Origin of the sequence: Citrobacter sp. MGH105 (assembly GCF_001037485.2) — a bacterium.
Classification (GTDB): Bacteria; Pseudomonadota; Gammaproteobacteria; order Enterobacterales; family Enterobacteriaceae; genus Citrobacter; species Citrobacter portucalensis.
On record NZ_CP073048.1, the window covers coordinates 1,835,733 to 1,893,403 of the forward strand.

General features: G+C 52.7%; 47 protein-coding genes (2 of these 47 cut by a window edge). 17 read left to right on the top strand and 30 right to left on the bottom strand.

Annotated elements, in window-relative coordinates; translation table 11 throughout:
- Positions 1 to 964: the 5' portion of a nucleoside permease gene (locus SK35_RS08600; RefSeq protein WP_048215936.1), read on the bottom strand. Its footprint begins 314 nt before the window's first position; 964 of the gene's 1,278 nt are visible here — the first part of the coding sequence; it begins with the start codon at positions 962 to 964; the stop codon falls past the left edge of the window.
- Positions 965 to 1,216: 252 nt separating this feature from the next.
- Between SK35_RS08600 and fbaB the strand changes: the two genes are divergently transcribed.
- On the top strand, positions 1,217 to 2,269 hold the full coding sequence (gene fbaB, locus SK35_RS08605; protein WP_003834421.1) for a class I fructose-bisphosphate aldolase: 1,053 nt from the start codon (positions 1,217 to 1,219) through the stop codon (positions 2,267 to 2,269).
- A gap of 19 nt (positions 2,270 to 2,288) precedes the next feature.
- Here the strand turns inward: fbaB and yegS are convergent, their stop codons facing one another.
- The 7 genes from yegS to SK35_RS08640 all read right to left on the bottom strand — a co-directional run bounded on the left by yegS (position 2,289) and on the right by SK35_RS08640 (position 7,921).
- Complete coding sequence (gene yegS, locus SK35_RS08610) at positions 2,289 to 3,188, bottom strand: lipid kinase YegS (RefSeq protein ID WP_048215937.1); 900 nt, start codon at positions 3,186 to 3,188, stop codon at positions 2,289 to 2,291.
- 131 nt (positions 3,189 to 3,319) lie between these two features.
- Positions 3,320 to 4,051: an arginine ABC transporter substrate-binding protein ArtJ gene (gene artJ, locus SK35_RS08615; RefSeq protein WP_003027308.1), complete on the bottom strand. Its 732-nt coding sequence runs from the start codon at positions 4,049 to 4,051 to the stop codon at positions 3,320 to 3,322.
- 261 nt (positions 4,052 to 4,312) lie between these two features.
- On the bottom strand, positions 4,313 to 4,981 hold the full coding sequence (gene artM, locus SK35_RS08620) for an arginine ABC transporter permease ArtM (protein WP_003840185.1): 669 nt from the start codon (positions 4,979 to 4,981) through the stop codon (positions 4,313 to 4,315).
- On the bottom strand, positions 4,981 to 5,697 hold the full coding sequence (gene artQ / locus SK35_RS08625) for an arginine ABC transporter permease ArtQ (protein ID WP_003027301.1): 717 nt from the start codon (positions 5,695 to 5,697) through the stop codon (positions 4,981 to 4,983). Before artQ ends, artM begins: the two co-directional genes overlap by 1 nt.
- Positions 5,698 to 5,703: 6 nt before the next feature.
- Complete coding sequence (artI, locus tag SK35_RS08630) at positions 5,704 to 6,435, bottom strand: arginine ABC transporter substrate-binding protein ArtI (protein WP_003027298.1); 732 nt, start codon at positions 6,433 to 6,435, stop codon at positions 5,704 to 5,706.
- A 16-nt stretch (positions 6,436 to 6,451) separates the two neighbouring features.
- Positions 6,452 to 7,180, bottom strand: coding sequence for an arginine ABC transporter ATP-binding protein ArtP (artP, locus tag SK35_RS08635; protein ID WP_003027295.1), 729 nt, complete (start codon positions 7,178 to 7,180; stop codon positions 6,452 to 6,454).
- Between the two features lie 225 nt (positions 7,181 to 7,405).
- Positions 7,406 to 7,921 carry a lipoprotein gene (locus SK35_RS08640; RefSeq protein WP_048215938.1) on the bottom strand — a complete coding sequence of 172 codons (516 nt, stop codon included), beginning with the start codon at positions 7,919 to 7,921 and terminating at the stop codon, positions 7,406 to 7,408.
- 520 nt (positions 7,922 to 8,441) lie between these two features.
- Here SK35_RS08640 and cspE point away from each other — a divergent pair.
- The 4 genes from cspE to SK35_RS08660 all read left to right on the top strand — a co-directional run bounded on the left by cspE (position 8,442) and on the right by SK35_RS08660 (position 10,208).
- The gene (gene cspE, locus SK35_RS08645; protein ID WP_048215939.1) at positions 8,442 to 8,654 is read left to right on the top strand and encodes a transcription antiterminator/RNA stability regulator CspE; all 213 of its coding nucleotides are present in this window, start codon (positions 8,442 to 8,444) and stop codon (positions 8,652 to 8,654) included.
- A gap of 10 nt (positions 8,655 to 8,664) precedes the next feature.
- Positions 8,665 to 8,853, top strand: a complete 189-nt coding sequence (gene ymcF / locus SK35_RS08650; protein ID WP_071692589.1) for a cold shock small protein YmcF — start codon at positions 8,665 to 8,667, stop codon at positions 8,851 to 8,853.
- A gap of 204 nt (positions 8,854 to 9,057) precedes the next feature.
- Positions 9,058 to 9,381: a heavy metal-binding domain-containing protein gene (locus SK35_RS08655; protein ID WP_001160725.1), complete on the top strand. Its 324-nt coding sequence runs from the start codon at positions 9,058 to 9,060 to the stop codon at positions 9,379 to 9,381.
- Positions 9,378 to 10,208 carry an N-acetylmuramoyl-L-alanine amidase gene (locus SK35_RS08660; RefSeq protein WP_048215940.1) on the top strand — a complete coding sequence of 277 codons (831 nt, stop codon included), beginning with the start codon at positions 9,378 to 9,380 and terminating at the stop codon, positions 10,206 to 10,208. Before SK35_RS08655 ends, SK35_RS08660 begins: the two co-directional genes overlap by 4 nt.
- Positions 10,209 to 10,308: 100 nt before the next feature.
- Here SK35_RS08660 and SK35_RS08665 read toward each other — a convergent pair whose 3' ends face one another.
- From SK35_RS08665 to poxB, 4 genes are all read right to left on the bottom strand, one after another.
- Entirely contained in the window at positions 10,309 to 11,322 is a 1,014-nt protein-coding gene (locus SK35_RS08665; RefSeq protein WP_003834312.1) for an NAD-dependent epimerase/dehydratase family protein, read from the bottom strand.
- A gap of 97 nt (positions 11,323 to 11,419) precedes the next feature.
- Entirely contained in the window at positions 11,420 to 12,850 is a 1,431-nt protein-coding gene (locus SK35_RS08670) for an SDR family oxidoreductase (RefSeq protein WP_048216410.1), read from the bottom strand.
- A gap of 10 nt (positions 12,851 to 12,860) precedes the next feature.
- Positions 12,861 to 13,862 carry a low-specificity L-threonine aldolase gene (gene ltaE / locus SK35_RS08675; RefSeq protein WP_048215941.1) on the bottom strand — a complete coding sequence of 334 codons (1,002 nt, stop codon included), beginning with the start codon at positions 13,860 to 13,862 and terminating at the stop codon, positions 12,861 to 12,863.
- A 155-nt stretch (positions 13,863 to 14,017) separates the two neighbouring features.
- The gene (gene poxB / locus SK35_RS08680) at positions 14,018 to 15,736 is read right to left on the bottom strand and encodes a ubiquinone-dependent pyruvate dehydrogenase (protein ID WP_048215942.1); all 1,719 of its coding nucleotides are present in this window, start codon (positions 15,734 to 15,736) and stop codon (positions 14,018 to 14,020) included.
- A gap of 152 nt (positions 15,737 to 15,888) precedes the next feature.
- Here poxB and SK35_RS08685 point away from each other — a divergent pair, with 152 nt between their 5' ends.
- The gene (locus SK35_RS08685) at positions 15,889 to 16,323 is read left to right on the top strand and encodes a DoxX family protein (protein WP_003834302.1); all 435 of its coding nucleotides are present in this window, start codon (positions 15,889 to 15,891) and stop codon (positions 16,321 to 16,323) included.
- Positions 16,324 to 16,397: 74 nt separating this feature from the next.
- On the opposite strand, the gene SK35_RS08690 is transcribed toward SK35_RS08685, so the two are convergent.
- The 5 genes from SK35_RS08690 to aqpZ form a co-directional block, all read right to left on the bottom strand.
- The gene (locus SK35_RS08690) at positions 16,398 to 18,011 is read right to left on the bottom strand and encodes an FAD-NAD(P)-binding protein (RefSeq protein WP_048215943.1); all 1,614 of its coding nucleotides are present in this window, start codon (positions 18,009 to 18,011) and stop codon (positions 16,398 to 16,400) included.
- Between the two features lie 179 nt (positions 18,012 to 18,190).
- The gene (gene hcr / locus SK35_RS08695) at positions 18,191 to 19,159 is read right to left on the bottom strand and encodes an NADH oxidoreductase (RefSeq protein ID WP_003027256.1); all 969 of its coding nucleotides are present in this window, start codon (positions 19,157 to 19,159) and stop codon (positions 18,191 to 18,193) included.
- A 10-nt stretch (positions 19,160 to 19,169) separates the two neighbouring features.
- Positions 19,170 to 20,822, bottom strand: a complete 1,653-nt coding sequence (gene hcp / locus SK35_RS08700) for a hydroxylamine reductase (protein ID WP_008785224.1) — start codon at positions 20,820 to 20,822, stop codon at positions 19,170 to 19,172.
- A gap of 155 nt (positions 20,823 to 20,977) precedes the next feature.
- A complete protein-coding gene (locus SK35_RS08705) occupies positions 20,978 to 21,877 on the bottom strand; it encodes a lysine exporter LysO family protein (RefSeq protein ID WP_048215944.1) in 900 nt (299 codons plus the stop codon).
- Between the two features lie 268 nt (positions 21,878 to 22,145).
- Positions 22,146 to 22,841 (bottom strand): aquaporin Z, encoded by a 696-nt coding sequence (gene aqpZ / locus SK35_RS08710; RefSeq protein WP_003840208.1) that lies wholly within the window; start codon positions 22,839 to 22,841, stop codon positions 22,146 to 22,148.
- Positions 22,842 to 23,212: 371 nt separating this feature from the next.
- On the opposite strand from aqpZ, the gene SK35_RS08715 reads away from it, so the two are divergent.
- The gene (locus tag SK35_RS08715; RefSeq protein ID WP_003834292.1) at positions 23,213 to 24,871 is read left to right on the top strand and encodes an ATP-dependent endonuclease; all 1,659 of its coding nucleotides are present in this window, start codon (positions 23,213 to 23,215) and stop codon (positions 24,869 to 24,871) included.
- Here the strand turns inward: SK35_RS08715 and SK35_RS08720 are convergent.
- Complete coding sequence (locus SK35_RS08720; protein WP_048215945.1) at positions 24,868 to 25,815, bottom strand: VirK/YbjX family protein; 948 nt, start codon at positions 25,813 to 25,815, stop codon at positions 24,868 to 24,870. The two genes, SK35_RS08715 and SK35_RS08720, sit on opposite strands and share 4 nt — an antisense overlap.
- A 159-nt stretch (positions 25,816 to 25,974) precedes the next feature.
- Between SK35_RS08720 and macA the strand changes: the two genes are divergently transcribed.
- Both macA and macB read left to right on the top strand, forming a co-directional pair.
- Positions 25,975 to 27,090, top strand: coding sequence for a macrolide transporter subunit MacA (gene macA, locus SK35_RS08725; RefSeq protein WP_008785219.1), 1,116 nt, complete (start codon positions 25,975 to 25,977; stop codon positions 27,088 to 27,090).
- Positions 27,087 to 29,033, top strand: a complete 1,947-nt coding sequence (gene macB / locus SK35_RS08730) for a macrolide ABC transporter ATP-binding protein/permease MacB (protein WP_048215946.1) — start codon at positions 27,087 to 27,089, stop codon at positions 29,031 to 29,033. Before macA ends, macB begins: the two co-directional genes overlap by 4 nt.
- 74 nt (positions 29,034 to 29,107) lie before the next feature.
- Here the strand turns inward: macB and cspD are convergent, their stop codons facing one another.
- The gene (gene cspD, locus SK35_RS08735; RefSeq protein WP_003036813.1) at positions 29,108 to 29,332 is read right to left on the bottom strand and encodes a cold shock-like protein CspD; all 225 of its coding nucleotides are present in this window, start codon (positions 29,330 to 29,332) and stop codon (positions 29,108 to 29,110) included.
- A 323-nt stretch (positions 29,333 to 29,655) separates the two neighbouring features.
- On the opposite strand from cspD, the gene clpS reads away from it, so the two are divergent.
- Both clpS and clpA read left to right on the top strand, forming a co-directional pair.
- On the top strand, positions 29,656 to 29,976 hold the full coding sequence (clpS, locus tag SK35_RS08740; protein ID WP_003036810.1) for an ATP-dependent Clp protease adapter ClpS: 321 nt from the start codon (positions 29,656 to 29,658) through the stop codon (positions 29,974 to 29,976).
- 30 nt (positions 29,977 to 30,006) lie between these two features.
- Positions 30,007 to 32,283: an ATP-dependent Clp protease ATP-binding subunit ClpA gene (gene clpA, locus SK35_RS08745; RefSeq protein ID WP_003036804.1), complete on the top strand. Its 2,277-nt coding sequence runs from the start codon at positions 30,007 to 30,009 to the stop codon at positions 32,281 to 32,283.
- Between the two features lie 269 nt (positions 32,284 to 32,552).
- Here clpA and trhP read toward each other — a convergent pair whose 3' ends face one another.
- From trhP to SK35_RS08785, 8 genes are all read right to left on the bottom strand, one after another.
- On the bottom strand, positions 32,553 to 33,914 hold the full coding sequence (gene trhP, locus SK35_RS08750; RefSeq protein ID WP_043016896.1) for a prephenate-dependent tRNA uridine(34) hydroxylase TrhP: 1,362 nt from the start codon (positions 33,912 to 33,914) through the stop codon (positions 32,553 to 32,555).
- A 159-nt stretch (positions 33,915 to 34,073) separates the two neighbouring features.
- Entirely contained in the window at positions 34,074 to 34,406 is a 333-nt protein-coding gene (locus SK35_RS08755) for a YegP family protein (protein WP_048215947.1), read from the bottom strand.
- A gap of 135 nt (positions 34,407 to 34,541) precedes the next feature.
- Positions 34,542 to 35,264, bottom strand: coding sequence for a two-component system response regulator BaeR (baeR, locus tag SK35_RS08760; RefSeq protein ID WP_048215948.1), 723 nt, complete (start codon positions 35,262 to 35,264; stop codon positions 34,542 to 34,544).
- On the bottom strand, positions 35,261 to 36,664 hold the full coding sequence (baeS, locus tag SK35_RS08765) for a two-component system sensor histidine kinase BaeS (RefSeq protein WP_003834277.1): 1,404 nt from the start codon (positions 36,662 to 36,664) through the stop codon (positions 35,261 to 35,263). The genes baeR and baeS overlap by 4 nt, the downstream gene beginning before the upstream one ends.
- A complete protein-coding gene (locus SK35_RS08770) occupies positions 36,664 to 38,076 on the bottom strand; it encodes an MFS transporter (RefSeq protein WP_048215949.1) in 1,413 nt (470 codons plus the stop codon). Before SK35_RS08770 ends, baeS begins: the two co-directional genes overlap by 1 nt.
- Entirely contained in the window at positions 38,073 to 41,153 is a 3,081-nt protein-coding gene (gene mdtC, locus SK35_RS08775; RefSeq protein ID WP_048215950.1) for a multidrug efflux RND transporter permease subunit MdtC, read from the bottom strand. Before mdtC ends, SK35_RS08770 begins: the two co-directional genes overlap by 4 nt.
- Positions 41,154 to 44,276 (bottom strand): MdtB/MuxB family multidrug efflux RND transporter permease subunit, encoded by a 3,123-nt coding sequence (locus SK35_RS08780; RefSeq protein WP_048215951.1) that lies wholly within the window; start codon positions 44,274 to 44,276, stop codon positions 41,154 to 41,156.
- Positions 44,276 to 45,523, bottom strand: a complete 1,248-nt coding sequence (locus tag SK35_RS08785) for an MdtA/MuxA family multidrug efflux RND transporter periplasmic adaptor subunit (RefSeq protein WP_048215952.1) — start codon at positions 45,521 to 45,523, stop codon at positions 44,276 to 44,278. The genes SK35_RS08780 and SK35_RS08785 overlap by 1 nt, the downstream gene beginning before the upstream one ends.
- A 279-nt stretch (positions 45,524 to 45,802) precedes the next feature.
- Between SK35_RS08785 and SK35_RS08790 the strand changes: the two genes are divergently transcribed.
- Positions 45,803 to 45,862: a type I toxin-antitoxin system Ibs family toxin gene (locus SK35_RS08790; protein ID WP_100280300.1), complete on the top strand. Its 60-nt coding sequence runs from the start codon at positions 45,803 to 45,805 to the stop codon at positions 45,860 to 45,862.
- A gap of 99 nt (positions 45,863 to 45,961) precedes the next feature.
- Here the strand turns inward: SK35_RS08790 and yegD are convergent, their stop codons facing one another.
- A complete protein-coding gene (gene yegD / locus SK35_RS08795) occupies positions 45,962 to 47,314 on the bottom strand; it encodes a molecular chaperone (RefSeq protein ID WP_032943940.1) in 1,353 nt (450 codons plus the stop codon).
- A gap of 135 nt (positions 47,315 to 47,449) precedes the next feature.
- Between yegD and alkA the strand changes: the two genes are divergently transcribed.
- A complete protein-coding gene (alkA, locus tag SK35_RS08800) occupies positions 47,450 to 48,319 on the top strand; it encodes a DNA-3-methyladenine glycosylase 2 (protein ID WP_048215953.1) in 870 nt (289 codons plus the stop codon).
- Here the strand turns inward: alkA and SK35_RS08805 are convergent.
- A complete protein-coding gene (locus SK35_RS08805) occupies positions 48,287 to 51,616 on the bottom strand; it encodes a diguanylate cyclase (protein ID WP_048216411.1) in 3,330 nt (1,109 codons plus the stop codon). The two genes, alkA and SK35_RS08805, sit on opposite strands and share 33 nt — an antisense overlap.
- Before the next feature lie 315 nt (positions 51,617 to 51,931).
- Between SK35_RS08805 and udk the strand changes: the two genes are divergently transcribed.
- From udk to asmA, 3 genes are all read left to right on the top strand, one after another.
- Entirely contained in the window at positions 51,932 to 52,573 is a 642-nt protein-coding gene (gene udk / locus SK35_RS08810; protein WP_003036776.1) for a uridine kinase, read from the top strand.
- Positions 52,574 to 52,664: 91 nt separating this feature from the next.
- A complete protein-coding gene (gene dcd / locus SK35_RS08815; RefSeq protein ID WP_003834269.1) occupies positions 52,665 to 53,246 on the top strand; it encodes a dCTP deaminase in 582 nt (193 codons plus the stop codon).
- A gap of 26 nt (positions 53,247 to 53,272) precedes the next feature.
- Positions 53,273 to 55,126, top strand: a complete 1,854-nt coding sequence (gene asmA / locus SK35_RS08820) for an outer membrane assembly protein AsmA (RefSeq protein WP_048215954.1) — start codon at positions 53,273 to 53,275, stop codon at positions 55,124 to 55,126.
- Positions 55,127 to 55,170: 44 nt separating this feature from the next.
- On the opposite strand, the gene SK35_RS08825 is transcribed toward asmA, so the two are convergent.
- Positions 55,171 to 56,754 (bottom strand): TerC family protein, encoded by a 1,584-nt coding sequence (locus SK35_RS08825; RefSeq protein WP_032941964.1) that lies wholly within the window; start codon positions 56,752 to 56,754, stop codon positions 55,171 to 55,173.
- A 655-nt stretch (positions 56,755 to 57,409) separates the two neighbouring features.
- Here SK35_RS08825 and SK35_RS08830 point away from each other — a divergent pair.
- On the top strand, positions 57,410 to 57,671 hold the 5' end (the start) of the coding sequence (locus SK35_RS08830) for a polysaccharide export protein (RefSeq protein WP_003834266.1). The gene runs 878 nt beyond the window's last position; only the first 262 of its 1,140 coding nucleotides appear in the window; the start codon lies at positions 57,410 to 57,412; the stop codon falls past the right edge of the window.

A 57,671-nucleotide genomic window follows, 5' to 3' on the forward strand; every position in this document is an offset into this window, starting at 1 on the left:
AAGCCGTGACGTAATAGAAGTCGTAACTGACGCCGTGCAGCAGAATGCCGAGAAACAGCAGGGCGTAAGTGAAATATTCTTCCGCACCGCCGTAAACGAAAAATCCGTAGCGGATCGCCGCAGTAATAAGACCAAGCAACAATACCTTTTTAATGCCAAAGCGTTTGGTGAAAAACGGTAGCGCCAGCATAAAGAAGATTTCAGAGAATTGGCCCAGTGTCATCCAGCCGGTGGCGTTTTTCATTCCGACTTCTGTCAGATAGCCGTTGGCGAAGATGTAATAGAACGCCAGTGGCATCGCAAACAGGAAAGAGCAAAAGAAGAAGACGAGGAAGTTCTTATCGCGCAGCAGGATCAGCGCATCCAGACCCAGCATAACTTTGAAATCCATTTTGCCGGTACTTTTTGGCGGCGTATCCGGTAAAAAGAAGGCAAAAACGCCTAATAATGCGGAGCTTCCGGCAGTGATAAGCAGGGGAATATTGGTGGGTGAGATGTCGTTATAGCCAAGCATTTGCGGTAAGAAACCGCAGGCCAAACCGGAGGCAATCCAGCCAATGGTCCCCATCACGCGGATGCGCGGGAAATCACGTTCAACATCCGGTACGTTGGCAAAAGCAATACTGTTGGTCAGCGCAATCGTCGGCATATAGGTCAACGAATAGGCCAGTAACAGAGGGAAGAATCCGCTAAAGGTGATTTGCTGGGCGGCGAAGTACATCAGAATAGCGCCGACGAACATCAACACCGCCAGCACTTTTTGCGCGGAGAAAAAGCGGTCAGTGATTGAACCGACCAGAATGGGCGACAGGATCGCCGCAATGGCTGTGCAGGCGTAGGACCAGCCGATCTCTCCGGCACTAAAGCCACTTTTACTCAGCCACAGCCACAGTGGTACAAACCAGGCGCCCCAGATAAACCACTCTACAAACATCATGAACGACAGCTTAACTGTAGTTTTCATCTTTAAATCCTTCATGACAGGTAAGGTACGCGCTGATAGTACCATTCAATAATACCTTTAAAATACCTTTGGGGTTAAACTTTGACCGTCTTAACATTATTTTTTCCTGAATCGAGCCAGCAGAAGTTGCTGAAAAGTGCGCTAAAGATGGAAAAAAAGTGCAGTCGGTACCAGGCTTAATGCTGCCCGCAAAAAGGCGGGTCAGGACAATCCATATTCCGGTTTTAAACTGGAACTTACGGGAGCATAGCTATGACTGATATTGCGCAGTTGCTTGGCAAAGATGCCGACAGCCTTTTACAGCATCGTTGTATGACCATTCCTTCTGACCAACTTTACCTGCCTGGACATGATTACGTCGATCGCGTAATGGTGGATAACAACCGGCCGCCTGCCGTGCTGCGTAATATGCAGACGCTGTATAACACGGGGCGGCTTGCCGGGACAGGGTATCTGTCAATCCTACCGGTGGATCAGGGGGTAGAGCATTCTGCTGGGGCTTCGTTTGCCGCTAACCCGCTGTACTTTGATCCGAAGAATATTGTGGAGTTGGCTATCGAAGCAGGGTGCAACTGCGTGGCATCAACTTACGGTGTGCTGGCTTCTGTCTCCCGCCGCTACGCGCACCGTATCCCGTTCCTCGTTAAAATTAACCACAACGAAACGCTCAGCTATCCGAATACTTTTGACCAGACGCTGTATGCCAGCGTAGAGCAGGCGTTCAATATGGGTGCGGTTGCGGTAGGGGCAACTATCTATTTCGGTTCTGAGGAATCTCGCCGCCAGATTGAAGAGATTTCAGCAGCGTTTGAGCGCGCCCATGAGTTGGGTATGGTTACCGTGCTGTGGGCGTATCTGCGTAACTCCGCGTTTAAAAAAGATGGCGTGGATTACCATGTTTCCGCTGATCTTACCGGGCAGGCTAACCATCTGGCTGCCACTATTGGAGCGGATATCGTTAAGCAGAAAATGGCGGAAAATAACGGCGGGTATAAAGCGGTTAATTTTGGCTATACCGATGATCGCGTCTATACCAAGTTGACCAGCGAGAATCCAATTGACCTGGTGCGTTACCAACTGGCGAACTGTTATATGGGGCGCGCCGGGTTAATTAACTCTGGCGGGGCGGCTGGCGGCGATACCGACCTGAGCGATGCAGTACGTACGGCGGTTATTAACAAACGTGCGGGTGGTATGGGGCTGATTCTGGGGCGTAAAGCGTTCAAGAAAACCATGGCCGACGGCGTTAAGTTGATTAACGCCGTACAGGACGTTTATCTGGACAGCAAAGTTACTATTGCCTGATCCTCGGATTGTCGTTGGGTTAGCGCAATAGCGGACAACCTGGCGGCAGTCTGCAACGTAGCGCAGCGGGCAGGATTTCAATATGAAACTCTTGTCCGCTGAGTGGTTCACCATCGAGATTAAAGGTAATTTCGTGTGGGGCGCGGATATCAAACCACGACGATGCGCCGTCAATAATGTTAGGGTTGTCTTCGGATTGCGTTAACGCCGAAAGCAGTCCTGGCAGTAGTTCTTCGCCGGTAAAAATGCGCAGTTGCAGCAGGCCGTCGTTGATCAGCGCCGTCGGGCAAAGCTGTTGCCCACCACCGGCCTGGCGACCGTTACCGATACCAATCACCAGCGCTTTACCCTGCCAGTGAAAATCCTCCCCACGAATGTCACAGATGTCGGGCTTGAGCGTATCCATGCGCATTAATCCGTGAATAAAATACGATACACCGCCCAGTGCGGCCTTGAGTTTTTCCGGCGTTTCGGTGGTGATGCGAGTGCCAAATCCCCCGGTCGCCATGTTGATAAAACAGGTTTTATCGTTGACCTGCACCATATCGATCGCAGTCGCATTTGCAGCGATAGCCAGCTTTAACGCCTTATCAAGGTCGTCGGGTATACCAACGCTGGTGGCAAAGTCATTCGCCGTTCCCAACGGTAAAATACCCAGCGCTGGAATATTGCCACCCTGCGACTGAATCAGCGCTGTCGAAACTTCGTTGATGGTGCCGTCACCGCCGCCGGCTATCACCGTAGCAACGCCTAGCTGACGAGCTTCATCAACGTAGCGTTGGGCATCGCCTTTTTCCCAGGTCACGCGAACATGGATTTCCACGCCTTCATCGCGAAGCTTCGCAATGGCATCACGCAGGGGGAGATTATCAGCACTTTTTCCATTGAGGATCAGTAAACTGGCAGGGAACGCTATCATCCGTTTGCCTCACTTTTTTTCGTTTTAACAAGTGTATGCCAGGAAAGCGTTTATGGCGTAAGAACTGACTGAAAGCGCAGGCGAAGAGATAAAAAAAGCCGCAGAGCGCGGCTTTTCAGATTGGGCAGACGTTACTGCGGGAACCATTGATCGCTGATTTTCTGGTACGTGCCGTCAGCTTTGATTGCCGCCAGCGCGCTGTTCAGTTTTTCCAGCAGGGCTTTGTTATCCGGGCGAACCGCGATGCCAAGGCCAGTACCGAAGTATTGCGGATCGGTTACTTTGTCAGTGGCAACGCCTAACTGCGGGTTGGTTTTCAGCCATTCGTTAACCACAGCGGTATCGCCAAATACGCCATCAATACGGCCATTTTTCAGGTCGATAATCGCATTCTGATAGCTATCGTAGGCCACGGTTTTCACTTCAGGATGTTTGTCCTGCAGGTATTTCTGATGGGTGGTGCCGTTTTCCATACCGATGCGCTTACCTTTCAGGTCGGCAAAGGTTTTATAGGTGTCTTTTTTCGCAATCACCAGCGCGGAGTTGGCATAGTAAGGCTGAGTGAATGCAACCTGCTTGCTACGCTCAGGTGTGATATCCATTCCGGAAATTACCGCATCATATTTCTTGAATTTCAGCGCGGGGATCAGGCTGTCGAAAGCGTGATTGGTGAAAGTACATTCTGCCTGCATTTGTTTGCACAGCGCCGTTGCCAGGTCGATGTCAAAACCGACAATTTTATTGCTCGCGTCCAGTGATTCAAATGGCGGATACGTGGCTGATACACCGAAACTAATTTTATCAGCAGCTGAGGCGCCAGCGGCGAAAGTAGCAAGTAATGCGGCCAGTACTAACTTTTTCATGGTGGAACTCCCGTCTGTCAATCTTATGATTATTACCGTGTCTGCGGCGTGGAGTAACAATGCCATTTTATGAATTTATATGCAATAAAAATGATTAAGTATTTTTTACAGTATAAAAAAAGACGGACAATTTAGGTTGTTGTCCGTCTTTATTATTTTGCTTTATGCATATTTGTGGGATGGCGGTGCTAGCATCTTATCCGGCCTACAAAAGGTGCATGAACCGTAGGCCTGATAAGCGTAGCGCCATCAGGCATATGCTTAATTCCGGTGTTCAAACGCCAGCGCTTTACGTTCGATTAAGCGCATCATCAGCGTCAGCAAGCCGTTGACGATCAGATAAATCACACCTGCCGCACCGAAGACCATAACGTCATAAGTACGACCGTACAGCAGCTGGCTATAGCCCATGACTTCCATCAGCGTGATAGTGTAAGCCAGTGAGGTACTTTTAAATACCAGCACCACTTCGTTGGAATACGAGGAGAGGGCGCGTTTAAAGGCGTACGGCAACAGAATCGCCAGCGTATCCTTTTTGCTCATCCCTAACGCTCCGCAGGACTGCCACTGGCCTTCCGGGATTGCACGGATAGCACCGTAGAACAGTTGCGTAGTGTAGGCTGCACTGTTTAACGACAGCGCAATTAAGGCGCATAACCAGGGTTCAGAGAGCAGATGCCACAATACCGGATATTCTTGCAATGCCGGAAACTGTCCTGGTCCGTAGTAGATCAGGAAGATTTGCACCAGCAGCGGTGTACCGGTAAACAGCGTGATATACGCGCGAACCAGCCACACCAGCACCGGCGTTTTCAGCGTCAGGATGACGGTGAAGATCAGCGCCAGCACCAGAGCAACCACGATGGAGGCGACTGTCAGCGTCAGGCTGGTATGCAGCCCTTTCAACAATTCAGGTAAATACTCAAGCATTAGCCTGGTCTCCGCTCAAAACGTGTCGCGCGCAGGTCAATGCGTTTGAGAATGTACTGACTCACCAGCGTAATCACCAGGTAAATAGCGGCCGCCACAATGTACCAGGTAAACGGCTCCTGGGTGCGGGTGGCAATACTCTTCGTTTGCAGCATCAGATCGTTCACGCTGATAAGGCTGACCAGCGCGGTATCTTTCAGCAATACCAGCCACTGGTTACCCAGTCCCGGTAAGGCATGACGCCACATCTGCGGCATCACCAGACGAAAGAAGATCGCGGCTTTAGACAAACCCAACGCCTGACCAGATTCCCATTGTCCGAGTGGCACGGCCTTCAGCGCGCCACGCAGCGTTTGTGATGCGTAAGCGGCGTACAGTAATGACAGTGCAATGACACCGCACAGAAACGGGCTGACGTCGAAGTTTTCGATCTGCATCTGAACCGGGATTTGTACAAACCCGAGATTGATCGTAAAGCCATCGGCCAGCGTCAGCAGCAGCTGTGAGGAGCCGAAATAGATAAACAGAACCACCAGAATTTCTGGCAGACCGCGCAGGATGGTGACCAGGGCCGAACCCGCCCATGCCACCGGGCGCCATTTTACTGACTCCCAGACGGCAAAAAACATGGCGAGTGCAAGGCCAATGATCAGCGCACAAACGGCAAGGCCGACGGTCATCCCGGCGGCGCTTGCTAAAGGAAAAAATTCATTCATCAAATATTACTTCTGGAACCATTTGTTGTAGATGGTTTCGTAAGTCCCATCTTTCTTCACTTTTTCCAGCGCAGCGTTAAACTTCTGCTGCAGCTCAGTGTTGCCCTGACGCACCGCGATGCCCAGACCCGTACCGAAGTAATCTTTATCCGTCACTTTGTCGCCAACCGCGGCCAGTTTTGGATTGTCTTTCAGCCATTCGGTTACCACTGCGGTGTCACCGAATACACCGTCAATGCGACCGTTTTGCAGATCGAGTTTGGCATTCTGGTAGCTGTCATACGGCACAGTGGTCACTTCCGGATGTTTATCCATGATGAATTTCTGGTGCGTAGTACCGTTTTGAACGCCGACTTTTTTACCTTTCAGCTGGTCAATGCTGGTGTATTTACCCTGCTGGCCCACAAACAGCGCAGAGTTGTCGTAGTAAGGGGTGGTGAACAGCACCTGTTTTTCACGCTCTGGGGTGATGTCCATACCGGCCATTACCGCGTCAAAACGACGGAATTTCAGGCTTGGGATCAGGCTGTCGAAGGCCTGATTGGTGAAGGTACAAGTAGCGTCAATCTCTTTACACAGCGCGTTTGCCAGATCAACGTCAAAACCTACGATCTTGTTATTCGCATCGATAGATTCAAACGGAGGATAAGACGCTTCGGTGGCGAAACGAATGGTTTGGGCTGCGGTAGCGGAAAGACTAAAACCTGCGATTAGCGCGGCAATCAGAACTTTTTTCATTGTATTGTCCCGAATCTTAGTGAGAAAGATAGTTTTTAAACGCTTCGGTTTGCGGGTTGGCAAAGCAGCTCGCATCCCCAAACTCGACGATATGACCGTTTTCCATATACACCACACGACTGGCCGTTTTACGTGCAACTTCCACTTCGTGGGTGACGATCACCTGAGTAATGTTGGTTTCCGCCAGTTCGCGAATGATGCTGACGATTTGGGCGGTAATTTCCGGGTCAAGCGCGGCGGTCGGTTCATCAAACAGCAGCACCTGCGGCTCCATCATCAACGCGCGGGCAATGGCTACACGCTGTTGCTGTCCACCGGAAAGATGTAATGGGTAACGATCGCTGTAAGGCTTGAGGCGCAGACGTTCCAGCAGTTTCTCGGCGCGCGCCATTGCCTGCTCTTTTGTCAGACCGAGCACACGGCAGGGCGCTTCAATCAGGTTCTGCACAACCGTGAGATGCGGCCAGAGATTATATTGCTGAAAGACCATGCCCACGTTCTGACGCAGATCCCGAATGGCTTTATCTGACGGGGTCTTCGTGAAGTCGAAACGGTTGCCCGCAATAGAGAGCGTGCCTGAGCGCGGCATCTCAAGCAGGTTGAGTACGCGCAGCAGCGAGCTTTTCCCGGCTCCACTTGGGCCAAGTAACACCAGTGTTTCACCCTGAGGGCAATCCAGCGTGATATCGAACAGCGCCTGATGTGCGCCGTAGAAGCAGTTAATGCCGTTTAATTGAATACTCATTGACACTCGATACTGGCAGTCTGATAGCTATTGAAGCCGCAGATACTACCTTTGACAGAATAGTTATGCAATATTTATGCGTTAAAAGTTAAATGCAAACCGCATTCTTCTCTAAACATAGCACAAAATAGCGAGGTCACCAGTGGGCAAGAATAAATGTCGGCATTCTATGCAGAATGCCAGACAATTTATGGGGGTTATGATTTAAGCGGGTGAATGGGGCGGTTAGCGGTTTTCGACAGACTGGCGCAACGTCCCGGCTGGCGCGTGTACGCTGCCGCCCAGATAGCGTACATCATCAACGACCCAGCACTGACCTTCACGGATCATCAGCACTTCATCACGCCAGCTTTGGTCACCTTGTTTCAGCTCTACGCGCAGTGGAATGTTGCGTGCATCACTATTCGGAATAGTCGATGCGCTGGCGACACTGGCGCTGTCTGGTAACGTAGCGCGACTGGAGAACGGATCGCTGTTAAACAGGTCGCGGTGTGCATTATCGCGGCTGGCGTCGGTCAGCAGTTTAGCCAGATTGTCGCTCAGGTACGGACGAAGGGCGGTAATGTCATTGTTTCGATGCTGAATACGGTAATCATAGAATTGTTGAGCCACGCTGTCTGGCCCACCTTCTATGCATGAACCACTACGCGTGCCGTTATCTTTATAGACCGGCGTCACGGTCGTACAGGCGCTGAGAAGTAGTGCACATAGAACCAGCAGAGAGAGTTTCGAATAGCGCATAATGATTTCCTTATAAGCTTCCTACTAATTGTGTTCTACGATGAACAATTCGGTCTCACTAAAGATTGTATGATCGATTAACACATTGTTTTTGCTAAAGCAAATTCGCGGACACCCCACCTGAGGCATGTTGGTGGCGCTCGTTGCCAGCTTCAGCTTTAGTATATCAACCTGCAACGGGGCGTTGGCGGCCATTCATGCTTCTTATACTGTATAGACCATCTGAGCATTTGCATGTTCCATTTGCCGCGCTTTACGCCTGGCTAAACAAAACTCATGCCGTGTTGTTGGCTATAAGGGACTCCGGATGGCTAAAATAAGAGTTGCTTAATCTCGGTGCCCGTGCGTTAATGATCCGGTCGGTTTGAATAACAGACGATATACAAAGTAGTTTACTCAAGCAGTTCTCATTTTCAGGTGTAATCCGTTTATCCCCTCTTTGAGTCTCTTCATTAAGCACTACGAAGTTTCTGTCATAAAAACCAAGCTTGCCGAAAGGCTCAAATTAAGGAATAAATATATGTCTACTAAAATGACTGGTTTAGTTAAATGGTTCAATCCTGAAAAAGGTTTTGGCTTCATTACGCCTGCAGATGGCAGCAAATATGCCTTTGTCCATTTCTCAGCGATTCAAAGTAATGAGTTTAAGACACTGAATGAAAACCAGAAAGTCGAATTCGGTGTGGAGCAGGGACCTAAAGGTCCATCCGCAATTAATGTTGTGGCGCTTTGAGGTAACTATTATTACTAATCATATTCACTTTCGCTGTCCATGTTGCCATGGTTCCCAATACAGAACATCAACCTTTGATGTTACTGAGGGAAATCCGTTCGGGGCAAAATGCATTTTTTGTAAATCAAAAATGATTACATTTGATAACGTAGCAATGTACATTCAGTCCGGCCAGGCGCCATTAGATTTTAGAAAATAATAACTTCAGGCCCCCAAACATCTGGGGGCTTTTTTATTTCTGGCGGCATGCCAGTCAAATAAAAATAAAAAACGCATTACCTGAAACCGCTACACATCAACAAGGATAGTAGTTTTATTTGGCGGGCTTTCCTTTGAGTGTCATAGTGTATTGGTTTGATAATGCTTTTGAGGTCGTGCTCTTAGCGCAAAAAGGAGATTAATGATGCAGTTTTCGACAACCCCTACGCTGGAAGGACAGAGCATCGTGGAGTACTGCGGTGTTGTTACCGGCGAAGCCATTTTAGGCGCGAATATCTTCCGCGATTTCTTCGCCGGCATTCGCGATATTGTTGGCGGTCGCTCCGGCGCGTATGAAAAAGAGCTGCGTAAAGCGCGTGAAATTGCTTTTCAGGAGCTGGGCGAACAGGCGAAAGCGCTGGGTGCTGATGCGGTGGTCGGTATCGATATCGATTACGAAACCGTAGGCAAAGACGGTAGCATGCTGATGGTGAGCGTCAGCGGTACCGCGGTGAAAACTCGCCGATGAAACGTCTGTTGTGTCTGCTGGCATTTACGCTGTTGCTGGTGGGATGTGCTGGCGAAAAAGGGATTGTCGACAAAGACGGGTATCAGTTAGATACCCGCCGTCAGGCCCAGGCTGCTTATCCGCGCATTAAAGTACTGGTTATCCATTACACGGCCGATGATTTTGACTCTTCCCTGGCTACGCTGACCGATAAAAACGTCAGTTCACACTATTTAATCCCCGCAGTGCCGCCGCTTTACCATGGTAAACCGCGTATCTGGCAACTGGTGCCGGAAAAAGATCTGGCCTGGCATGCGGGGATTAGCTTCTGGCGCGGTGCTACGCGTATTAACGATACCTCAATTGGCATTGAGCTGGAAAACCGCGGCTGGCAAAAATCAGCGGGCAGCAAGTATTTTGCACCGTTTGAGCCCGCGCAGATTCAGGCGTTAATCCCATTGGCGAAAGATATCATCGCCCGCTACGACATAAAACCGCAAAACGTGGTGGCTCATGCAGACATTGCGCCGCAGCGTAAGGACGATCCCGGCCCGCTGTTTCCGTGGCAAGAACTGGCCGCTCAGGGCATTGGCGCATGGCCGGATGCTCAGCGTGTGGCATTTTATCTCGCCGGACGAGCGCCCCATACGCCGGTAGAAACCGCGTCATTGCTCGATCTACTGTCACGCTATGGTTATGAGGTAAAACTTGAGATGACGCCGCGTGAACAGCAGCGGGTGATTATGGCGTTCCAGATGCACTTTCGCCCGACGTTGTGGAATGGCGTGGCGGACGCGGAAACGCAGGCGATTGCCGAAGCGTTACTGGAGAAATACGGGCAGGGTTAACGCAGACACCAATGCCTGATGGCGCTTCGCTTATCAGGCCTACGGTTAATTTGGCAGGATTTTGTGGCGCTTGTGCCGCCACCCTGCAATGGCTATCAGCCTAACGCGGCAGCTTACCGTGGTCGCGCAGCCAGGCCGCGGTACGCTCAATCCCTTCATCCAGCGTCACAACTGGCTGATAACCTAACTCTTCCTGGGCGCGGCTGGTATCCAGCGTAAAGTCAAAATTCAGCTTCGAAACGCCGTAATGCGTAAGCTTTGGCTCTTTCGCCGATTTATTGCCTAAGCGCTCCATGCTGCGGGCAATCATGTCCAGCATCGGGTAGGGCACGGAGCGGATACGGCAATCAATATTCAGCTCGTCGATAAGTTTCTGCACAATACTGCGCAGGGTGCGATGTTCACCGTTGGTTATATTGTACGCGCGACCCGACGGCAGCTTATCGCAGGCTTCCTGACTCGCCAGCCACATCGCGTGAACCGCGTTCTCGTAATAGGTCATATCCACCAGCGCACTCCCGCCGTGCGGCAACAGGATGCTGCCGTAGTGGTACATCATATGGGCGAGGCGGGGAATAAAGACTTTATCGTGAGGTCCGAACAAGCTTTGTGGGCGCAAGACAGTAAAGCGAGTCTGCGGGTTGGCCTGGGCGAGCAGCGCAATCACCTCTTCACCAGCCGCTTTGCTGCGGGCGAATTCGTTGGCGAAGCGATGGGGACGGAAGTCTTCTTTGATATCGCGATGATGGTGATAATCAAAATACAGCGACGGAGAGGAGATATGAATAAAGTTACGTACGCCCCAGGCTACGGCCCACTCGCCCAGACGGCGGGTAGCACGAACGTTGGCCAGATCAAAAGCTTCCTGAGTTCCCCACGGAGAGGTGAAACTGGAGCAGTGCCACAGCGTGTCAATGCCGGCCAGCATCACTTTTGCCTGCGAAGAAACCAGCTCGGTCAAATCCGCATGCACAAACTCTGCGCCCATTTTCTCCAGCAGCTTGCCCATCGCTTCGTTGCGACCGGTGGCTCTGACGCTGACGCCTTTGCTGCATAAAAACTCAACCGCGTTTCGGCCCAAGCCGCTGGTGGCTCCGGTAACCAGTACCTTCATATCAATCCACTGTGTTTAAAAAACGTCGTGCGCATTCTTCCGTGAATTACGCCTGTATGCAATGGGAAACATGAAAGAATACAGGCTCTTTTTATCATTAGTCTGTGATTTGTTCTGCAAGTTTGGCTATACGCTTCGCCATCCCCCTGAAAATGAACAGGTGGGCGGGGATCATCAATAGCCAGTAGAAGAGGCCAGGCATACCGTGAGGATGCCACCACGCGCGTACATCAATGCGTCGGTGATCGCCTTTATCTTCCAGTGTGAAGCTCAGGCGACCCAGTCCCGGCGCTTTCATCCCAAACAGCAGCGTCAGCTGTTTCTCCGGCTCAACGATGATGACTTTCCAGCTATCAACGGTGTCGCCAACTTGCAATAGTGGGTGTTCGGGACGACCTTTTGCCAGCTTATGGCCGACCAGCAGGTCCAACGCCGCGCGCGTCTTCCATAGAATATTGCCAAAGAAATAGCCTTCTTTGCCGCCGAGTCGATTCACAACCTGCCACAGCGCTTTTGTGCTGGCAGAGGTTTCAACGCTAAAGCCAGCTTGTTTGGCGAAATAGCCATATTCTGGACGCCAGCGGGCAAACGCCTGTGCGTCGTAACCCCAGTCGCTGGAGTTGACCAGCTTCTCTTCTTCCTTCAACGTGCTGCGCACCGCGTCATCAAAGGCAATCAGTTTTTGAGGGATCAGCGCACGTAATTCGGTGTCATCGGCTAGCAGGTCGTGTTTTAAGCCCTGGATCAGCGCTTTGGCCGTGGTTGGCGGCACTGACGTAATGACGTTTAAAAACCAGACCGAAATCCAGCGGGTAGGAAAGGGGATGGGGATGAGCAGGCGATGTTTACCGCTGACCGCCATAAAATGCTCGAACTGTTCCTGATAGCTCAACACCTGCGGCCCGGCGGCTTCGAGGACGCGGTGATGTGGTGTGGGGTTTTCCAACAATGCCACCAGATAGTACATTAAATTCTCCAGCGCGATAGGCGTGGTACGCGAGCGTACCCAGCGTGGAGGGGTGAGAACCGGCAGGTTGTAAACCATATCGCGCATGACTTCAAAGGCAGCGGAACCCGCTCCCACGATAATGCCCGCGCGCAATTCCGTCATTGGCACGCCTGACTCGCGCAAGGTGTCCGCGGTTATCTGTCGTGCACGCAGATGATCGGATTGTTCATGCCGGGGAGCCTGCAATGAGCTCAGGAAAATAAGCTGTTTAACTGGCGTATTACGCAGCGCATCGCGCACGTTCATCGCCACCTGGCGTTCGTGGGCGATAAAATCACCGCCTTCGCCCATACCATGAACCAGATAATAAACCGTATCAACACCCGTTAGCAGCGGGGTGAGGTTATCTGGCCAATTCAAATCGACCTTGTGGCAACTGACATTGGCCAGTTGCTGCTTTTCCAGCCGTTCAATGCGACGTGCCGCAGCCAACACCTGATGCCCTTGCTGACTGAGCGCCTGTACTAAATGCTGACCAATGTAGCCACTGGCGCCAAGAACCAAAATCCGTTGCGGCACGCCCATCTCCTTATTGGGTTAAAAAAGCGCGCCAGTGGGCGACGACTTCAGCAAGTTGTTCACGTGATACGTCCAGGTGCATCACCAGGCGCACAATCGGGGAGGCGTTAATCAGCACACCTTGCGCTTTCATATACTCGCCCAGCGCGGTAGCGTGCTCTTCGCCAACGCGAACAAACAGCATGTTGGTGTCGTGGCGCATGACGTCCGCCCCTGCTTCGCGCAGCTGCTCCGCCATCCAGGCTGCGTTGTCATGATCTTCCTGTAACCGCGCCACGTTATTTTTCAGCGCATACAGCCCGGCCGCTGCCAGAATACCGGCCTGACGCATTCCGCCGCCGGTCATTTTGCGCCAGCGAATAGCGCGTTTGATGTACTCGTGGCTGCCGACCAGCAGTGAACCAACGGGGGTACCGAGGCCTTTGGAGAGGCAAATGGTGAACGAATCACAGCATTGCGTGACATCTTTAAGTTCACAGCCGTAGGCGACGATGGCGTTAAAAATACGTGCGCCGTCGACGTGCAGGGCAAGATTACGCTCACGGGTGAATTCCCAGGCGTCTTTCAGATACTCGCGCGGCAGCACTTTGCCGTTGTGGGTATTTTCCAGGCTGAGCAAGCGGGTGCGGGCAAAGTGGATATCGTCCACTTTGATTTTTGCAGCTACTTTGTCCAGAGGCAGGGAGCCATCCGGTGCGGCGTCGATAGGTTGCGGTTGAATGCTACCGAGCACCGCTGCGCCACCTGCTTCGTAGAGATAGTTATGCGCGCCCTGACCGGCAATGTACTCTTCGCCACGCTGACAATGGCTGAGCAGCGCCACCAGGTTAGCCTGAGTACCGGTAGGTAAGAAAATAGCGGCTTCTTTACCAGAAAGCTCTGCGGCGTATTGCTGGAGGGCGTTAACGGTAGGATCGTCCCCATACACGTCATCCCCGACTGGGGCTGCCATCATCTCTTCCAGCATGGCGCGACTCGGCCGGGTGACGGTATCACTGCGTAAATCAATCATGGTGTCTCCTTATTACACTTCATCCTTCAAGCTGCCTCGGCGTTGGCCGCACCCTTAAACCCCAGTCACATAGTATACCTATGCTCCTGGGGATTTTCGGGCTAGCCGCCTTGATGCATCATGAATGATTTTGTGTGTGATTTAATAAGGATGTTTTACCTGAGCCAGTTCGTTTTCGCCAGTTCGATCACTTCATCACCGCGTCCGCTGATGATTGCGCGCAGCATATACAGGCTAAAACCTTTGGCCTGTTCGAGTTTGATCTGCGGCGGGATCGCCAGCTCTTCTTTCGCCACCACCACATCGACCAGCACCGGGCCGTCAATCGACATCGCCCTTTGTAGCGCTTCATCAACCTCTGAGGATTTTTCCACGCGAATGCCTGTAATGCCACAGGCTTCGGCAATCCGCGCGAAGTTGGTGTCGTGCAGTTCAGTGCCGTCGGTCAGATAACCGCCAGCCTTCATCTCCATCGCCACAAATCCCAGTACGCTGTTGTTGAAGACAATAATCTTCACCGGCAGCTTCATTTGGACAACCGACAGAAAGTCTCCCATCAGCATGCTAAAGCCGCCGTCACCGCACATTGCCACAACCTGGCGTCCTGGTTCGGTCGCTTGTGCGCCGAGTGCCTGCGGCATGGCATTAGCCATCGACCCGTGGTTAAACGATCCGAGCAGGCGACGTTTGCCGTTCATTTTCAGATAGCGTGCTGCCCACACCGTTGGCGTACCAACGTCGCAGGTAAAGATGGCATCGTCAGCGGCAAAGTGGCTGATCTGCTGCGCCAGATACTGCGGGTGAATGGCTTTATCGCTGGGTTTGGCTAAATCATCCAGCCCTTTACGCGCCTCGCGATAGTGCCCCAGCGCTTTGTCCAGGAATTGCCGCTCGGTTTTCTCTTCCACCAGAGGCAGTAGGGCACGGAGAGTGGATTTAATATCGCCTACCAGCGCCATATCCACTTTACTGTGCGCGCCAATGCTCGCCGGATTGATATCAATCTGAATAATTTTGGCGTCGGTGGGGTAGAACGGGCGATAGGGGAACTGGGTGCCAAGTAGGATCAGCGTGTCGGCATTCATCATGGTATGGAAGCCGGATGAAAAGCCAATCAGCCCGGTCATACCCACATCATAGGGGTTATCGTACTCAACATGCTCTTTACCACGCAGGGCGTGAACAATCGGCGCTTTAATTTTAGCCGCAAACTCAACCAGCTCTTTATGCGCACCGGCGCAGCCGCTGCCGCACATCAGGGCGATATTGCTGGAGTAGCGCAGCAGTTGCGCCAGTTTTCTCAGCTCTTCTTCTTGTGGAGTCACCACCGGGAGCGGTGCATGATACCAGTGCGTGGTGGCGCTTTCAGGTGCAGGTTTTAGCGCCACGTCACCGGGTAAAACCACCACCGAGACGCCACGATTTAATACGGCTTTACGCATGGCAATGGCGAGTACCTGCGGGATCTGTTCTGGGCTGGAAACCAGCTCGCAATAGTGGCTACATTCGCGGAACAACTCTTGCGGGTGGGTCTCCTGAAAATAACCGCTGCCTATTTCACTGGAGGGAATATGCGCGGCGATTGCCAGTACCGGGACGTGGTTACGGTGACAATCAAACAGCCCGTTGATCAGGTGCAGGTTGCCTGGCCCGCACGAGCCTGCGCAGACGGCCAGTTCGCCCGTCAACTGCGCTTCAGCGCCCGCAGCGAAGGCTGCAACCTCTTCATGACGGGTTGGCATCCAGTCAATTGTTCCCATACGATTCAGACTGTCACTCAGACCATTTAGCGAGTCACCCGTTACACCCCAAATGCGTTTTACGCCAGCCTGTTCGAGTGTTTTAGCAATAAAAGCGGCAACCGTTTGTTTCATGGTTTTCCTTCTCCTCTAATGTGATACCGGTTACAAGTTTAGATGAAGATAATAGTTATGCTTCTCATTTCCCCCTTATTTCCGGCAGGTTTCATTTAACCTGTATTAAGCGTAGTTTGTTTTGGACATGGTGAAACAAGGAATAAATTCAAATGGTTATAAAACTATTAAATTCAGTTAACCGAGTACTGACTCACGAAGATTTTGGCAAGTTATTGTTACGCTTTGCCGTAGGTGGGCTGATGCTGTTTCATGGGCTGCATAAACTCTTTGCGGGTATTGATGGCATCAGCGGTATGTTGATAGCGAAAGGTTTCCCTGGCTTTATTGCGTATGGCGTTCTGTTGGGAGAGGTCGTGGCACCGTGTCTGATTATTCTTGGCATCCTGACGCGTCCGGCGGCGTTGGGGCTGGCGTTTACGATGGTTGTGGCATGGCTGATGGTCGGGATGGGGGAAACCTGGACACTGGATAAAACCGGTGCATGGGCGATTGAAAGTCTGGTTTATTTCTTTATCGGCGCGCTGGCCGTGGCGTTTTTGGGGGCGGGGCGTTACTCCGTTGCCGGGAATTCTGCCTGGCGATAGTTACCATCTGAGAGTCAATACCGAGGCGGGAAAGCGTAGCATTGCTCCGCCTCGTCGTTCAATTTGTCGCTAATCTATATGTCGTCACTGTTCCATAGTTTGTGCCGACGTCTCAGCGCTCGCTGCGTCAATGCCCTTGCCATCGCGGCGCCTATTTCAGCGCTGACCACCAGTCCCTGAATAAACGGACGATCGTGCATTAACCACGGCAGCCCGCCAAAAGCGATGCGATTGCGGGCGTTTTCCGGCGCTTGCAGCGTGTAATCTTCGCCGATATCCGGGATCTCATCGCCACAGGCCAGCAGTTGATCGCGTAGCGTTGGGAACGGGATATCTTTGCTCTGCAATGCCCGTTGTCCTCGGGCGTCAATAAACACATCAAATTCGCTGCGCTGACCGTGGTGGGAAATTACCGTCATTTCCTGTTCATTCATGCGCTCATAATCTGTGCCAAGCGCGAGGATCTCAATCAGCCCAGCTTCGTGCAGCGCCAGCAGTCGGCGAACTGACTCTGACGGGATTGCCGCATAGTTATCAATAAATACCCGCGCCAGTCCGCGCTTGAAACGTTTTTCGTCGCGGGCATCAAGATGAGGGACTATCTCCTCGATAACCTCGTGCAGGCGCAGCAAGGTATAGCGCCAGGCGACGGTATGTTGTTTCTGCTTGTTGCGCTCAACTTCTACCAGGTTACGTCTCGCCCAGTCAAAAGGGTCATGCCTGAGCCTGTCGGCGAAATAGACTTCGGGGAACGTGTCGGCGTTAAGCGTCGCAAGCGCCACCTGTTGGCACCAGCCTGGCGCTGCGTCTTGCAGTTGTTGCGCCATAAGCTGAAAGATGCGGTCCAGTAATCCGTTTTGTCCATGGGCAATGGCATCTTCAATTGCTTCTGGCGTCGCGATATTCAGCGATTCATACGGAAGGGGGCAGTAAAAATCCGCTTCAGGCAGTACCCCGCTGCGCGACATCAGGGTCAGTTTCAGGTTTTGACTGTCGGATTTAGGTGTGAATTGCAGTGAATGGTCGGTATTGGTAGTGAAGGTGCCATGCTGACTGGCCACAGCCATCGCTGCGTCGATAGCACTTAACGAGGTGCCCAGAATCCCTACCCGGCAAGCACCAATCTGCGCGTCCATCAGACCGGTCCACGGACTGGGGAAAAATTTGCGTTCCTGAGCATCCGTTTCAGGCCACAGATGACCAGTGGCGATAGCGGCGAAATCCACCTCAACGGGCTGTGACGCGTGGTTGATCCACAAAGAAACCCCATTCGGGTCTGCTCGCAGGTCGGTGACTTCGCTTGATTCATGTACGCGAATCGTGAAACCGGCTTGTTGCGCTTTCTCGACAATGGCTAAAAAACGATCGCGATAATAGTCGCCGAGGATCACGCGGGGCAAAAATTGCCGCTCATGCAAAGACGCGCGTTCAATCTGAAACTGGGCCAGATAGTCATCACTTTGATTCTGAAGCCACGTCAGATAACTGATATAGATCGGTGGGATCTCAATGCTGGCTATATTTGCCAGCATGTGGTCTGCGTTGTTGTCGCTATTGTAAGGCATGCCAACGCCCGCCTCTTCAGCTTGCTCGTAAAGCTCTATTTCCAGCGGTTCACCGCGCTCAACCAGGGCATGAAACGTATAAATCCCGGTGGGACCGACGCCGACAATGGCCACTTTTTTCATGGGGATCCTTGTAGAAAGTTCGACGTGCTAGTCGGGTATTATGTTTAATCTGCGCAGGGTAAGTGTGGTCGATAATTTGCGGGGAGAGTGAAAACATCAGAATTTTGCAACGCCTGACAGCATAAAAAAAGGCCACCCGGTACAGCCAGGCGGCCTTTTGCACATCAGATCCCGGCCAATTACGCCAGCACTAAATCACCCTGCGGATGACAGGAACAAGCCAGCACATAACCTTCAGCGATTTCTGCGTCGGTCAGCGTCATAGTGCTGCTGACCGTGTAGTTACCGTCAACCACTTTGGTTTTGCAGCAGCCGCAAACACCTGCACGGCATGCGGCGACAACCGGAACCTTGTTGCTTTCCAGCGCTTCCAGCAGCGTACTGCCCACTGGCGCGTAGAACTCTTTCGCCGGCTGTAGCTTGGTAAACTTCAGGCCACTGGTGGCGGCTTCGGCAACAGGTGTGAAGAACTGCTCTTTAAAGAAGCGCGTCACACCCAGCGCTTTGACTTCTTTCTCAACCAGATCCATATACGGTGCCGGGCCACAGGTCATCACGGTACGCGAGGTCAGATCCGGTACGCTTTTCAGCAGTTCGGTCGTCAGTCGGCCGGAAACAAAACCTTCTGTGGCATTGTTTTCAGCAACTAATGTCACCGGATATTCGCGCCACTCGTCGGCAAAAATGACATCTTGCGGCGAGCGAACGTTAAAGATTACCTGTACATCCGCTTGTGGGCGGTACTTTGCCAACCAGCGACGCATTGACATGATTGGCGTAACACCACAGCCGGCGGCCAGCATCAGGAACTTGTCTTCCGCTTTATCTTCACAGGTGAACTCACCCATTGCATCGGACAGCCAGATATAGTCGCCGCGCTTCACGTCGCGGGTTAGCCACTGTGAACCTGCGCCATCGTCAATCCGGCGGATGGTCAACGTGATGTACTCGCTAACGCCCGGCGTTGAAGAAATGGTGTAAGCACGCAGTGTATCCGCTGAATTACGTACGCTGACCAGTGCATATTGCCCGGCGCGGTAAGGATAATAATCGTGGCACAGCAACGAAATTGTCCATACATCCGGCGTTTCCTGATGGATGTGGTGAACCTGCATCCGCCATGGGCACTGATGAGTTGGCATTGTCATTCTTTACTCCTTACGCGCTCAGCAGTTGCTTCATGTCTTCTTCAACGGTGGTCACGGAACGCAGACCAAATTTCTCGTTGAGAACTGCCAGCAGATCCGGTGTGAAGAAACCAGGTGCAGTCGGGCCAGTGACGATGTTTTTCACGCCCAGAGACAGCAGGGTCAGCAGAATAACAATCGCTTTCTGTTCGAACCAGGAGAGCACCAGAGACAGCGGCAGATCGTTCACGCCACAGCCCAGTTTCTCAGCCAGGGTTACCGCCAGGATGATGGCAGAGTAAGCATCGTTACACTGACCAGCATCCACCAGACGCGGCAGACCTTCGATATCGCCGAACTCCAGTTTGTTGAAGCGGTATTTACCGCAAGCAAGGGTCAGGATCAGGCAGTCATCCGGCACGCTGGTGGCGAAGTCGGTGAAGTAGTTACGTTCACCACGTGCACCGTCACAACCGCCAACCAGGAAGATGTGACGCAGTTTTTCGCGGCTCACCAGGTCGATCAGGGTATCAGCAGCGCCCAGCAGGGTCTGACGACCGAAACCTACGGTGATCAGGTGCGGGATTTCGCTGTACGGGAAGCCAGCCATCTGCTGTGCCTGAGCGATAACCGGACCGAAGTTGTCGCCTTCGAGGTGGCTCACACCCGGCCAACCGACGATGCTACGGGTCCAGATACGGTCGTCGTACGCGCCAACGGTCGGGTCGATGATGCAGTTAGAGGTCATGACGATCGGACCTGGGAAGCGGGCAAACTCTACCTGCTGGTTCTGCCAGCCGCTGCCGTAGTTGCCGATCAGGTGCTTGAACTTACGCAGTTCCGGGTAGCCGTGCGCCGGCAGCATTTCACCGTGGGTATAAACGTTAACACCGGTACCTTCGGTCTGCTCCAGCAGGTTGTACAGATCTTTCAGGTCGTGACCGGAGATCAGGATGCACTTACCTTCGGTTGCTTTTACGTTGACCTGAGTCGGGGTCGGGTGGCCGTATTTGGTGGTTTCACCGGCGTCCAGAATGCTCATCACTTTGAAGTTCATCTGGCCGATTTCCATTGAACACTCCAGCAGAGCGTTCATATCGGCAGGCCAGGTACCCAGCCACGCCATGATTTTGTGGTACTGAGCGTAGATTTCGTTGTCGTACTGACCGAGAACGTGCGCGTGCTCCATGTAAGCTGCCGCACCTTTCAGGCCGTACAGACACAGCAGACGCAGGCCGAGAATGTTCTCGCCGATGGCTGCTTTGTCTTTGTTCGGGGTAAATTCAGCGGCCTGACGTTGCAGGTCGCCCAGATCGTCGCTGACCAGTTGCAGATCGGCCATCGGGTTGGTGACCGCTGCGTTCGCGTCGATGTTCAGGCATTGCGCTTTTAGGGCGTCGCGCATGGCGATAGCTTCACGGGCATAGCCAACAATACGCGGGGAATCGAAGTTAACGTTAGTCAGCGTGGAGAAGAATGCACGCGGCGCAAAGTTATCAACCTCATGGTCGATAATGCCGTATTCACGTGCTTTAACAGCCCATGCAGACAGACCTTGTAGGGAAGCAATCAGCAGATCCTGCAAATCGGAGGTTTCAGCCGTTTTACCGCACATACCCTGCGCGTAAGAGCAGCCGTTTCCTGCCGGAGTACGGATGGTTTGTTCACATTGCACACAAAACATGGTCACACCTTTTAAAGTTATATTTGATATACATGTTTAAGGTTATGCCTGTGCGCGAAGGGATAAAAGGGATTTCTGCTACTACTTGCAGGGAGATTGATTTAGCGCAATTTTGGCGGTAGCTGACTACCGCCAGAGAGGTATTTGTCCCGGCGTCAGGCGGAGAAAAACGCCATCAGCAGAGGTACTAACAGACTCAGAATAAAGCCGTGGACGATGGCTGCCGGGACCATTTCCAGACCGCCGCTGCGTTGTAAAACGGGCAGGGTGAAATCCATTGATGTCGCGCCGCATAATCCCAGCGCGGTAGAGCGGCTGCGGCCGACCATTCCTGGAATCAACATAATGGCGATCAGCTCACGGGCCAGGTCGTTAAAGAAGGCGGCACTACCAATTACGGGCCCGAACGATTCGGTTAACAGAATACCGGACAGGGAATACCAGCCAAAACCTGATGCCATCGCCAGCGCGGTTTTCAGCGGTAGACCGAGGATCAAGGAATTGATAACCCCCGCCAGCATCGAACTGGCGACGACGACGACGGCCACGATCATCCCCCGACGGTTCAACACAATTTGCTTTAAGGTCATGCCGCTGTTGCGCAGTTGAATCCCCACCAGGAACAGTAAAAAGATTAACGTATATTCGCTGGCTTCGGTGGCATGCTGCAGAATGGGAAGCCCAGTGAGGCCGAGCAGGAAGCCGATGACGACGACGCCGCAAAGCTGAAGCGACTCAAGCGCCATTGCAATTCGCGAGGGGAGCTTTTCTTGCTTGTGGCTGTGTCTCCAGGGCAGCGAACGCTCCAGCCAGAACAGCGCCGCAATATTACACAGTATAATGACCGTCACGCTGACCGCAGAATAATGAAGAATGGCTAACAGGTTGCTGGCGAGATTATCCAGAAACGCCAGGCTAATACCCATAAAAAAGAGAATAAGGTAGACGATCCAGCTTAACAGGCGATTGATAAGTTGTAATGCAGCCCTGTGCCGGAGCGGAATAAGGTAGCCCACAATAAGGGGAACCAGAATGATTAACAGCCCTGAAAACATGAAAATCAGATCCTTGCTGAGAAGTAAGACGAAATGCGTCACTATAACCTAAATAATTCAAGTTGCAGGAAGGCGGCAAGGGAGTGAATCCCCGGGAGCGTACATAAGTACGTGACTGGGGGGAGCGAGCGCAGTCAACACATCTGCAACTTGAAGTATAACGGGTATACACACTACTCAATGCAAAGAGGGGAGTAAAGTTGCAAATAAAAGGAAATATAGAGAGGAAAAAAAAGACCTGACTTTCGCCAGGCCTTTTTGTTAGCGATTAATCGCGTTTTTCCAGCAGGGTGCGGTAAATAAGACCGCCGAGAACCCCACCGATAATCGGCATGACCCAGAAGAACCACAATTGTTGCAATGCCCAGCCGCCCTGGAAAATGGCTACTGCGGTACTACGTGCCGGGTTTACAGAGGTGTTGGTGACCGGAATACTGATCAAGTGAATCAGTGTTAACGCCAGACCAATTGCGATAGGTGCAAAACCTGCCGGAGCATGTTTATCGGTCGCGCCGTGGATCACTAATAAGAAACCTGCGGTCAGAATAATTTCAATGACGACGGCAGAAAGCATGGAATAACCGCCTGGTGAATGTTCACCAAAGCCGTTCGAAGCAAAACCACTGGCCGTTGCATCAAAACCTGCTTTACCGCTGGCAATAAGATACAGTGCCGCAGCTGCAACAATACCGCCCACAACCTGAGCAATAACGTAACCAATAACATCTTTTGCCGGGAAACGACCGCCAGCCCATAAACCGAAGGTTACCGCCGGGTTAAAATGTCCACCTGAAATATGACCCACAGCGAATGCCATGGTTAATACTGTCAGGCCGAATGCCAGCGCGACACCGGCAAATCCAATTCCCAATTCCGGGAATGCGGCTGCCAGCACTGCACTACCGCACCCACCAAAAACGAGCCAAAACGTACCGAAGAATTCAGCTGCTAATTTCCTGAACATAACCACCTCAATTAAAAGTTCCGGGTTCGTGTTCCTTGCCCGGTAATTCATCGCTAAAAGGGACGATGATGAAAGAGCGGGTATTTTAGAAAAAAATATCATCCCTTCGCCAGTTAAATTGATGAAAAAATTTGATTTAAGGCAATATGTTGCGATTCCTTTTTGAATCTTGGGTGAATGAAGCATAGTTCAATTAGCGAAAGGACGATGATTAAGTTCTGAAATTATATTCAGGAGAAAACATAAGAAGAATATTCTTATTTTTTTTGCTTTTGCGATTCACACCAGATTGATATCGGGTGTCCTGAGCGACCGCTTGCCGTTATACTCCTGATAACTTGAAGGAAAAAGTTAGCATTTCCGGAGGCTATATGATTCTCGAACGCGTTGAGATTGTTGGATTTCGCGGTATTAACCGTCTGTCGTTGATGCTGGAGCAGAGCAACGTGCTGATTGGGGAGAACGCGTGGGGTAAATCCAGTCTGCTGGATGCCTTGACCCTGCTGCTGTCGCCGGAGTCAGACTTGTATCATTTTGTCCGCGAGGATTTCTGGTTCCCGCCGGGTGATATACAGGGCAGGGAACACCACCTGCACATTATCCTGACGTTTCGTGAATCCCAGCCGGGTCGTCACCGGGTGCGTCGCTATCGTCCTCTGGAAGCCAGTTGGACGCCTTGCCAGGATGGCTATCACCGCATTTTTTATCGCCTGGAAGGCGAGTGTGCGGATGACGGTAGCGTTCTGACCTTACGCAGTTTTCTTGATGGCGACGGCCATCCATTACCTCTCGATGACATTAACGATCAGGCGCGCCACCTTGTGCGTCTGATGCCGGTACTGCGTCTGCGCGACGCGCGATTTATGCGACGGATCCGCAACGGTACCGTGCCGGACTCGGCGGATGTCGAAGTCACCGCCCGCCAACTGGATTTTCTGGCGCGTGAGCTGGCTACCCGGCCGCAAAACCTGACCGACGGGCAGATCCGCCAGGGGTTATCGGCCATGGTTCAGTTGTTGGAGCACTATTTTTCCGAGCAGGGGGCTGGCCAGTCCCGCTACCGTCTGATGCGCCGTCGCTCCAATAACGAACAACGGAGCTGGCGCTATCTGGACATTATTAACCGCATGATTGATAAACCCGGCGGACGTACGCACCGGGTTATTCTGTTGGGCCTGTTTTCGACCTTGTTGCAGGCCAAAGGCACGCTAAGGCTGGATAAAGACGCCCGACCTTTACTGCTGGTGGAAGATCCGGAAACGCGTTTACATCCCATCATGCTGTCGGTGGCCTGGCACTTGTTGAATTTACTGCCTCTGCAGCGAGTGGCGACCACCAACTCTGGTGAGCTGCTGTCCCTTACGCCTGTTGAGCATGTTGTTCGTCTGGTACGTGAATCATCCCGCGTCGCTGCCTGGCGGCTGGGGCCGGGTGGGATCAGTGCAGAAGATGGTCGGCGAATCGCATTTCATATTCGTTTTAATCGTGCGTCATCGTTGTTTGCCCGCTGCTGGCTGCTGGTGGAAGGTGAAACGGAAACATGGGTTATTAACGAACTGGCCCGCCAGTGCGGACACCACTTTGATGCAGAAGGGATTAAAGTCATTGAATTTGCCCAGTCCGGTCTTAAGCCGCTGGTTAAATTCGCCCGCCGGATGGGGATAGAGTGGCATGTGCTGGTCGATGGCGATGAAGCCGGGAAAAAGTACGCGGCCACGGTACGTAGCTTATTGAATGACGACAGAGAGGAAGAGCGTGAGCATTTGACCATGCTCCCCGCGCTGGATATGGAACACTTTATGTATCGCCAGGGGTTTGCTGACGTCTTTCACCGGGTGGCGCAAATCCCTGAGAATGTGCCTATGAATATGCGCAAAATTATCTCCAAGGCGATACATCGTTCGTCAAAACCGGATTTGGCCATTGAGGTGGCGATGGAAGCCGGGCGGCGGGGCGTTGATGCGGTGCCAACGCTGCTGCGAAAAATGTTTTCCCGCGTGCTGTGGCTGGCACGCGGCAGAGCGGATTAGTGGCGAAACATCGACGACAGCTGCGAATGGATGCTGTCCAGTAGCTGATAGCGGCGGCGGTATTCTGCGCGTTTTTTGCTCGCAATATCCGCCTCGCTTTTTCGCGCCAGCGTGCGCGGAATATGATAGTACCCGTTGCTGTCGCACTCACCGCCAACCGACTCCCAAAAAGCGTTGTAGTCAGAATGGATCACCTTGTTTTTATCGTGGTAGCGTTGGCTGCGAAAGATATGCTGTTCATTACTTACAGCCATAACTTTTTCAATATTCAACTGTTCGGCTAAACGGCAAATGGTTTCCATCACAATACGTTTTGGGAAAATTCCATGGCAGGACTTCGTTGCTTTTTGGATTGCTTCGTGCGGTAGTTGCGCATTGCCCTGCACACCGCCAATAAATAATGTCCTTTTCCCATTATATTCGCAGAACGTAAACGTCATTTTAGTTAGCACGTCTCCGTCACCATTGCGCACCTGAATGGTGGCTTCACCCTCTTTATCCAGTACCGGAAACATCATCATGGTGATGGTAAATATATCGCCGTCTTTACCTTCGGTTTGCGCCAGATGTAAGCCGTCATTGCTTAATAAGGCGTTAAATTCAGCGGGTAAGAATGCGTGGCGGATAAAATGGTAATGAAAACGCACCGCATCTAAACGCATTTTGCGGGAGAAGTTTGCCGCAAGATAAGGACGGTGCAAACGAACCGGCAGTCGGGGTTGACGGGCGAGCAGGGGGCCAAGATCCGGCCATTGGGCCAGTTCAGTCATCCATTCCTGAGTGAGACGGGGTATCAATAATGAACGCCAGATAAATTTACGACGAAAGCTCCGTTTATCCCAGCAATGTGCGGGCCGTAAATGACCGCTGCTCAGGCTGAAAAAAAGGCCAAAAGGCGTGACTGGTTTGGTGGAAAGAAAAGTGCTTTCAGTTAGTTGACTCATAATATAAATCCGATTGATACCCTTGTACTAATTTCAGCACAGCGGATCTTAACCATTCATCAATAACTCTGTTATTCTTGCGCTTTTCAACGGCGATTTATTTAACGTTGATGATTAGCACTCCACTCTGGTGGACGTATTGGGGGTATTGGGACATTTATGAAGCTCAAGGGAAAAATCAAAAAACGCTATTTTCTGTTCGCCGTCATCCTTATTGTGGCGGTAATTGCACTTTGGCGAACGCTTAATGCGCCTTTACCTCAGTATCAAACATTAATTGTTCGACCTGGCGATCTGCAACAAAGCGTGCTGGCGACCGGTAAGCTGGATGCGCTGCGTAAAGTTGACGTCGGGGCACAGGTCAGCGGGCAGTTAAAAACGCTGTCGGTTGCGATTGGCGATAAAGTGAAAAAAGATCAGTTGCTCGGTGTTATCGATCCTGAACAGGCGCAAAACCAAATCAAAGAGGTTGAAGCGACGCTGATGGAATTACGCGCCCAGCGTTTACAAGCCGAAGCTGAGTGGAAGCTGGCGCGGGTCACTCTCTCCCGCCAACAACAGCTGGCGAAAACCCAGGCCGTTTCACAGCAGGATCTCGACACGGCGGCCACTGAAATGGCGGTCAAACAGGCGCAAATTGGCACAATTGACGCGCAAATTAAGCGTAATCAGGCCTCTCTCGATACGGCAAAAACCAACCTTGATTACACCCGCATCGTTGCGCCAATGGCTGGCGAAGTAACGCAAATTACTACTCTGCAAGGGCAAACCGTTATTGCCGCCCAGCAGGCCCCTAATATTCTGACGCTGGCGGATATGAGCACCATGCTGGTAAAAGCGCAGGTTTCTGAGGCTGATGTAATTCACCTGCATCCTGGGCAAAAGGCCTGGTTTACCGTGCTGGGCGATCCGCAAACACGCTATGAAGGTAAGCTCAAAGATGTTCTTCCGACGCCAGAGAAAGTGAATGATGCGATTTTCTACTATGCCCGCTTCGAAGTTCCCAACCCGAAAGGGATCCTGCGTCTGGATATGACCGCACAGGTCCATATCCAGCTCACTGATGTCAAAAATGTCCTGACCATCCCGCTGTCGGCGCTGGGCGATCCTATTGGCAACAACCGCTATAACGTCAGACTACTGCGTAACGGCGAAACCCGCGAACGTGAAGTGGTTATCGGCGCGCGTAATGACACCGATGTGGAGATCGTGAAAGGGCTGGAAGAGGGGGATGAAGTCATTACCGGTGAGGGCAACGCTGGAGCTGCAAAATGACAGCATTGCTTGAGCTGAGCCATATCCGCCGCAGCTATCCGTCAGGTGAAGGCCAGGTTGAGGTGTTGAAGGACGTATCCTTGAGCATTCAGGCCGGGGAAATGGTGGCGATTGTCGGGGCGTCGGGTTCGGGTAAATCGACGCTGATGAACATTCTCGGCTGTCTGGATAAGCCAACCAGCGGTACGTATCGCGTTGCCGGACGCGATGTCTCTACGCTGGATAGCGATGCGCTAGCGCAACTGCGTCGTGAGCATTTTGGTTTTATCTTCCAGCGCTATCACCTGTTGTCGCATTTAACCGCCGCACAAAACGTTGAGGTACCCGCGGTCTACGCGGGCACTGAACGTAAGCAGCGCCTGGCGCGTGCGCAGGAATTACTCCAGCGGCTGGGGTTGGGTGACCGGGTTGACTATCAACCTTCCCAGCTTTCCGGTGGTCAGCAGCAGCGGGTCAGTATCGCGCGTGCGCTGATGAACGGAGGGCAGGTTATTCTTGCCGACGAACCCACCGGTGCACTGGATAGCCATTCCGGCGAAGAGGTGATGGCGATTTTGCACCAGCTGCGCGATCGCGGGCATACGGTAATTATCGTTACTCACGACAGCCAGGTCGCCGCGCAGGCCGAACGGGTCATTGAAATTCGTGACGGTGAGATTGTGCGCAATCCACCGCCACAGAAACCCTCTGGCGGACGCGATATTGCGGAGCCAACGGTGAAAACGGCATCCGGCTGGAGCCAGTTTGTCAGCGGTTTTCGTGAAGCGCTTACCATGGCCTGGCTGGCAATGGCCGCGAATAAAATGCGAACGCTACTGACCATGCTTGGGATCATTATCGGTATTGCTTCGGTGGTGTCGATCGTGGTGGTAGGCGATGCGGCTAAACAACTGGTACTGGCAGATATTCGCGCTATAGGTACTAACACCATTGATATCTATCCAGGCAAAGACTTCGGCGACGACGATCCGCAATATCAACAGGCGTTGAAGTATGACGATTTGACGGCGCTACAGAAGCAGCCCTGGGTCAGTTCAGTAACGCCTGCGGTGTCGAAGAACCTGCGGTTACGCTATGGCAATATCGACGTTGCTGCCAGTGCTAATGGCGTTAGCGGCGACTATTTCAACGTCTATGGCATGACATTTAGCGAAGGGACCACCTTTAACGCCGAGCAACTGGCGGGCCGTGCTCAGGTGGTGGTGCTCGACAGCAATACCCGTCGTCAGTTGTTCCCCAATAAAGCGAAAGTTGTTGGCGAAGTCGTGCTGGTGGGGAATATGCCTGCCACGGTGATTGGTGTTGCAGAAGAGAAACAGTCGATGTTTGGCAGTAGCAAGATCCTGCGGGTCTGGCTGCCTTATAGCACTATGTCCGGGCGAATCATGGGACAGTCGTGGCTGAACTCGATCACCGTGCGGGTGAAGGATGGTTTTGACAGTGCCCAGGCCGAACAGCAACTGACCCGACTGTTGACGTTGCGCCACGGTAAGAAGGATTTCTTCACCTGGAATATGGACGGCATCTTGAAAACCGCCGAAAAGACCACACGTACATTACAACTCTTCCTGACGCTGGTGGCGGTGATTTCGCTGGTGGTCGGTGGGATTGGCGTGATGAATATTATGCTGGTTTCAGTAACCGAACGAACGCGTGAGATTGGCATTCGTATGGCGGTTGGCGCTCGCGCCAGTGACGTGCTGCAACAGTTCTTAATTGAAGCTGTGTTGGTGTGTCTGGTTGGCGGCGCGTTGGGCATTAGCCTGTCGATGCTAATCGCTTTTACGCTACAGCTATTTCTGCCGGGCTGGGAAATTGGATTTTCACCCGTCGCGCTGTTGACGGCGTTTCTGTGTTCGACTGCAACCGGTGTGTTGTTTGGCTGGCTACCGGCGCGGAATGCGGCACGTCTGGATCCGGTAGATGCTCTGGCGCGGGAATAATGCCACAGAGATAAAAATGCCAGCCGCAAGGGCTGGCATTTTGACTGCGGGATGTACACAATGAGACAGAAGAGCTATGCGACAGCTTCTGCTTCAATGACAGGCACGATGACACTGGCATGATTGCCTTTTGGCCCCTGGTGGACATCAAACTGGACAGACTGTCCGGCTTTTAGCGTTCTGTAACCATCCATCTGAATGGTGGAGTAATGGGCGAAAATATCTTCGCCGCCGCCTTCGGGGCAAATGAAACCAAACCCTTTGGCGTTGTTGAACCACTTAACAGTACCCGTTTCCATACTTCGACATCCTTCGTAAATCTTATATAAGTAAGATGGAATGAACCGGTGGCGGAGTGGGGGCTGTTCAAAACCTCGCCAACTCTCGAGACTACAATTTAGAGAAATCAGGCGGGGCGTCAAGCGCCATGCAGACGGAATAGGGTAAAAATGCATCAAAATTTGAAGCAGTTAACGCTATTGTCGGTTATGTGACAGATGTCGCGGATGGCACTAATAGATGATAGTTATCTAATACTTGAGGTAGATTGATTGTGCGCATAGGCTGCTTGTCAGCGGCAAGATTTTCTGCCGGAAACCGTAACTGAAGATGACGACTGACAATGGGTAAGACGAACGACTGGCTGGATTTCGATCTGCTGGCGGAAGACAAATTGCGCGACGCGCTAAAACCGCCATCTATGTATAAAGTGATATTAGTCAATGATGATTACACTCCGATGGAGTTTGTTATTGACGTGTTACAAAAATTCTTTTCTTATGATGTAGAACGTGCAACGCAACTGATGCTTGCAGTTCACTATCAAGGCAAAGCTATCTGCGGCGTGTTTACTGCCGAAGTGGCTGAAACCAAAGTAGCGATGGTGAACAAATATGCGAGGGAGAACGAGCATCCGTTGCTGTGTACGCTGGAAAAAGCCTGAATGCAGGCATAAACATTGGGGGAGGTGCCTATGCTCAATCAAGAACTGGAACTCAGTTTAAACATGGCTTTCGCCAGAGCGCGCGAGCACCGACATGAGTTTATGACCGTCGAGCACTTGTTACTGGCGTTGCTCAGTAACCCATCGGCCCGCGAAGCGCTGGAAGCGTGTTCTGTGGATCTGGTGGCGCTCCGTCAGGAACTCGAAGCCTTCATTGAACAGACCACACCTGTATTGCCTGCCAGTGAGGAAGAACGCGACACGCAGCCAACGTTGAGTTTTCAGCGTGTACTGCAACGCGCGGTCTTTCATGTTCAGTCCTCCGGGCGCAATGAAGTTACCGGCGCAAATGTGCTGGTCGCTATCTTCAGCGAGCAGGAATCTCAGGCGGCTTATCTGCTGCGTAAGCATGAAGTAAGTCGTCTTGATGTGGTGAATTTTATTTCTCATGGCACGCGCAAAGACGAACCCAGTCAGTCTTCTGACTCTGGGAATCAGCCAAATAACGAAGAGCAAGCTGGCGGGGAGGACCGTATGGAGAACTTCACGACTAACCTTAACCAGCTTGCCCGAGTGGGCGGAATTGATCCGCTCATTGGCCGGGACAAAGAGCTGGAGCGCGCCATTCAGGTACTGTGCCGTCGCAGAAAAAACAACCCGCTGCTGGTGGGAGAGTCTGGTGTCGGTAAAACCGCCATTGCTGAAGGGCTCGCCTGGCGTATCGTCCAGGGGGATGTGCCTGAAATCATGGCTGATTGCACCCTTTACTCCCTGGATATCGGCTCGCTGTTGGCTGGCACCAAATATCGCGGTGATTTTGAGAAACGCTTTAAGGCGCTGCTGAAACAGCTGGAACAGGATACTAACAGCATTCTGTTTATCGATGAGATCCACACCATTATCGGTGCGGGTGCGGCATCGGGCGGCCAGGTGGATGCGGCTAACCTGATCAAGCCACTGCTCTCCAGCGGTAAGATCCGTGTGATAGGGTCCACAACCTATCAGGAATTCAGCAATATCTTTGAAAAGGACCGTGCGTTAGCGCGCCGTTTCCAGAAAATTGATGTCACTGAGCCATCGGTAGAAGAGACCGTGCAGATAATCAACGGTCTGAAGCCAAAATACGAAGCGCACCATGATGTCCGCTATACCGCCAAAGCGGTGCGTGCAGCGGTCGAACTGGCGGTGAAATACATTAACGATCGTCATCTGCCGGATAAAGCGATCGACGTGATCGATGAGGCGGGCGCGCGTGCGCGTCTGATGCCGGTCAGCAAGCGCAAGAAAACCGTCAACGTGGCGGATATCGAGTCCGTTGTGGCCCGCATTGCGCGGATCCCGGAGAAGAGCGTTTCGCAGAGCGATCGCGACACGCTGAAAAACCTGGGCAACCGTCTGAAAATGCTGGTATTCGGACAGGATAAAGCCATTGAGGCGCTGACTGAAGCGATCAAAATGAGCCGTGCCGGTCTGGGACACGAGCATAAACCGGTTGGTTCGTTCTTGTTTGCCGGACCAACTGGCGTCGGTAAGACCGAAGTCACGGTGCAGTTGTCCAAAGCGCTGGGTATTGAACTGCTGCGTTTTGATATGTCCGAATATATGGAACGCCACACCGTCAGCCGCCTGATTGGTGCGCCTCCGGGGTATGTTGGTTTCGACCAGGGCGGTTTGCTGACCGATGCTGTTATTAAGCATCCGCATGCCGTACTGCTGCTGGATGAAATCGAAAAAGCGCACCCGGATGTCTTTAACCTGCTGCTGCAAGTGATGGATAACGGCACGCTGACCGACAATAACGGGCGTAAAGCGGATTTCCGCAACGTGGTGCTGGTCATGACCACCAACGCCGGTGTGCGTGAAACTGAGCGTAAATCGATTGGGTTGATTCATCAGGACAACAGTACTGATGCAATGGGCGAAATCAAAAAAGTGTTTACGCCGGAATTCCGTAACCGCCTCGACAACATTATCTGGTTCGATCATCTCTCTACCGAGGTGATTCATCAGGTTGTTGATAAGTTTATCGTCGAGCTTCAGGTTCAGCTGGATCAGAAAGGTGTCTCTCTGGAAGTGAGCCAGGAAGCACGTGACTGGCTGGCAGAGAAAGGCTACGACCGCGCAATGGGCGCACGTCCAATGACGCGTGTGGTCCAGGATAATCTGAAAAAACCATTGGCTAACGAACTGTTGTTTGGTTCGCTGGTGGATGGTGGCCAGGTGACCGTTGCGCTGGATAAAGAGAAAAATGAGCTGACCTATGGCTTCCAGAGTGCGCAAAAGCACAAGCCAGAAGCCGCACATTAATCTTTAATCACCTAATCAGCCGGGCGTAATGCCCGGTTTTTTTTCGCCTGATAATCGTGATTTGAAATGCGATATTCGGGGGAGTTTAAACGGCAGGCAAAAAATAAGCCTGCGTAAGGGAGATTACGCAGGCTAAGGAGGTGGTTCCTGGTACAGCTAGCATTTATGGGTTATGTTTTTCAGCGGAGGGGATAATACCCTTAATGAACGAAACGGTATGTGATCGATTTCTAAGAATCTTCCGAACGCTGAAAAATAACCGTAATTAACTACTTAGCATGCGGGTTGCGCGTGGACTCACCGGTAAAATTACGCATCAACAATGCATAATTCAGATCGATATCCTCTGGTACTGGCATCCACACGGTGTAACCATCGCCCGGCGCAACCGGCATGGCTTCGCCTTTCGCGTTTTCCATCTGCTCGAGGGTAAAGTTGATGTTGCCTTGTGGGGTCATCAGCTCCAGGCTGTCGCCGACGGTGAATTTGTTTTTCACCAGTACGGCTGCCAGTTCACCTTTACGTTCGCCGGTAAACTCGCCCACAAACTGCTGACGCTCGGAAACAGAGAAGCCGTATTCGTAGTTCTGATAGTCGTCATGCGTATGGCGGCGCAGGAACCCTTCGGTGTAACCACGATGCGCCAGACCTTCCAGCGTTTCGAGCAGTTGCGGGTCGAACGGTTTACCGGCTGCGGCATCATCAATGGCTTTACGATAGACCTGCGCGGTACGTGCACAGTAATAGTATGACTTGGTGCGGCCTTCGATCTTCAGGGAATGCACGCCCATCTGCGTCAGGCGTTCAACGTGGGCAATGGCACGCAAATCCTTTGAGTTCATGATGTAAGTGCCATGTTCGTCTTCGAACGCGGTCATATACTCACCCGGACGCTGGGCTTCTTCAATCATAAAGACTTTGTCTGTCGGTGCGCCAATACCCAGCGTAGGCTCAACGTTTTGTACCGGGATAGGCTCGTACTTATGCACGATATTGCCCACCACGTCTTCTTTGCCTTCCTGCACGTTGTATTCCCAGCGGCAGGCATTGGTGCAGGTACCCTGGTTAGGGTCACGCTTGTTGATATAGCCAGAAAGCAGGCAACGGCCGGAGTAGGCCATACACAGCGCGCCGTGAACGAAGATCTCAAGCTCCATATCCGGCACCTGGGTGCGGATCTCTTCGATTTCTTCCAGCGACAGCTCGCGGGAGAGGATCACGCGGGTCAGCCCCATCTGCTTCCAGAATTTCACCGTCGCCCAGTTTACGGCGTTAGCCTGTACTGAAAGGTGAATGTCCATGTCAGGGAAGTTTTCGCGCACCAGCATAATCAGACCAGGGTCTGACATGATCAGTGCATCCGGTCCCATTTCCACCACCGGTTTCAGATCACGAATGAAGGTCTTCAGCTTGGCATTGTGTGGGGCAATGTTAACCACCACATAGAATTTTTTACCCAGTTCATGGGCTTCATTGATGCCGAGCTGCAGGTTTTCGTGGTTGAATTCGTTGTTGCGTACGCGCAGTGAGTAACGCGGTTGGCCCGCATATACTGCGTCTGCGCCATAGGCGAAAGCGTAACGCATATTTTTCAGCGTTCCCGCCGGGGAAAGGAGTTCCGGTTTAAACATAATTATCTCGTTCTGATGACAGGTCAGACTCGCCTCACTCAATGAGGCGGTTAGGGGAGTGCCCCCATATTAAGGGCGGGCATTGTAGCGCTGCGAGGAAGTCAGGTAAAGAAAAACGCCGGGCGACAGCGTTGTGTTACCCGGCTGGGCGAGTAATTATCAGGTCTTATCTTTTATCGTCTGACTGACACCATTGGTCTTAACTGAAGCAATACCGGTCTCGCGTGACTGTTCATTCGCATACAGTTGACTGCTACCAATAATCTGGTGGTTTGCAGCTTTCAGGTTGAAATGTAATTTGCCATTAGACGCTGTTTTTTTCTCATAACGCTCATCCAGAGGGCTGTTAGCCTGGATAGATGCGATCCCTTTTTCTGCAGCACCTTTTGTAGTGTAAAGCTCACTGGTAAGGATTATTTCCCCGTTCCCAGCTTTAAGAACAAAGCGGTATTGATCATCGCTACTCTTACTTAATTCAAACCAACCAGCCATATGAACTCCTTGATTAAAAGTTTTATATCAAACAGTTATTGACGACAGTATTGTCAGAAAGAGTATGAGCGATATTTGGAGAGTTGCTAGTTACCAGGGCCCACGGAGCAGCGGAGCCCTGAAGGGCAGGAGAGTTTAAGCAATTCGGCAGGCGTCGGCTTCCCAGCGATACCCCACGCCATAGACCGCGCGGATAAACGACTGCTCGGCATCCAGCGACTCCAGCTTGCGTCGCAGGTTCTTAATATGGCTGTCGATGGTGCGGTCGGTAACGACGCGGTAATCGTCATAGAGATGATTGAGCAACTGTTCACGGGAGAACACTTTTCCCGGCTCATGTGACAACGTTTTAAGTAAGCGGAATTCGGCGGGCGTTAAATCGAGCAACTTCCCACGCCAGGAAGCCTGAAAACGGCCTTCATCGACGATAAGCGGGCTGTCTGCATCCATTTGTTGCAGTTCGCGCTGCGGTTTGCAGCGGCGTAGAATTGTTTTCACGCGAGCAACGACTTCGCGCGGGCTGTAAGGTTTACAAATATAATCATCAGCACCGATCTCCAACCCCAGCAGGCGATCAATCTCTTCGATTTTAGCGGTTACCATCATGATGGGGACTTCTGAGAAGCGGCGGATTTCCCGACACAGAGTCAGACCGTCGGTACCGGGCAGCATCAGATCCAACAAGATCAGATCGGGCGGCGTTTGGCGCACGTAAGGCAGAACCAGGTCGCCGTGGTTGAGCAGCGTAGGGGCATAGCTCGCTGCCCGCAGGTAGTCGATCAGCAGTTGCCCCAGCTTAGGCTCATCTTCCACGATCAGAATACGCGGTGTGTTTTCATCAATGGGTAACTCAGTCATACATCTCTCTGTAAATCGCGTTCCAGCGGTAACTCTACTGTAATGCTAACCCCACCAAAAGGCGAATGGGCGGCACGAATCAGACCATTATGCGCTTGTACTATATTGACGCAAATCGCCAGCCCCAACCCGGAACCTCCGCTGGCGCGGTTGCGCGAGCCTTCGGTGCGATAAAATCGTTCAAACAGCTTCTGTAACTGCTCGTCACTTACGCCGGGAGCGGAATCTGCGAAGGTTAATAACACCATGCGTTCGCGTTGTTCGGCGCTGATATGCAACCCGCCACCGCTGTCGGTGTAGCGCAGACTGTTTTCCAGCAGATTGTTGAACAGCTGCATCAGACGATCCCTGTCACCAAATACCGTCATGCTGTCGGGGAGCGAAAGCTGTATGGTCAATCCACGGCTGGCGAAGCGTTCACGAAATGCGCCGCTTGCCACTTCCAATAGGGGGATGAGGTCCAGCGATGTTTTCTGGTAGGCTAGCGCGCCTTCATCTGACATGGAGAGCTGATGAAGGTCGTCAACCAGTTTGGTGAGCGTACCGACTTCAGCCTGCAACGAGGCAACGGAGTCAGGGGTAAACTGGCGTACGCCATCCTGAATGGCCTCCAGTTCACCGCGCAACACCGCCAACGGCGTACGCAATTCGTGAGAAATATCGGCCATAAAGTCACGACGCATTTGCTGATTTTTTTCTAACGTACTGGCGAGCTGGTTGAAGTCCTGCGCCAGCTTGCCCAGCTCATCCGTACTGGTTGGCGTAACGCGAGTGGTGAAATCGCCCGCTGCCAGTTTGTGGGTGCCTTCCACCAACCGCTTAACCGGGGCCAGCAGGCTGCGCGCCAGCGTAAACGTCGCCAGCGCGGCCAGGATCGTGGAGAGCGCAACGATAAGCCAACTGGATCGTCTTTGCTGCATGTCGAAATTGATATCCGTATTCCGCGTTAAACGCTCTACAGGAGAGGCGATCACGGCGCCCACTTCGCTACCGTTAACGCGTATGGGATGGCGCATGCCGTCGCGAGGAACTGGGCCGCGCGGGCCGACAAGCACACGGGCATTTTGGTCGACAACCCAAAACTGTGTTCGCCAGCCGTGCGGCGGCATGCCTGGTCCCGGTTTATCATCGTCGTTGTCGTGTTCAAAAGAGCGCAGGATCTGGAAAACAAAACGATCGTTATTGCGTAAGAATCGCCAGTTGCCGTGCTGCTCGTACTGCTCGCTTAATGCGTCGCTGAGCATTTGCAGCCGCTGCTCGTTGCCGTGCTTGATATAGTCAATAAAACCACGTTCGAAGCTAATGCGTACGGCCCAGTGCATGCTGATCAGCAACACAATGCAGGTGGCGAAAATCGCCAGAAACAGTTTGCCGGTGATACCGGGCCGCCAGAACTTCATCAGGTGCTCCTTTTGCGCCGTGAAATCACCGCGTTGGTTTGCGTGTCGTTCGGCACGCGGGCAAAAATAATGGCGGGCAGCGCAATGATGAATGCGATGCACAGCCAGGTATACATAAAGACGGTATGCGTACTACCGCTGTCGATGGCGATATGCTGTTGGCCGAACATGCCCAGCAGCAGGCCAGCGATGGTCACACCAATACTCATCGATAGCTGCATGATCATCGACAGCAGGCTGTTACCGCTGCTGGCCAGATCGTCAGGTAAATCTTTTAACGTAAGTGTGTTCATGGATGAAAAACGCGTTGAGTTGACCATTCCCTGTAAAAACAGCACGAAGGGCAGGGCGTAATACCAGCCCAGCAGTGCCGTGGTCATTAGCAACAGACTGACCAGCGACAGGCCAAGCGTAGTGGTAATCAGCACACGACGGTAACCAAAGCGGTTAACGACCTGCACCACAATGCGCTTCATGCCCATACTGCCCAGCACCATCGGGATCATCATCAGCCCGGCATGAAAAGGTGAAAAACCGAGGCCAATCTGTAAAAACACTGGTGTCATAAACGGCAACATGCCGCTGCCGATGCGTCCGGCAAAACTGCCGAACAGACCTAGCGAGAAGGTTGGTGTGCGAAACAGATTCAGGCTAAATAGCGCACGCGGATTACGATGGGCGTGTTTCAGATACAGCGCAATAGCCAGCACCCCGCAGATAACCAACGCCGCCAGCGTGATACTGGAGAGGCCGGTTCCTTTGCTGCCATCGAGCGCCAGCGTCAGTACCGCCATGCCGACCGCCAGCATCGCGAACCCTGAGAGGTCGAAACGTCGGGTTTGCATGGTGTAGTTGGGCATCAGCATTAACGTCGCTATCGCGCCGACAATGCCTACCGGAATGTTAATCAAAAATATCCAGTGCCAGGAGACGTATTCAACCAGAATTCCGCCTAACGCCGGGCCCAGAAGCGGGCCGATTTGACCGGGTAAAGTGACAAACGTCATCGCCGCCATATATTGCTCACGCGGGACGATTTTCATCACCGTTAGCCTGCCGACCGGCACCATCATCGCACCGCCAACGCCTTGTAAGACGCGCGCCATCACCAGCTCGTTGAGGGTGCTCGACCCGGCACAAAACAGCGAGCCTAGCGTAAACAGGATGATGGCGGTGAAGAAGATATTACGCACGCCAACTTTGTCCGCCAGCCATCCGCTGGCGGGCAGCATCACGGCAACAGTTAAAACATATGACACAATGACCATATGCATGTGTAACGGGCTTTCCCCGAGGCTTGCCGCCATCGAGGGAAGCGCGGTGTTAACGATGGTGGTATCCAGCGACTGCATAAAAAAGCCAAATGCCACAATCCAAAGTTGCCAGCGGGTGCTGTCGGGAAGTTCTGTCATAACTCTGCTACCGGTTTGCTGTTTTTACGCGAAAAACGCAGACGCAGACGGTCGAAAAAGAGATAGACCACGGGCGTGGTGTACAGCGTCAGGAGCTGGCTCACGACCAGCCCACCGACAATGGTTATCCCCAAAGGCTGACGCAGTTCAGAGCCATCCCCTGCGGATAACACCAACGGCAACGCGCCAAACAACGCCGCCAGCGTGGTCATCATTATTGGGCGAAAGCGCAACAGGCAGGCCTGAAAAATAGCTTCTTCCGGCTGTAGCTTGCCGTTTCTCTGCGCTTCCAGCGCAAAATCGACCATCATGATGGCGTTTTTCTTCACAATGCCAATTAATAGCATGATCCCTATCAGGGCGATTAGGCTGAATGGGGCATTGAACAGCTCCAGCGCCAGCAACGCCCCGACGCCAGCCGAAGGTAGCGTGGAGAGAATAGTCAGCGGATGGACATAGCTTTCATACAGCATACCCAGCACGATATAGACCGTGGCGATGGCGGCGATAATCAGGATCACCTGCGAATTCATGGTGTCCTGAAATACCTGCGCGGTACCGGCAAAGCTGCCGCGAACCGTGGAGGGGACACCGAGCTGGGTCATGGTTCTGTTGATGGCCTCTGTCGCTTCTGACAGTGAAGAACCTGTCGGCAGGTTAAACGACACGGTTGAGGCGGCAGACAAGCCCTGATGGTTCACAGATAGAGGCGCATTCGCCGGCTGCCATTTAGCAAAGTACGATAACGGGATCGCTTTACCGTCATTGTTGATGACGAACATTTTGTCCAGTGCGCTGATGTCCTGGGTGTAACGTCGATCGACCTCCATCACCACTTTGTACTGGTTCATCGGTTGATAGATGGTAGAGATCTGTCGTTGTCCGAAAGCATTATTCAACAGGCTGTTGGCGGCTGCCACGTCGATCCCCAGACGCGACATGGTGTCGCGATCGTAAATCAGATTCATCTCCGCGCCATTGTCCTGCTGATCGGAGTTGACGTCTGCCAGTTGGGGCAGGGCGGCAAGCGCCTTACGGATCTTCGGTTCCCACTCACGCAGCGCCGCGAGATCGTCGGACAGCAATGTGTATTGATAGCTGGCGTTGGCCTGGCGTCCACCAACGCGAATATCTTGCACCGCCATTAAAAACAGATTCGCACCTGGCTCTTTTGAAAGCGCGACGCGCAGGCGGTCGATCACCTGCTGAGCCGTTTCATGGCGCTCATCACGTGGCTTGAGGGTAATAAACATCATCCCGCTGTTGACCCGCGAACCACCGGTAAAACCGGTGACGTTATTCACCGCCGGGTCGTCGCGGATGATCTTCATAAAGTCCTGCAGTTTGCCGCGCATCGCCTGAAATGAGATGCTCTGGTCGGCCTGGATCCCACCCATCAATACGCCGGTATCCTGCTCCGGGAAGAAGGTTTTGGGGATGGAAATATAAAGCCAGATATTCAGCGCGATGGTGCCAAGTAACACCACGCCTACCAGCCGCGTATGGCGTAGCACCCATTTAAGCGAGGTGCCGTAACTCTGTTGCAGCGCCACTAGCACACGACCAAAACCCCGCTTGCGAGACTGTTCGCGCGGGGTGCTGGATTTGAGCATCCAGCCGCACATCATTGGCGTTAATGTCAGCGACACCAGCAGCGAGATACCGATAGCAACCGACAGCGTGACAGCAAATTCACGCAGCAAGCGCCCAGGCAATCCGCCCATTAACAGCAGTGGCAGGAACACCGCCACCAGCGACAGACTCATGGAGAGCACGGTGAATCCCACTTCGCGCGTACCCTGTAACGCCGCCTGGAGCGGCTTCATTCCTGCTTCCAGGTGGCGGGCAATATTTTCCAGCACCACGATGGCGTCATCGACGACAAATCCCGTAGCAATGGTGAGCGCCATCAACGACAGGTTGTTCAGGCTGAATCCGCACAGATACATGGCGGCAAAGGTACCGATCAGCGAGACCGGAACCGCTACCGCGGGGATCAGCGTCGCGCGCCCGGAGCGCAGGAAAACAAAGACCACCAGGATAACCAGCGCCACGGAGATAATCAGCGTCTGTTCGACTTCTTCCAGCGAGGCGCGAATAGTCGGCGAGCGGTCCTGGGCGATTTGCAGATCGATAGCGGCCGGGACCAGCGTTTGTAGCTCCGGCAATTTGGCGCGAATGCTGTCTACCGTCTGAATAATATTGGCTTCAGGTAGCTTGCGGATCATCAGCAGAATGGCCGGTTTGGCATTGGTCATCCCCGCGTTGCGTACGTCCTGCACCGAGTCGGTTACAGACGCAACGTCGCCCAGTCGTACCGCCGCGCCGTTATTGTAGTGGATGATAATCGGCTGGTATTCGGCGGCGGTTTTCAGCTCATCGTTGGTTTGAACCAGCCAGCGCTGAGTATCATTCTCGATAGCACCCTGCGGCTTACGCACGTTGGCGTTGTCAATTGCGCTACGCACGTCATCCAGCGACACACCCTGGTTAAACAGCGCCTGCGGATTAAGCCCTACACGCACCGCAGGCAGAGAGCTGCCTCCAACGTCCACGTCGCCTACGCCGTCGATTTGTGCGATGGTCTGCGCCAGTTGTGTTGATGCGAAATCGTACAATTCACCTTGCGAGTACGTGTCCGACGTTAGCGTCAGGATCATGATTGGCGCATCGGAAGGGTTGGCTTTGCGATACGTTGGTCGGCTCGGCATCCCGCTGGGTAGCAGACTTTGCGCGGCGTTAATTGCGGCCTGAACGTCCCGCGCCGCGCCATTGATGTCACGGTCGAATTTGAATTCGAGAATAATACGCGTACTGCCAAGTGAACTGCTCGAAGTCATTTCGTTCACGCCCGCAATGCGCCCCAGCGAGCGCTCCAGCGGAGTTGCGACCGAGGACGCCATCGTTTCGGGTGAGGCACCCGGTAACGATGCGCTGACCATGATCACCGGAAAATCCACCTGCGGTAGCGGAGCGACCGGCAGCAGACGAAATCCGAGTATGCCGCACAGGGTGATGGCCACCGAAATAAGAATGGTCGCCACCGGACGATGAATGAAAAGCGCGAAAAATTTCATTTACGCTTCCTCTTCCTGACGCGGGAAGCGGCTTTTCACGTACAACGACAGACGGTCAAACAGCAGATAAATTACCGGGGTGGTAAACAGGGTTAATACCTGACTCACCAGCAGCCCACCGACCATGCCAATACCTAATGGACGACGTAACTCTGCGCCCACGCCGGTACTTAACATCAGTGGCAACGCGCCGAGCAGTGCCGCCAGCGTAGTCATCAGGATCGGGCGAAAACGCAGCAGACAGGCCTGGAAAATGGCATCGCGTGGTGACATTCCCTGTTCACGCTCCGCGGCAAGGGCAAAGTCGATCATCATGATGGCGTTTTTCTTGACGATACCGATGAGCAAAATAATGCCGATAATCGCGATGACGTCCAGTTCGCTCCCGGCAATCATTAACGCCAGGAGCGCCCCGACGCCCGCCGTCGGCAGCGTGGAGAGAATAGTAATTGGGTGAATAAAGCTCTCATACAGCACGCCGAGGACGATATACATCGCGACAACCGCAGCCACAATCAGCCAGATGGTATTTCCCAGCGCGGCCTGGAAGGCGAGCGTGCTGCCCTGGAACTGGGTGGTAATATTTGCGGGCAGGTTAAGCGTTTTTTCGGCATCCAGAATGGCCTGTACCGCATCACCCAGCGACCACTCGTCTGGCACGTTGAACGAGATGGTGGTGACCGGGAACTGATCGAGGTGGTTAATCGACAGCGGGGCAAAACGCTGTTCAACACTGGCGATCGCGCTGAGCGGTACTATGCCACCGTCGCTACTGGTCAGACGAATTGTATCCAGTGCCGCAAGCCCCGGCGTATTGTTGGTGTCATGTTCTAACACCACGCGATACTGATTGGCCTGGGTGTAGATGGTTGAAATCAGTCGCTGGCCGAAGGCGTTGTACAGAGCGTTATCGACATCTGACATGCTGATGCCCAAACGGCTGGCGCTGTCGCGATTGACGTTCACATATGCTACCAGCCCTTTGTCCTGCCAGTCGCTACTGACATCGGACAGTTGCGGTAGCTGATTTAGTTTTGCTATCAGCTGTGGAACCCAGGTGCTGAGGGCATCAAGGGATGTCGCTTGCAGCGTGAACTGATATTGCGTCCGGCTGACCTGAGTATCAATCGTCAGGTCCTGAGTGGGCTGAAGATAAAGGTCAACGCCGGGAACTCTGTCAACCGCGTCCTGTAGGCGCGCAATCACTTTCTGCACCCGATCGTCACGTTCATCCAGCGGCTTAAGGTTGATTTGTAAGCGCGCGCTGTTCAATGCCGTATTAGTGCCGTCCACACCGACAAAAGCGGTCAGGCTTTCTACCGCCGGATCTTTCAGGATGACATCTGAAACCTGACGCTGGCGCTGGGCCATGCTGGCAAATGAGCTGGACTGCGGCGCCTGCAGCGTGCCCTGGATGATGCCGTTATCCTGGATCGGAAAGAAGCCTTTGGGGATAAAGACCCATAGCATAACGCTCAGCACCAGCGTGCCGAGTGCAACGCCCAGCGTGAGCCACGGATGGTTGAGCACTTTCGCCAGCCAGTGGCCGTACCCGGCAATGACGCGATCAAACATTCGCTCTGAGGCACGGGAGAAGCGGTTTTGCTTACGCAATGAGGCCTGATTCAGCATACGCGCGCACATCATCGGCGTGAGGGTGAGCGAGACAACAGCGGAAATCAGAATCGCCACGGCCAGCGTCACAGCGAACTCCCGGAACAATCGGCCTACGATATCACCCATAAACAGCAGTGGGATCAGCACGGCGATCAGCGAAAAAGTCAGAGAGATGATGGTAAAACCAATCTCGCCCGCACCTTTCAGGGCGGCGGTCAGCGGTTTTTCGCCTTTTTCGATATAACGTGAAATGTTCTCAATCACCACGATAGCGTCATCCACCACAAAACCTGTTGCAATGGTTAACGCCATGAGGGTCAGGTTGTTGATGGAGAAATCGAGGAATACCATCACCGCGAAGGTGCCGATTAACGATAACGGTACGGCGACCGCAGGAATAATGGTTGCCGGAATATTGCGTAAAAACAGGTAGATAATCATGACTACCAGCGCAATCGCCAGCATCAATTCAAATTGGGTATCCGCTACGGACGCACGGATATTGGTCGTACGATCGGAAAGTACGCTGACCTTAACCGATTTAGGCAGGCTCTCGGTGAGCTGCGGCAGCATCTGGCGGATACTGTCTGCCGTGGAGATGATGTTCGCGCCAGGTTGGCGCTGAACATTCATCACTATAGCTTGTTGCTTATTGGCCCATGCGCCCAGCCAGCTGTTTTCGGCCCCTTGTTCTACTGTGGCGACATCGCCCAGACGAACCGGCGCCCCGTTTTTATAGGCAACAATGAGCTGACGATATTCATCCGCGGACTGCATCTGGTCGTTGGCTGAAAGGGTAACGGCACGCGTTGGGCCATCAAGACTCCCTTTTGCCGAATTGACGTTTGCACCGGTAATGGCCGTACGGATGGTTTCGCTGGTCAGACCGAGTGCGGCAATGGCCTGAGCGTTAAGTTTCACGCGGACCGCCGGACGTTGCCCACCAGAAAGTGTTACCAGACCCACGCCGGAAACCTGAGAGATTTTCTGCGCGACGCGGGTTTCGACCATATCTTCCACCTGCGTCATCGGCATGGCGCTGGATGTGACCGCCAGCGTCATGATCGGCGGATCTGCCGGGTTTACCTTGCTGTATACCGGAGGGTTAGGGAGATCGCTGGGTAATAAATTGGTGGCGGCGTTAATCGCGGCCTGAACTTCCTGCTCGGCAACATCCAACGGGAGCGTCAGTTGAAACTGTAACGTAACGACCGATGCGCCACCGGAGCTTTGTGATGACATCTGTTTTAAGCCAGACATCTGTCCAAACTGACGTTCAAGCGGTGCGGTGACCGCCGAGGTCATGACGTCCGGGCTGGCGCCTGGGTAGAGCGTAACGACCTGAATCGTGGGGTAATCCACTTCAGGTAAGGCGGCGATTGGCAGGAAGCGATAACCGATAATTCCGGCAAGCAAAATCGCGACCATCAGCAGCGTGGTGGCGACGGGGCGCAGAATAAACAGGCGCGATGGTCCGCCTGTGTTGTCCGGAGGTAACACCTGCATCAGGAGTTGGCTCCTTTTTTGCCGTATCCGCGTGGAGCAGTTTTCTCGTCCTGAACAGAGGCGTCGTGCGCCTCAACGACTTCGACTTTTGCGCCTTCCGTCAGACGGTCAATCCCGTCGGTTACGACCCGATCGCCCGCAGAAAGTCCGGCGGCAATCACCACTTTTTGGCTATCCTGAATTCCCGGTTTAACTAGGTGTTTGCTCACTTTGTTATCGCTGTTCAGTACCCAGACAAAATGGCCTTCGTTACCCATTTGCAGGGCGGCAGTTGGGATCACAACAGCATTTTGTTGTGTGTCGACCAGCATGCGGGCGTTAACGAACTGGTTAGGGAATAAAGCATCATCCTGATTGTTAAAACGAGCCTTCACTTTGATTGTTCCGGTGGTGGCATCAATTTGATTGTCGAGACTGAGCAGGACGCCTTCGCTCAGCTTTTGCGAATTGGTTCGGTCCCAGGCTTCGACCTTCAGCGGGCTCCCCGATTTTTGCGCCTGCAACACGGTAGCAATGTCGTTTTCAGGCAACGTAAATATCAGGTCGATGGGATGCGTTTGCGTAATGACGACAATTCCGGTGGTATCACCGCTGGAAATTTGGTTACCGACATCGACCTGTTTCAGGCCGACACGACCATCGACAGGCGCGGTTATCCGGCTCCAGTCGAGCTGCAACTGAGCGCTGGCGACACTGGCTTCATCCGCTTTTATTGTGCCTAACGTCTCGTTGACCAGCGCCTGCTGGGCATCTAGCTCCTGGCGGGAGACCAGATTGGTTTTAACCAACTGTTGATAGCGGGCAAGATCGCGACGGGCATTCGCCAGCGTGGCTTTATCTTTTGCCAGTTGTCCCTGCGCCTGAGCCAGAGCAACTTTGAACTGGCTGGGATCTATCTCTGCCAGCAGGTCACCGGCTTTAACCTGTTGTCCTTCCTCAAAGTGTAAGGCGATGAGTTGACCATCCACCCGACTACGCACCGTGGCGGTATTTGCGGCAGTAACGGTCCCCAGCCCTGTCAGATAGCGTGGCACGGCTTCCTCGGTGGCGGTGGCAGCCTGCACGGGAGCCAACGGTCCGGAGCGCATTCCACGCCGTCCTGACCCCGCCGTGTGCTGCGCGGGTTTGGTCGCGCCCGGTGCGGTTCCCTGGGATGCGCTGCGGCTTTGCCAGAACCAGATGGCGGCGACGGCGGCCACGACGATCACGATTGCTATCACCCAGCGGGATTTATTACTGCCTTTCATTGTTATGAGTTTCTCATCCTGAAACGATTCGCGGAATGATACTAGTTTAGCCAGTGAACAAGGGAGAAAAATGGAGGAATTATGAAACACTGTCGGGATTCGTCTGAATGCTGACGCGGCTTTGCGAGGCGTTACGCAACAATCGGTGGTGAAGATAGCGAATACGCAATTGTGCGATAGAGTGCTGACAAGGCAAAAAGGAGGAAAGCCAGAGATTTCAGCAGGACGCTGGAACGGGAAAGCCCCTCCCGAGGAAGGGGCCAAAATAAGGAAAGGGTTATGATGAAGCAGGTCATCATACTGGTGATACTCTTAGTCATTAGCTTCGCGGCTTACTAAGACACCAGGGGGAGGGGAAACCCTCCCTAACCCTCACTCCTGAAAATAAGCCACAGCAAGGATGATGTCAATACGCACACTTTTCAGCATGCGAGCGGCTTAGCGGAAAACAACGTCAGCCCAGCGGGCCAGTCCGGCGGTGACAGAACCGAAGTCATCGCCACCCGCGATAGGGATCCCGGGAAGCTGCTGGGCGAGGGCTTTTTTAATCAGCGGCGAACGCGCGCTGCCGCCGGTCAGATAAATCACGTCCGGTTTTTCCTGTGCATTGTCCAGCGCCAGCTGGACCTGCTCCAGAATACGCGCCAGGGGCTGATTGAGCGCAGCTTCCAGTCCGTGTTGATTGATATCGGTTGCCAGCGTGTCGCTGATAAACGGTATCGCCGCCGTTACAATGGTCTGGTCGGAAAGTGCGATTTTGCTCTCTTCTGCACTGCGCACCAGGCGATAGCTCAGACGCTCGCGCCAGACTTTAAGCAGCAGAGCGACTTTATCGGCTTCTCTCGCGTCGCGGACAAGATCGTTGAGCAGTCGACCGTTGGCGCTGCTATAGAAATCACTTTGCGCGGGAACGTCGTTGATTGCGACCGCGTTCCACCAGGGGAGAATCGGTAAGGCGATACCTTTTTCAGTCTCACCGCCCATACCCAGCAGCGGCATCAGGTGTTTAAACGCCAGCGCGATATCCAGATCGTTCCCGCCTACGCGGCAGCCACTGTGTCCCAGCAGGCTGTTTTCGCGATCGGCGCGCTGATGCCATTGCGGCCCCATCAGCAGCAGTGAACAGTCAGTCGTACCCCCGCCGATATCCACCACCAACACGCGTTTTTCTTCCTGCAGCGTCGCTTCGTAATCCAGTCCCGCCGCTACCGGCTCGTACTGGAAGACGACATCCTGAAAACCGGCGCGTTTGGCCGCACGTTCAAGAATGCCCTGCGCCTGGGTGTTGGCGTCATCGCCACCTAATCCCTGGAAGTTGATGGGCCGACCAATCACGGCCTGAGTGATAGCTTCCGGCAGCTGGCTTTGCGCCTGGTTGCGAATGTGCAGCATCATTGCGCAGACCAGATCTTCAAAAAGCGCAACCTGCTGCGGCTTCAGACCGCTGGCACCCAAAAATGATTTTGGTGATTTAACGAAGTACACCTCTTCCGGGTCTTCAATATACTGACCCAGCGATGCCAGACCGAACTGCACGCTGTTGGCGTTAACGTCGATGTCTTCTTCGCGGTTGTAGCGCATCGCACGGCGAAGCAGCGCCTGCGTTTCATCGTCCGTAGTTGGGATGTCATGATGGCGATACAGCCACTCGCTAACCGCTTCGCGCGTTGGTGCGCACAGCATTGAGGGTAGCAGCGTGCTGTTATTTTCCATTTTGAGCAGGTGAGGCTGCCCATCACGCATAACGGCCACTGAACAGTTTGCCGTACCGTAGTCAAAACCAATAAACACCGTAAAAATCCCCATGCCAGTGAAGAAGGGGCGTGACTTTAACGAATAGTTGACGCCCCGACAACTGGAATATGAAAGCAAGGCGTACTGATTGAATACCGTTTATGCTTTAGGTTTGCGAAAAAGGAAAACTAAATGTTCACGCTGAGCTGGCAACCGCCTTATGACTGGCCCTGGATGCTGGGATTTCTTGCCGCCCGTGCGGTTGAAGGTGTCGAAACCGTAGAGGAACTGAGCTATGTCAGAAGCCTGTCCGTAGGGGAGCATCGTGGTCTGGTGCGCGTTGTCCCGGATCTGCACGCCAACGTGCTACACGTGACATTGAGCACAGGGTTACAACCGGTAGCTTCCGAGTGCCTGGCAAAAATAACGCGCTTGTTCGATCTTGGCTGTTGCCCGCAGCAAATTATCGGCGCGCTGGGTAGCCTCGGTGCGGCGCGTCCGGGACTGCGCCTGCCGGGATGTGTCGATGCGTTTGAGCAAGGGGTACGGGCGATTTTAGGGCAGTTAGTCAGCGTATTGATGGCCGCGAAACTGACGGCGAAAGTGGCGCACGCTTACGGGGAAGCGCTGGAGGATGCGCCCGAGTATGTGTGTTTTCCTACGCCGGAAGCGCTTGCCAATGCCGATCCGCTACGCCTGAAAGCGTTAGGAATGCCGCTCAAACGCGCTGAAGCGTTGATTCACCTGGCTCATGCAACCCTTGAAGGAACGCTCGCGACAACAGCCCCTGCCGATATCGAACAAGGCGTTAAGCAGCTACAAATGTTTCCCGGGATAGGGCGCTGGACCGCCAACTATTTCGCGCTACGTGGTTGGCAGGCGAAGGACGTTTTTCTGCCGGATGATTATCTGATTAAGCAGCGTTTTCCCGGCATGACACCGGCCCAGATCCGACGGTATGCAGAGCGCTGGAAACCCTGGCGCTCCTATGCGCTGTTACATATTTGGTATACGGATGGCTGGCAACCGTCAGTTGATGGCGAAATTACTGGTATTCAGTAGCAGATCCAGCGGTTGGGCATCGGCAATAATATCGCCATAAATCATATCAACACCGATGCCAGAAAGCGTATCCATGATGAGTGGCAACTGCACCGGACCGGCGATAGTTTTTATGTCCAGGCGCTGGGCATGACCCTGAATAATGGACACCCACATTTCGTCGATCAGGTTGCCGGGAGCGCTGGCACTTAGCTCGCTGTCGAGCAACAGGTAATCGACAATGCGATATTTCAGGTTGTCAAAGAGCTCTAAATCGCGACCAACCTGACTTAATACAATTCGACAGCCGTACTGGCGCAGCCGATGCAGGGCAGACACCGCCTGCGTTGGGTTGGTTTTGATGACGCTTGCCGGAATGGTCAGATGTAGCAATCGCGGCGGTAGTGGACTGCGTTGCAAGTGCTCCAGCAGCTCATCGATAAGTTCTGTGTTGAGCAGGCCGACGGCGGAAAGGGGCAGGGCAATACTGAGGCCCTTACTGGCTACTGCTTGGGCAGAGTTCTGGAAGAACTCGCTAAATACCCGACGGTCAAGCGCCTTGCTTAACGCGGGATCGACCAGCCCAGCGCGGAAGGCTTGCTCCTCAATGACTTCACCCTCAGCGGTGCCTAAGCGAAGCGAAATAATCCAGAAGCTAAACGTCTCCGGTATACGCGGGGAAGCCACACCTCTGGCGATCATCAGCATTGGGTTGTGCATAATGGTGTGTCTTTGTTCATCCAATGTCAGTTGACTACGCGCGGCATGGGCCTGGCTTTGCTGAGGTTCATAGACACAGACTCGTCCACGGCCGCTGTTTTTCGCCGCGTAGCAGGCGATATCGGCCTGAGACATCACATCGGTCGCGATATGGTTTTTCTCATCAATGAGCGTAATCCCTGCGCTGGCGCCAATACGGTGTAAGCGGCCTTCCCATATGAAGTGGTAATCATTAATGGCGCTGATGACGCGACCTGAGATAAAGCGGGCGCTTTCGATATTACAATCCGGTAGCAACAGACCAAACTCGTCGCCGCCCAGGCGTGCCAGCATATCGCTGGATCGCAACATGCTGAGCATAAGCGCTGAGAGTTCACGCAGCAGGGCATCTCCAGCGGCATGACCCGCGCTGTCGTTCACCGCTTTAAAACGATCTAGGTCGATAAAAACCAGCACATGACGCTGGTGCGTGTCGTGTACCGAATGCAGCAATTGTTTTAGATGGTTTTCGAAGCTGACCCGGTTTGCCAACTGCGTCAGGTCATCATGTGAGGCGCTGTAGCTAAGCTGGCGGAGCATCTTCCGCGACTCGGTAACGTCCTGAATAACCAACACCGAGCCGATGCTGCCGCCGTCGAGGGTGCTGAGGGGCGTGATGCTATACTGAATGTCATAACTGTTGCCGTTACGACAATGCAGTACCACTTCCTGTTCGATTGCCGTACGCGACATGTCAGCACTGTAGATATTTTCCATCAGCGGACCGTTCTCGCCAAAAGTAATATGTAGTACCGTCAATAGCGGAATGCCGATGGCACTGTCCTGCTGCCAGCCACTCATTTTCTCAGCGACCGGATTCATAAAGGTCACGTTCATATCGACATCAATACAAATCACCGCTTCGCCGATTGAATCCAGCGTAATGTGAAGGCGCTCTTTTTCCTGATACAGCGCTTCGTTAAGCTGCTTGACTTCGGTCATATCCATATTGATACCAAGTAAGCGTTCAACTTCACCGTCTTTATTCAGTACCCGGTTGGCCAACGAGCGGATATGGCGTATGCCATCTTTTACCGCGATACGAAACTCAAGCTTAAACGGAGCCCGTGCGGCCAGTGAATCACGAATCACATTTTCGGCGTACTCACGATCTTCGGGTACCACACACTCATACCAGACTTGCCAACTGGGCTTGATATGCGCAGGAACTTCGTAGAGATCGAACATCCGTTTATCCCAGCTGATCACGTCAGGCTGGAGTTCCCATTCCCAAATCCCAATCCCCCCGGCTTCATTGGCGAGGGTAATGCGCTCCATCAACCGTTTGTTAATCCACTCGGTATGCTTCAGGTCGTTAATGTCCTCAACCTGCGCGATAAAATAGAGTGGGGTATTGTCGCTATGACGCACCAACGAAACGGCCAGCAACGCCCAGACGACGTCGCCCGAACGGGTGTAATAGCGTTTTTCCATGGAATAGCTATTAATCTCTCCGCGTGCCAGCATGTTCAGCTGTTCAATGTCGTTGTTCAAATCTTCCGGCCAGGTTAATTGCTGGAAGGTCAGTGAACGTAACTCCTCCTGGCTGTAGCCCAGAAACTGACACAAGGCTTTATTGGCCTGTAACCATTGCCCCTCGGTACCGACTAACGCCATGCCAATCGCGGAATATTCCATGGCGTTGCGAAAGCGTGACTCGCTTTCTGAAATGTGCTTGCGTTCGGCTCGAAACGCGTACATCACCATGGTCATCATATTAGCGGGCAACAGGATCATCAAAAACGGCAACCAGGGGATGTCCGTCATCATGTTCGGTTTCGGGGTGTAAAGCAGCGAAGGGTCGGCAGCCAGCATCAGCGAAACCATCATCACGGTGCTGAGGAATATTAAAAACGCCTCCATACGCGGCAGACGGACAGCGCTCCACATCAGCAGGACAATAACGCAGGTAAATGGCCATGGAATGTACATCATGGACAGCCAACTGAGCGTTAAGGTCACCAGCAGGGTAATCAGGGTCTCAAGCAATAATCGCGGGTCGCGATGGCGCAACAGGTAATGTGGTTTAAACAGTAAACCTAACGGCACCAACGCCAGTGCGCCAATGGATTCTGACAGTACCCAAATGAGAAAGGTATTTAACGACGTGTCCTTCGGCAGCAACAACCACATCAAAATGCCGCCCAACAGTGGCGGAACAACCGCGCTACCAAATGCCAGGCGCGCCCAGTCATTCAAATTTTGTAAGGGATTGTACCAGGGCAGCAGTTTACGCAATAACATTGCGCCAACGACAGCCTCAATAATGTTGATAGCAGTATAGGTGAAGCTAAGCGATTCACCGGGGAAGAAGAGTAAGGACGCACCGATATTACCAAATGAACAAGCCAGCGCAATTCCCGGCCACATCTTTCCCGCATGACGGTAAAAAGCCACCATCATGATTGACGTTGGGAACCAAAGCGGGGCAAGCTGTGCGCCGTAACGTGATAGTTCCAGCGAAAACAACGTAAAGATGAAAGCCACCAGACCTAAACTGGCCAGGCGCAGTAGAGGATGGGGTAAGGTAACTAAAACATGTTGGGATTGTTTACTCATTACCACTCTACCCAAATAGCCGTTGTCGCCCAGCAGAGATGCCGGACGCATCACATTTAATCTGGGATTATGCTAGTACAAACAATTTACAATTTATACGCCAGCTGCTCATAAATTAACACTCCCAAGCTATTAATTCCTAAGGCAGGTGAATAAATATAGCGGCTGTTCTAAATCTGACCATTTTAATTTGCGACAGGGACAGCATTGGTGCAGCCTGGGGTGGCATCGCGCCGCTGAAATCCCTATAATTGCCGCGTTTGGCGTTTCGGCGCCGCCCTTCCTTACATCCAGGTTAATCAGGTCGCTAAATTTATGACTGATCAGTCCCATCAGTGCGTCATTATCGGCATTGCCGGCGCATCGGCTTCCGGCAAGAGCCTTATTGCCAGTACTCTTTATCGCGAATTGCGTGAACAAGTCGGTGACGAACATATTGGCGTTATTCCCGAAGACAGCTATTACAAAGATCAAAGCCATCTGTCGATGGAAGAACGCGTAAAAACCAACTACGACCATCCGAACGCGATGGATCACAGCCTGCTGTTTCAACATCTGCAAACGCTGAAACGCGGCTCTGCCATTGAGCTGCCGGTTTATAGCTATGTTGAGCACACGCGTACGCAAGACACTATTCATATCGAACCGAAGAAAGTCATTATCCTGGAAGGCATTTTGCTGCTGACGGATGCGCGTTTGCGCGATGAGATGAACTTTTCTATTTTTGTTGATACGCCGCTGGATATTTGTCTGATGCGCCGTATCAAGCGGGATGTGAATGAACGTGGTCGTTCAATGGATTCGGTGATGGCGCAATACCAGAAAACCGTCCGTCCAATGTTCCTGCAATTTATTGAGCCTTCAAAGCAATACGCCGACATCATTGTGCCGCGCGGGGGTAAAAACCGCATCGCCATCGATATTCTGAAGGCTAAAATCAGTCAGTTCTTTGAATAAGTTCAGCGAATTGTGTACCGTTCAGTGATAACCTGGTTCACCCTTAACGCACCTGGCATTAAGGGTTTGAAGCACGAAAGGAGAAAGTGCCATGCGTTTATGTGACCGAGATATTGAAGCCTGGTTGGATGAAGGTCGCCTGTCGATCACTCCACGCCCTCCTGTCGAGCGAATCAATGGCGCCACGGTAGATGTGCGTCTTGGCAACAAATTCCGTACGTTCCGCGGTCATACGGCGGCGTATATCGATTTGAGCGGACCGAAAGATGAAGTCAGCGCCGCGCTGGATCGCGTGATGAGTGATGAAATCGTCCTCAAGGACGGCGAGGCATTCTTCTTGCATCCGGGTGAGCTTGCGCTGGCGGTAACATTCGAATCCGTGACGCTGCCTTCCGATCTCGTCGGTTGGTTAGATGGCCGTTCATCTCTGGCGCGTCTGGGACTGATGGTACACGTCACCGCACACCGTATCGATCCGGGCTGGTCTGGCTGTATCGTACTGGAGTTTTACAACTCCGGAAAATTACCCCTGGCTCTGCGTCCGGGCATGCCGATTGGCGCATTAAGTTTCGAACCGCTTTCCGGTCCGGCAGCGCGACCATACAACCGTCGTCAGGATGCGAAGTATCGCGACCAGCAGGGCGCCGTTGCCAGCCGGATCGATAAAGACTGAGTGTTTATCAGTCCATTGGGGATAGCATGAGACGATTTCTGACGACGCTGATGATTCTTCTGGTCGTGCTGGTGGCCGGCTTTTCTGCGTTAGTACTGTTGGTGAATCCGAATGATTTCCGCGCGTATATGGTCAAGCAGGTTGCCGCACGTAGCGGGTATCAGCTGCAGTTGGATGGCCCCCTGCGTTGGCACGTATGGCCGCAACTGAGTATCCTCTCAGGGCGAGTGGTGTTAACAGCTGAAGGCGCCAGCGAGCCTCTGGTTCGTGCCGACAATATGCGTCTCGACGTCGCGTTGTGGCCGCTGTTGAGCCACCAGCTCAGCGTGAAGCAGGTGATGCTCAAAGGCGCAGTGATTCAACTGACCCCGCAAACTGAGGCGGTGCGCGGTAAAGATGCGCCCGTTGCCCCAAAAGACAATATGTTGCCCGATCTGGCGGAAGACAAAGGGTGGTCGTTTGATATCGCCCGTTTGCGGGTTGCCGACAGTGTTCTGGTATTCCAACATGAAGACGACGAACAAGTTACCGTTCGTGATATTCGTCTGGAGATGGAACAAGATAGCCAGCACCGCGGCACGTTTGATTTTTCCGGGCGTGTGAACCGCGATCAGCGCGATCTCGCGTTATCCTTTAACGGTACGGTCGATGCCTCCGATTATCCGCACAACTTATCTGCGAATATTGAGCAGTTAAGCTGGCAACTGCAGGGGGCCGATCTGCCGCCGCAGGGAATCAACGGTCAGGGACATCTTCAGGCGCAATGGCTGGAAGAGAAAAAACAGCTTTCGTTTAGCCAGATAAATTTGACCGCCAATGACTCTTCGTTCTCCGGGCAAGCGCACGTATCCTTGTTGGAAAAACCGGAATGGGCCGTCGACCTGAAATTTGGTCAGCTCAATCTGGATAACCTGCTCGTACAACATGACGCAGCGGCGACAGCAAAAGGTGACGTTCAGCAAGGTCAGAGTCAGTCAACGCTGGCGCGCCCCGTCATTGCTTCCCAGGTTGATGCCGTTTCGTATCAAGGACTCAAGGGTTTTTCGGCAGACATCGCTTTGCAGGCTGACAAAGTGCTGTGGCGGAAAATGGCGTTTGAGAATGTTTCGGCAAAAATAGACAACCAGTTCGGCTTACTGAACATTGCGCAGTTGCAGGGAAAAAGTGATGGCGGGCTGATCTCACTGCCCGGCACGCTGGATGCCAGAAAGGGAGAACCGCGAGCGGTCTTTCATCCGCGTCTGGAAGGTGTGGAAATTGGCACGATTCTGAAGGCCTTTGATTACCCCATCGCACTCACCGGCAAGCTGTCGCTGGCGGGAGACTTTTCCGGCTCAGATATTGATGCCCAGGCGTTTCGCCATAGCTGGCAAGGGCAGGCCCATGTCGAAATGAACGATACGCGAATGGAAGGGATGAACTTCCAGCAGATGATTCAACAGGCTGTAGAACGCAGCGGTGGGGATGTTAAATCTCAGCAAAACCTCGATAACGTGACCCGGTTGGATCATTTTGTAACCGATATGACGCTGGATAACGGAGAGGTGACGCTGGATAACATGGCAGGCGAGTCCGCGATGTTGGCGCTAACCGGCAAAGGAACGTTAGATCTGGTGAAGCAGAATTGCGACACGCTGTTTAACATTCGCGTGCTGGGCGGTTGGGATGGCGAAAGTAAGTTAATTAGTTTCCTGAAGGCCACCCCGGTTCCTCTCAGGGTCTATGGCCAGTGGCAATCACTGAACTACAGTCTGCAAGTTGATCAGCTTTTGCGTAAGCATCTGCAGGATGAAGCAAAACGTCGTCTGAATGACTGGGCAGATCGCAATAAAGATTCCCGCAATGGCAAAGATGTTAAAAAGTTGCTGGATAAGCTCTGATTCATATTGCCGGATGGTGGCTAATGCCCCATCCGGCCCGTGACTTACACCTCGTAATCCATCTCTTCTTCACCGTGTAGCGGTATCAGCTGGACCTTTTGCACGCGATGATTTTCCACCTGCAGGGTTTTCAGTCGGTAGTCGCCAACCTGAACTTCCTCCCCGGTTTTTGGGATACGCTGCAAATACTCCATTAACAGTCCGGCAATGGTGTGATACTCACGCTTATCGTCTAACGGGATAGGCACGTACTGCACCAGGTCTTCCAGTGGCATATGTCCGTTAGCGGTCCACGAACCATCGGCGTTTTTCTGAATATCATGGCGGGCGTCGATTTCCTCTACCTCGTTTGGCAGATTGCCGGCGATGGTTTCCATCACATCACTCAGCGTCACAATCCCTTCGACGGAACCAAATTCATCGGCTACAAACGCGAAGTGCGTGCGGGCATTACGGAACTGCTCAAGCGCCGGAAGCAGCGGCAAGGTCTCCGGGAACACCAGCGGCTGGCGAATCAAGACGCGCAGGTCGAGCGGTTCGCCGCGCAGAGACTGTTGCAGCAAATCGATGACATGCACCACGCCCAGCAGTTCCTCCTGCTCGTCTTCGCCAGTGACCACCAGACGCGTATGCTGGTTTTTTTCCAGTAAGGCGCGGATTTCTGCTTCGGGCGCATTGAGGTCAATATGTTCAATATCGTGGCGCGAGGTCATGATACTGCTGACGGTACGCTGATTGAAGTTCAGCACACGTTCAATCATCCGCCGCTCCTGAGGCGCAAAAATCTGACCTTCATGATGATCCGCCAGCATCGCCGCGGTTTCGGCATCCAGTTCGGCATCTTCTTTTTGCCCGCTCAGCAGCCGCATTACCGCCTCGGCGGTGCGCTGGCGCAGAGTATGGTTGGCTGAGAGGAAGCGACGACGGTTAAAGATAGCCAACTGGTTCAATGCTTCGATCATGACCGAGAAGCCGATGGCCGCGTACAGGTAACCTTTCGGGATATGGAAACCAAACCCTTCGGCCACCAGACTGAAACCAATCATCAGCAGGAAGCTCAGACACAGAATAACAATAGTTGGATGGCTGTTAACAAAGCGCGTCAGCGACTTGCTGGCCAGCAACATCAGGCTGATGGCAATAATGACTGCCGCCATCATCACCGCCAGGTGATCGACCATGCCAACAGCGGTAATGACGGAATCCAGAGAGAAGATGGCGTCCAGCACCACGATCTGCGCGACCACACCCCAGAACTTAGCGCCTTTGCGCTGGGTGGGGTTATCGCTGTCTTTCCCTTCCAGCCGTTCGTTGAGCTCCATAGTGGCTTTAAACAGCAGGAAGAAACCACCGAACAGCATGATCAGATCGCGGGCGCTGAAGCTGAGATCGCGAATGCTGAACAGCGGCGTGGTCAGCGTTACCAGCCAGGATATTGATGCCAGCAGCAGCAGGCGCATAACCATTGCCAGCAGTAGCCCGGTAATACGCGCCTTATCCCGCTGGGCAGGAGGTAGTTTCTCCGCGAGGATGGCAATAAAAACAAGATTATCAATGCCAAGAACAAGTTCGATCACGATTAACGTGACCAGTCCGGCCCAGATTGACGGATCGGCAATCCATTCCATAGTAAATGCTATACCCATAGTTGTATGACAATTGTCACAATTCGATCATGGGTAAAACTGGCGAAAAATGCAATGGCGAGAAGGGATTTCTCTGTCGGTTATATCAGAACTGATGCAGGATAATAGCCTTAATGTAACTACAGGAAATGATTTTATTAATCTAAATATATTTAGGAAATATCGCAGGTGGAATATTTCTATATCAACATTGTCAATATCAATAAAATCCTAAAAATATATAAATCCTACGCTTAATATTAATCTTAAAAGCCAGGTATCGGCGGTTTGTTATCTTGCCTGATATTCGCATAGCTGCAACAATTCTTGCGGTAATAATCAAAAGATAAATATTTCCTCATCAATCAGTGGCGCCATTCCCGATGCGTTAACGCTGTAAATGTGATGAAAATAAAGGAGAAGATAAAAATTTAAATTAATCAGTGCATTGGTAGCTAGTGAAGCCAGGGGCGGTAGCGTGTCTGGTCGCCTGAAACAAGCCTAAATTATTCTGTCAAGAGACCGCAGATGAATTCATTTTTTTTAGGACTGATGCCAGTTAAATTCCATTTCAATTAACGGCAAGGTAAATACGTACAGGCGAAGTCGCTATTTAGATTGCATGTGATAAATACTCTGCCAAAGTGATAAATAATCAATGATGAAATCCAAACTTAAATTGATGCCAGTATTGGTATCGGTAATCTTGATAAACGGTTGTACCGTGCTTCCGGGCAGCAATATGTCTACGATGGGCAAAGATGTGATTAAACAGCAGGACGCTGATTTTGATATCGATCGCATGGTGAATGTTTATCCACTCACGCCACGGCTGGTCGAACAATTACGTCCTCGACCAAATGTTGCACAGCCTAATATGTCGCTGGACCAGGAGATTTCCGGATATCAGTACCGGGTAG

Excerpts from the sequence above, each read along its gene's own strand:
- artM (WP_003840185.1), bottom strand. The coding sequence starts at position 4,981 with ATGCTTGAGTATTTACCTGAATTGTTGAAAGGGCTGCATACCAGCCTG.
- cspE (WP_048215939.1), top strand. The coding sequence starts at position 8,442 with ATGTCTACTAAAATGACTGGTTTAGTTAAATGGTTCAATCCTGAAAAA.
- baeR (WP_048215948.1), bottom strand. The coding sequence starts at position 35,264 with ATGACTGAGTTACCCATTGATGAAAACACACCGCGTATTCTGATCGTG.
- SK35_RS08780 (WP_048215951.1), bottom strand. The coding sequence starts at position 44,276 with ATGCAGGTGTTACCTCCGGACAACACAGGCGGACCATCGCGCCTGTTT.
- hcr (WP_003027256.1), bottom strand. The coding sequence starts at position 19,159 with ATGACAATGCCAACTCATCAGTGCCCATGGCGGATGCAGGTTCACCAC.
- clpA (WP_003036804.1), top strand. The coding sequence starts at position 30,007 with ATGCTCAATCAAGAACTGGAACTCAGTTTAAACATGGCTTTCGCCAGA.
- aqpZ (WP_003840208.1), bottom strand. The coding sequence starts at position 22,841 with ATGTTCAGGAAATTAGCAGCTGAATTCTTCGGTACGTTTTGGCTCGTT.
- SK35_RS08640 (WP_048215938.1), bottom strand. The coding sequence starts at position 7,921 with ATGCGCTATTCGAAACTCTCTCTGCTGGTTCTATGTGCACTACTTCTC.
- artQ (WP_003027301.1), bottom strand. The coding sequence starts at position 5,697 with ATGAATGAATTTTTTCCTTTAGCAAGCGCCGCCGGGATGACCGTCGGC.
- SK35_RS08715 (WP_003834292.1), top strand. The coding sequence starts at position 23,213 with ATGATTCTCGAACGCGTTGAGATTGTTGGATTTCGCGGTATTAACCGT.
- artI (WP_003027298.1), bottom strand. The coding sequence starts at position 6,435 with ATGAAAAAAGTTCTGATTGCCGCGCTAATCGCAGGTTTTAGTCTTTCC.
- SK35_RS08755 (WP_048215947.1), bottom strand. The coding sequence starts at position 34,406 with ATGGCTGGTTGGTTTGAATTAAGTAAGAGTAGCGATGATCAATACCGC.
- baeS (WP_003834277.1), bottom strand. The coding sequence starts at position 36,664 with ATGAAGTTCTGGCGGCCCGGTATCACCGGCAAACTGTTTCTGGCGATT.
- macB (WP_048215946.1), top strand. The coding sequence starts at position 27,087 with ATGACAGCATTGCTTGAGCTGAGCCATATCCGCCGCAGCTATCCGTCA.
- SK35_RS08665 (WP_003834312.1), bottom strand. The coding sequence starts at position 11,322 with ATGAAGGTACTGGTTACCGGAGCCACCAGCGGCTTGGGCCGAAACGCG.
- artP (WP_003027295.1), bottom strand. The coding sequence starts at position 7,180 with ATGAGTATTCAATTAAACGGCATTAACTGCTTCTACGGCGCACATCAG.
- trhP (WP_043016896.1), bottom strand. The coding sequence starts at position 33,914 with ATGTTTAAACCGGAACTCCTTTCCCCGGCGGGAACGCTGAAAAATATG.
- macA (WP_008785219.1), top strand. The coding sequence starts at position 25,975 with ATGAAGCTCAAGGGAAAAATCAAAAAACGCTATTTTCTGTTCGCCGTC.
- udk (WP_003036776.1), top strand. The coding sequence starts at position 51,932 with ATGACTGATCAGTCCCATCAGTGCGTCATTATCGGCATTGCCGGCGCA.
- hcp (WP_008785224.1), bottom strand. The coding sequence starts at position 20,822 with ATGTTTTGTGTGCAATGTGAACAAACCATCCGTACTCCGGCAGGAAAC.
- asmA (WP_048215954.1), top strand. The coding sequence starts at position 53,273 with ATGAGACGATTTCTGACGACGCTGATGATTCTTCTGGTCGTGCTGGTG.
- cspD (WP_003036813.1), bottom strand. The coding sequence starts at position 29,332 with ATGGAAACGGGTACTGTTAAGTGGTTCAACAACGCCAAAGGGTTTGGT.
- SK35_RS08685 (WP_003834302.1), top strand. The coding sequence starts at position 15,889 with ATGGTTATAAAACTATTAAATTCAGTTAACCGAGTACTGACTCACGAA.
- SK35_RS08785 (WP_048215952.1), bottom strand. The coding sequence starts at position 45,523 with ATGAAAGGCAGTAATAAATCCCGCTGGGTGATAGCAATCGTGATCGTC.
- SK35_RS08770 (WP_048215949.1), bottom strand. The coding sequence starts at position 38,076 with ATGACAGAACTTCCCGACAGCACCCGCTGGCAACTTTGGATTGTGGCA.
- dcd (WP_003834269.1), top strand. The coding sequence starts at position 52,665 with ATGCGTTTATGTGACCGAGATATTGAAGCCTGGTTGGATGAAGGTCGC.
- SK35_RS08805 (WP_048216411.1), bottom strand. The coding sequence starts at position 51,616 with ATGAGTAAACAATCCCAACATGTTTTAGTTACCTTACCCCATCCTCTA.
- clpS (WP_003036810.1), top strand. The coding sequence starts at position 29,656 with ATGGGTAAGACGAACGACTGGCTGGATTTCGATCTGCTGGCGGAAGAC.
- yegS (WP_048215937.1), bottom strand. The coding sequence starts at position 3,188 with ATGATAGCGTTCCCTGCCAGTTTACTGATCCTCAATGGAAAAAGTGCT.
- fbaB (WP_003834421.1), top strand. The coding sequence starts at position 1,217 with ATGACTGATATTGCGCAGTTGCTTGGCAAAGATGCCGACAGCCTTTTA.
- mdtC (WP_048215950.1), bottom strand. The coding sequence starts at position 41,153 with ATGAAATTTTTCGCGCTTTTCATTCATCGTCCGGTGGCGACCATTCTT.
- artJ (WP_003027308.1), bottom strand. The coding sequence starts at position 4,051 with ATGAAAAAGTTAGTACTGGCCGCATTACTTGCTACTTTCGCCGCTGGC.
- SK35_RS08825 (WP_032941964.1), bottom strand. The coding sequence starts at position 56,754 with ATGGAATGGATTGCCGATCCGTCAATCTGGGCCGGACTGGTCACGTTA.
- SK35_RS08655 (WP_001160725.1), top strand. The coding sequence starts at position 9,058 with ATGCAGTTTTCGACAACCCCTACGCTGGAAGGACAGAGCATCGTGGAG.
- SK35_RS08690 (WP_048215943.1), bottom strand. The coding sequence starts at position 18,011 with ATGAAAAAAGTGGCCATTGTCGGCGTCGGTCCCACCGGGATTTATACG.
- alkA (WP_048215953.1), top strand. The coding sequence starts at position 47,450 with ATGTTCACGCTGAGCTGGCAACCGCCTTATGACTGGCCCTGGATGCTG.
- poxB (WP_048215942.1), bottom strand. The coding sequence starts at position 15,736 with ATGAAACAAACGGTTGCCGCTTTTATTGCTAAAACACTCGAACAGGCT.
- SK35_RS08720 (WP_048215945.1), bottom strand. The coding sequence starts at position 25,815 with ATGAGTCAACTAACTGAAAGCACTTTTCTTTCCACCAAACCAGTCACG.
- SK35_RS08705 (WP_048215944.1), bottom strand. The coding sequence starts at position 21,877 with ATGTTTTCAGGGCTGTTAATCATTCTGGTTCCCCTTATTGTGGGCTAC.
- SK35_RS08660 (WP_048215940.1), top strand. The coding sequence starts at position 9,378 with ATGAAACGTCTGTTGTGTCTGCTGGCATTTACGCTGTTGCTGGTGGGA.
- ltaE (WP_048215941.1), bottom strand. The coding sequence starts at position 13,862 with ATGATTGATTTACGCAGTGATACCGTCACCCGGCCGAGTCGCGCCATG.